The sequence below is a fragment of the Streptomyces sp. NPDC058877 genome, assembly GCF_042742855.1.
Classification (GTDB): domain Bacteria; phylum Actinomycetota; class Actinomycetes; order Streptomycetales; family Streptomycetaceae; genus Streptomyces.
Map to the genome: position 1 here is coordinate 1 of NZ_JBHYMF010000025.1, position 55,594 is coordinate 55,594.

54 protein-coding genes, 3 pseudogenes and 1 riboswitch (1 of these 58 cut by a window edge) are annotated in these 55,594 nt (G+C 71.7%); of the genes and pseudogenes, 28 read left to right on the forward strand and 29 right to left on the reverse strand.

Annotated features, from left to right (window positions below):
• Positions 1–18: 18 nt before the first annotated feature.
• Positions 19–633: an HdeD family acid-resistance protein gene (locus ACFW2Y_RS08685; protein WP_384875499.1), complete on the reverse strand. Its 615-nt coding sequence runs from the start codon at positions 631–633 to the stop codon at positions 19–21.
• Between the two features lie 435 nt (positions 634–1,068).
• On the opposite strand from ACFW2Y_RS08685, the gene ACFW2Y_RS08690 reads away from it, so the two are divergent.
• A complete protein-coding gene (locus ACFW2Y_RS08690; RefSeq protein ID WP_384875501.1) occupies positions 1,069–1,602 on the forward strand; it encodes a DoxX family membrane protein in 534 nt (177 codons plus the stop codon).
• A gap of 82 nt (positions 1,603–1,684) precedes the next feature.
• Positions 1,685–2,596, forward strand: a complete 912-nt coding sequence (gene opcA, locus ACFW2Y_RS08695; RefSeq protein ID WP_384875504.1) for a glucose-6-phosphate dehydrogenase assembly protein OpcA — start codon at positions 1,685–1,687, stop codon at positions 2,594–2,596.
• An 18-nt stretch (positions 2,597–2,614) separates the two neighbouring features.
• On the opposite strand, the gene ACFW2Y_RS08700 is transcribed toward opcA, so the two are convergent.
• Complete coding sequence (locus ACFW2Y_RS08700) at positions 2,615–3,385, reverse strand: class I SAM-dependent methyltransferase (protein ID WP_384875506.1); 771 nt, start codon at positions 3,383–3,385, stop codon at positions 2,615–2,617.
• Positions 3,386–3,426: 41 nt separating this feature from the next.
• A complete protein-coding gene (locus ACFW2Y_RS08705) occupies positions 3,427–4,581 on the reverse strand; it encodes a cytochrome P450 (protein ID WP_384875509.1) in 1,155 nt (384 codons plus the stop codon).
• Positions 4,582–4,891: 310 nt separating this feature from the next.
• On the opposite strand from ACFW2Y_RS08705, the gene ACFW2Y_RS08710 reads away from it, so the two are divergent.
• Together ACFW2Y_RS08710 and ACFW2Y_RS08715 are read left to right on the forward strand one after the other, a co-directional pair.
• Positions 4,892–6,082, forward strand: coding sequence for a cytochrome P450 (locus ACFW2Y_RS08710; RefSeq protein WP_384875511.1), 1,191 nt, complete (start codon positions 4,892–4,894; stop codon positions 6,080–6,082).
• 552 nt (positions 6,083–6,634) lie between these two features.
• Positions 6,635–6,916, forward strand: coding sequence for a hypothetical protein (locus ACFW2Y_RS08715; RefSeq protein ID WP_384875513.1), 282 nt, complete (start codon positions 6,635–6,637; stop codon positions 6,914–6,916).
• A gap of 458 nt (positions 6,917–7,374) precedes the next feature.
• Here ACFW2Y_RS08715 and ACFW2Y_RS08720 read toward each other — a convergent pair whose 3' ends face one another.
• The 5 genes from ACFW2Y_RS08720 to ACFW2Y_RS08740 all read right to left on the reverse strand — a co-directional run bounded on the left by ACFW2Y_RS08720 (position 7,375) and on the right by ACFW2Y_RS08740 (position 11,880).
• Entirely contained in the window at positions 7,375–7,956 is a 582-nt protein-coding gene (locus ACFW2Y_RS08720) for an exonuclease domain-containing protein (RefSeq protein WP_384875516.1), read from the reverse strand.
• A gap of 159 nt (positions 7,957–8,115) precedes the next feature.
• On the reverse strand, positions 8,116–9,225 hold the full coding sequence (locus ACFW2Y_RS08725; protein ID WP_384875519.1) for an SDR family oxidoreductase: 1,110 nt from the start codon (positions 9,223–9,225) through the stop codon (positions 8,116–8,118).
• 9 nt (positions 9,226–9,234) lie between these two features.
• Positions 9,235–10,476, reverse strand: a complete 1,242-nt coding sequence (locus ACFW2Y_RS08730) for a beta-ketoacyl-[acyl-carrier-protein] synthase family protein (protein ID WP_384875522.1) — start codon at positions 10,474–10,476, stop codon at positions 9,235–9,237.
• The gene (locus tag ACFW2Y_RS08735; RefSeq protein ID WP_384875525.1) at positions 10,473–10,724 is read right to left on the reverse strand and encodes an acyl carrier protein; all 252 of its coding nucleotides are present in this window, start codon (positions 10,722–10,724) and stop codon (positions 10,473–10,475) included. Before ACFW2Y_RS08735 ends, ACFW2Y_RS08730 begins: the two co-directional genes overlap by 4 nt.
• A 103-nt stretch (positions 10,725–10,827) precedes the next feature.
• Entirely contained in the window at positions 10,828–11,880 is a 1,053-nt protein-coding gene (locus ACFW2Y_RS08740) for a beta-ketoacyl-ACP synthase 3 (protein ID WP_384875528.1), read from the reverse strand.
• A 658-nt stretch (positions 11,881–12,538) separates the two neighbouring features.
• On the opposite strand from ACFW2Y_RS08740, the gene ACFW2Y_RS08745 reads away from it, so the two are divergent.
• Both ACFW2Y_RS08745 and ACFW2Y_RS08750 read left to right on the forward strand, forming a co-directional pair.
• A complete protein-coding gene (locus ACFW2Y_RS08745) occupies positions 12,539–13,027 on the forward strand; it encodes a MauE/DoxX family redox-associated membrane protein (protein ID WP_384875530.1) in 489 nt (162 codons plus the stop codon).
• A gap of 79 nt (positions 13,028–13,106) precedes the next feature.
• On the forward strand, positions 13,107–13,901 hold the full coding sequence (locus ACFW2Y_RS08750; protein WP_384875533.1) for a DsbA family protein: 795 nt from the start codon (positions 13,107–13,109) through the stop codon (positions 13,899–13,901).
• 147 nt (positions 13,902–14,048) lie between these two features.
• Here ACFW2Y_RS08750 and ACFW2Y_RS08755 read toward each other — a convergent pair whose 3' ends face one another.
• Positions 14,049–14,954: a LysR family transcriptional regulator gene (locus ACFW2Y_RS08755; protein ID WP_384875536.1), complete on the reverse strand. Its 906-nt coding sequence runs from the start codon at positions 14,952–14,954 to the stop codon at positions 14,049–14,051.
• Positions 14,955–15,049: 95 nt separating this feature from the next.
• Here ACFW2Y_RS08755 and ACFW2Y_RS08760 point away from each other — a divergent pair, with 95 nt between their 5' ends.
• Entirely contained in the window at positions 15,050–16,192 is a 1,143-nt protein-coding gene (locus ACFW2Y_RS08760; RefSeq protein WP_384875539.1) for a TDT family transporter, read from the forward strand.
• 199 nt (positions 16,193–16,391) lie between these two features.
• Here ACFW2Y_RS08760 and ACFW2Y_RS08765 read toward each other — a convergent pair.
• Positions 16,392–16,908 (reverse strand): annotated as a pseudogene (locus ACFW2Y_RS08765) (TetR/AcrR family transcriptional regulator).
• A 4-nt stretch (positions 16,909–16,912) separates the two neighbouring features.
• Here ACFW2Y_RS08765 and ACFW2Y_RS08770 point away from each other — a divergent pair.
• Positions 16,913–17,455: pseudogene (locus ACFW2Y_RS08770) on the forward strand (FAD-dependent monooxygenase); the annotation flags it as partial.
• Positions 17,456–17,836: 381 nt separating this feature from the next.
• On the opposite strand, the gene ACFW2Y_RS08775 reads toward ACFW2Y_RS08770, so the two are convergent.
• Positions 17,837–18,793: an SMP-30/gluconolactonase/LRE family protein gene (locus ACFW2Y_RS08775; RefSeq protein WP_384875542.1), complete on the reverse strand. Its 957-nt coding sequence runs from the start codon at positions 18,791–18,793 to the stop codon at positions 17,837–17,839.
• A 107-nt stretch (positions 18,794–18,900) separates the two neighbouring features.
• Between ACFW2Y_RS08775 and ACFW2Y_RS08780 the strand changes: the two genes are divergently transcribed.
• On the forward strand, positions 18,901–19,353 hold the full coding sequence (locus ACFW2Y_RS08780) for an Lrp/AsnC family transcriptional regulator (protein WP_384875545.1): 453 nt from the start codon (positions 18,901–18,903) through the stop codon (positions 19,351–19,353).
• Between the two features lie 262 nt (positions 19,354–19,615).
• Entirely contained in the window at positions 19,616–19,984 is a 369-nt protein-coding gene (locus ACFW2Y_RS08785; RefSeq protein WP_384875546.1) for a VOC family protein, read from the forward strand.
• 77 nt (positions 19,985–20,061) lie between these two features.
• Here the strand turns inward: ACFW2Y_RS08785 and ACFW2Y_RS08790 are convergent, their stop codons facing one another.
• From ACFW2Y_RS08790 to ACFW2Y_RS08810, 5 genes and pseudogenes are all read right to left on the reverse strand, one after another.
• On the reverse strand, positions 20,062–20,307 hold the full coding sequence (locus ACFW2Y_RS08790; protein WP_384875548.1) for a hypothetical protein: 246 nt from the start codon (positions 20,305–20,307) through the stop codon (positions 20,062–20,064).
• A gap of 52 nt (positions 20,308–20,359) precedes the next feature.
• Positions 20,360–20,779 (reverse strand): RidA family protein, encoded by a 420-nt coding sequence (locus ACFW2Y_RS08795; protein WP_384875551.1) that lies wholly within the window; start codon positions 20,777–20,779, stop codon positions 20,360–20,362.
• Between the two features lie 282 nt (positions 20,780–21,061).
• Positions 21,062–21,472: pseudogene (locus ACFW2Y_RS08800) on the reverse strand (acyl-CoA thioesterase); the annotation flags it as partial.
• A gap of 50 nt (positions 21,473–21,522) precedes the next feature.
• Positions 21,523–21,741: riboswitch (cobalamin riboswitch) on the reverse strand.
• Positions 21,704–22,099, reverse strand: a complete 396-nt coding sequence (locus ACFW2Y_RS08805; protein WP_384875553.1) for a hypothetical protein — start codon at positions 22,097–22,099, stop codon at positions 21,704–21,706. Its footprint overlaps the riboswitch before it by 38 nt.
• Positions 22,100–22,132: 33 nt before the next feature.
• Positions 22,133–22,929, reverse strand: a protein-coding gene (locus ACFW2Y_RS08810; RefSeq protein ID WP_384875632.1) for an IS5 family transposase whose coding sequence is annotated in 2 segments (ribosomal slippage) — positions 22,133–22,587 and positions 22,587–22,929 — 798 coding nt in all. Because the reading frame shifts where the segments join, the coding sequence is not laid out codon by codon here.
• Positions 22,930–23,209: 280 nt separating this feature from the next.
• Between ACFW2Y_RS08810 and ACFW2Y_RS08815 the strand changes: the two genes are divergently transcribed.
• Positions 23,210–23,695, forward strand: a complete 486-nt coding sequence (locus ACFW2Y_RS08815) for a VOC family protein (protein ID WP_384875556.1) — start codon at positions 23,210–23,212, stop codon at positions 23,693–23,695.
• A gap of 99 nt (positions 23,696–23,794) precedes the next feature.
• Here the strand turns inward: ACFW2Y_RS08815 and ACFW2Y_RS08820 are convergent, their stop codons facing one another.
• Positions 23,795–23,926: a hypothetical protein gene (locus tag ACFW2Y_RS08820; protein ID WP_384875558.1), complete on the reverse strand. Its 132-nt coding sequence runs from the start codon at positions 23,924–23,926 to the stop codon at positions 23,795–23,797.
• A gap of 701 nt (positions 23,927–24,627) precedes the next feature.
• Between ACFW2Y_RS08820 and ACFW2Y_RS08825 the strand changes: the two genes are divergently transcribed.
• The 3 genes from ACFW2Y_RS08825 to ACFW2Y_RS08835 all read left to right on the forward strand — a co-directional run bounded on the left by ACFW2Y_RS08825 (position 24,628) and on the right by ACFW2Y_RS08835 (position 26,229).
• Positions 24,628–24,786 carry a hypothetical protein gene (locus ACFW2Y_RS08825; protein ID WP_384875559.1) on the forward strand — a complete coding sequence of 53 codons (159 nt, stop codon included), beginning with the start codon at positions 24,628–24,630 and terminating at the stop codon, positions 24,784–24,786.
• 424 nt (positions 24,787–25,210) lie between these two features.
• Entirely contained in the window at positions 25,211–25,573 is a 363-nt protein-coding gene (locus tag ACFW2Y_RS08830) for a hypothetical protein (RefSeq protein WP_384875562.1), read from the forward strand.
• Complete coding sequence (locus ACFW2Y_RS08835; protein WP_384875565.1) at positions 25,570–26,229, forward strand: nucleotidyl transferase AbiEii/AbiGii toxin family protein; 660 nt, start codon at positions 25,570–25,572, stop codon at positions 26,227–26,229. Before ACFW2Y_RS08830 ends, ACFW2Y_RS08835 begins: the two co-directional genes overlap by 4 nt.
• A gap of 285 nt (positions 26,230–26,514) precedes the next feature.
• On the opposite strand, the gene ACFW2Y_RS08840 is transcribed toward ACFW2Y_RS08835, so the two are convergent.
• On the reverse strand, positions 26,515–27,894 hold the full coding sequence (locus tag ACFW2Y_RS08840; protein ID WP_384875568.1) for a hypothetical protein: 1,380 nt from the start codon (positions 27,892–27,894) through the stop codon (positions 26,515–26,517).
• Between the two features lie 497 nt (positions 27,895–28,391).
• On the opposite strand from ACFW2Y_RS08840, the gene panD reads away from it, so the two are divergent.
• Positions 28,392–28,817, forward strand: coding sequence for an aspartate 1-decarboxylase (panD, locus tag ACFW2Y_RS08845; protein WP_384875571.1), 426 nt, complete (start codon positions 28,392–28,394; stop codon positions 28,815–28,817).
• A gap of 404 nt (positions 28,818–29,221) precedes the next feature.
• Positions 29,222–30,589, forward strand: a complete 1,368-nt coding sequence (locus ACFW2Y_RS08850; protein ID WP_384875573.1) for a transglycosylase family protein — start codon at positions 29,222–29,224, stop codon at positions 30,587–30,589.
• Here ACFW2Y_RS08850 and ACFW2Y_RS08855 read toward each other — a convergent pair.
• Positions 30,470–31,444, reverse strand: coding sequence for a DMT family transporter (locus tag ACFW2Y_RS08855; RefSeq protein WP_384875576.1), 975 nt, complete (start codon positions 31,442–31,444; stop codon positions 30,470–30,472). The two genes, ACFW2Y_RS08850 and ACFW2Y_RS08855, sit on opposite strands and share 120 nt — an antisense overlap.
• A gap of 244 nt (positions 31,445–31,688) precedes the next feature.
• Here ACFW2Y_RS08855 and ACFW2Y_RS08860 point away from each other — a divergent pair, with 244 nt between their 5' ends.
• The 3 genes from ACFW2Y_RS08860 to ACFW2Y_RS08870 all read left to right on the forward strand — a co-directional run bounded on the left by ACFW2Y_RS08860 (position 31,689) and on the right by ACFW2Y_RS08870 (position 34,399).
• A complete protein-coding gene (locus tag ACFW2Y_RS08860) occupies positions 31,689–32,402 on the forward strand; it encodes a (2Fe-2S)-binding protein (protein WP_384875634.1) in 714 nt (237 codons plus the stop codon).
• A gap of 60 nt (positions 32,403–32,462) precedes the next feature.
• Positions 32,463–33,938 (forward strand): SDR family NAD(P)-dependent oxidoreductase, encoded by a 1,476-nt coding sequence (locus tag ACFW2Y_RS08865; protein WP_384875579.1) that lies wholly within the window; start codon positions 32,463–32,465, stop codon positions 33,936–33,938.
• A gap of 290 nt (positions 33,939–34,228) precedes the next feature.
• Positions 34,229–34,399 carry a hypothetical protein gene (locus ACFW2Y_RS08870; RefSeq protein WP_384875582.1) on the forward strand — a complete coding sequence of 57 codons (171 nt, stop codon included), beginning with the start codon at positions 34,229–34,231 and terminating at the stop codon, positions 34,397–34,399.
• A 55-nt stretch (positions 34,400–34,454) separates the two neighbouring features.
• Here the strand turns inward: ACFW2Y_RS08870 and ACFW2Y_RS08875 are convergent, their stop codons facing one another.
• The 3 genes from ACFW2Y_RS08875 to ACFW2Y_RS08885 are packed head-to-tail and all read right to left on the reverse strand — an operon-like array spanning position 34,455 to position 37,319.
• On the reverse strand, positions 34,455–35,882 hold the full coding sequence (locus ACFW2Y_RS08875) for a lipase maturation factor family protein (protein WP_384875585.1): 1,428 nt from the start codon (positions 35,880–35,882) through the stop codon (positions 34,455–34,457).
• A gap of 22 nt (positions 35,883–35,904) precedes the next feature.
• Positions 35,905–36,456, reverse strand: coding sequence for a DUF1990 family protein (locus ACFW2Y_RS08880; protein ID WP_384875588.1), 552 nt, complete (start codon positions 36,454–36,456; stop codon positions 35,905–35,907).
• Entirely contained in the window at positions 36,453–37,319 is an 867-nt protein-coding gene (locus ACFW2Y_RS08885; RefSeq protein ID WP_384875637.1) for a YndJ family protein, read from the reverse strand. The genes ACFW2Y_RS08880 and ACFW2Y_RS08885 overlap by 4 nt, the downstream gene beginning before the upstream one ends.
• Before the next feature lie 303 nt (positions 37,320–37,622).
• Between ACFW2Y_RS08885 and ACFW2Y_RS08890 the strand changes: the two genes are divergently transcribed.
• The 3 genes from ACFW2Y_RS08890 (at position 37,623) to ACFW2Y_RS08900 (ending at position 42,476) form a co-directional block, all read left to right on the forward strand.
• Positions 37,623–38,855, forward strand: coding sequence for a DUF6777 domain-containing protein (locus tag ACFW2Y_RS08890; RefSeq protein WP_384875590.1), 1,233 nt, complete (start codon positions 37,623–37,625; stop codon positions 38,853–38,855).
• Between the two features lie 49 nt (positions 38,856–38,904).
• Complete coding sequence (locus ACFW2Y_RS08895; protein ID WP_384875592.1) at positions 38,905–40,986, forward strand: SpoIIE family protein phosphatase; 2,082 nt, start codon at positions 38,905–38,907, stop codon at positions 40,984–40,986.
• Between the two features lie 98 nt (positions 40,987–41,084).
• Entirely contained in the window at positions 41,085–42,476 is a 1,392-nt protein-coding gene (locus tag ACFW2Y_RS08900) for a wax ester/triacylglycerol synthase family O-acyltransferase (RefSeq protein WP_384875595.1), read from the forward strand.
• Here ACFW2Y_RS08900 and ACFW2Y_RS08905 read toward each other — a convergent pair.
• From ACFW2Y_RS08905 to ACFW2Y_RS08915, 3 genes are all read right to left on the reverse strand, one after another.
• Positions 42,439–44,079, reverse strand: a complete 1,641-nt coding sequence (locus tag ACFW2Y_RS08905; RefSeq protein ID WP_384875598.1) for an alpha/beta hydrolase — start codon at positions 44,077–44,079, stop codon at positions 42,439–42,441. The two genes, ACFW2Y_RS08900 and ACFW2Y_RS08905, sit on opposite strands and share 38 nt — an antisense overlap.
• Positions 44,080–44,325: 246 nt before the next feature.
• Positions 44,326–45,639 (reverse strand): sensor histidine kinase, encoded by a 1,314-nt coding sequence (locus ACFW2Y_RS08910; RefSeq protein WP_384875600.1) that lies wholly within the window; start codon positions 45,637–45,639, stop codon positions 44,326–44,328.
• On the reverse strand, positions 45,636–46,310 hold the full coding sequence (locus ACFW2Y_RS08915) for a winged helix-turn-helix domain-containing protein (RefSeq protein ID WP_384875603.1): 675 nt from the start codon (positions 46,308–46,310) through the stop codon (positions 45,636–45,638). The genes ACFW2Y_RS08910 and ACFW2Y_RS08915 overlap by 4 nt, the downstream gene beginning before the upstream one ends.
• Before the next feature lie 138 nt (positions 46,311–46,448).
• On the opposite strand from ACFW2Y_RS08915, the gene ACFW2Y_RS08920 reads away from it, so the two are divergent.
• The 4 genes from ACFW2Y_RS08920 (at position 46,449) to ACFW2Y_RS08935 (ending at position 50,815) form a co-directional block, all read left to right on the forward strand.
• A complete protein-coding gene (locus tag ACFW2Y_RS08920; RefSeq protein ID WP_384875606.1) occupies positions 46,449–47,216 on the forward strand; it encodes a LytR/AlgR family response regulator transcription factor in 768 nt (255 codons plus the stop codon).
• Between the two features lie 108 nt (positions 47,217–47,324).
• On the forward strand, positions 47,325–47,735 hold the full coding sequence (locus ACFW2Y_RS08925) for a hypothetical protein (RefSeq protein ID WP_384875608.1): 411 nt from the start codon (positions 47,325–47,327) through the stop codon (positions 47,733–47,735).
• Between the two features lie 10 nt (positions 47,736–47,745).
• A complete protein-coding gene (locus ACFW2Y_RS08930) occupies positions 47,746–49,479 on the forward strand; it encodes a cation acetate symporter (protein WP_384875611.1) in 1,734 nt (577 codons plus the stop codon).
• A 64-nt stretch (positions 49,480–49,543) separates the two neighbouring features.
• Positions 49,544–50,815 carry a sensor histidine kinase gene (locus tag ACFW2Y_RS08935; protein WP_384875614.1) on the forward strand — a complete coding sequence of 424 codons (1,272 nt, stop codon included), beginning with the start codon at positions 49,544–49,546 and terminating at the stop codon, positions 50,813–50,815.
• Here the strand turns inward: ACFW2Y_RS08935 and ACFW2Y_RS08940 are convergent.
• From ACFW2Y_RS08940 to ACFW2Y_RS08950, 3 genes are all read right to left on the reverse strand, one after another.
• Entirely contained in the window at positions 50,759–51,256 is a 498-nt protein-coding gene (locus ACFW2Y_RS08940) for a hypothetical protein (protein WP_384875617.1), read from the reverse strand. The genes ACFW2Y_RS08935 and ACFW2Y_RS08940 overlap by 57 nt on opposite strands.
• Before the next feature lie 234 nt (positions 51,257–51,490).
• Positions 51,491–51,910, reverse strand: coding sequence for a PaaI family thioesterase (locus ACFW2Y_RS08945; RefSeq protein ID WP_384875619.1), 420 nt, complete (start codon positions 51,908–51,910; stop codon positions 51,491–51,493).
• A 4-nt stretch (positions 51,911–51,914) separates the two neighbouring features.
• Positions 51,915–52,472 carry a sigma-70 family RNA polymerase sigma factor gene (locus ACFW2Y_RS08950; RefSeq protein ID WP_384875622.1) on the reverse strand — a complete coding sequence of 186 codons (558 nt, stop codon included), beginning with the start codon at positions 52,470–52,472 and terminating at the stop codon, positions 51,915–51,917.
• A gap of 260 nt (positions 52,473–52,732) precedes the next feature.
• Between ACFW2Y_RS08950 and ACFW2Y_RS08955 the strand changes: the two genes are divergently transcribed.
• Together ACFW2Y_RS08955 and ACFW2Y_RS08960 are read left to right on the forward strand one after the other, a co-directional pair.
• Entirely contained in the window at positions 52,733–53,944 is a 1,212-nt protein-coding gene (locus tag ACFW2Y_RS08955) for a CapA family protein (RefSeq protein WP_384875624.1), read from the forward strand.
• 221 nt (positions 53,945–54,165) lie between these two features.
• Positions 54,166–55,005: a polysaccharide deacetylase family protein gene (locus ACFW2Y_RS08960; RefSeq protein WP_384875626.1), complete on the forward strand. Its 840-nt coding sequence runs from the start codon at positions 54,166–54,168 to the stop codon at positions 55,003–55,005.
• A 110-nt stretch (positions 55,006–55,115) separates the two neighbouring features.
• On the opposite strand, the gene ligA is transcribed toward ACFW2Y_RS08960, so the two are convergent.
• Positions 55,116–55,594, reverse strand: partial view of an NAD-dependent DNA ligase LigA gene (ligA, locus tag ACFW2Y_RS08965; RefSeq protein WP_384875639.1) — the 3' end only. It continues 1,573 nt past the right edge of the window; 479 of the gene's 2,052 nt are visible here — the last part of the coding sequence; the start codon falls outside the window, past its right edge — the gene reads right to left on this strand; it ends in the stop codon at positions 55,116–55,118.

Genomic DNA, 55,594 nt, shown 5'->3' on the forward strand with positions numbered 1-55,594 from the left:
GAGCCTTCCGCCGTGCGTTCAGACCCCCGGCGGGATGTCCCTGGCCCGGGAGCGCACCTGGAGGGCCGTCACGACCTCGACGGCGCCGACGGCGATGAGCCAGATCCCGCCGAGCACGGTGAGCACCGCGGCCGACTCCAGCGGGGACACGATGAGCACGATCCCGGCGAGCGCGCTGATGACGCCGAGGAAGATCTGCCAGCCTCGCGCCGGCATCGCCGGATCGGAGGCCGCCGCCACGGTTTGGGTGATGCCGCGGAAGAGCCAACCGATGCCGATCCAGAGCGCGAGCAGCAGGGTCGACTGCATCGCGCCCCGGAAGCAGAACAGGCCGAGCAGGATCGACAGCGCACCACTGATGAAGGCCATCACCCGCAGCGCCGTCGTGGCGTGCGTGCCGAAGGCAGCGACCAGTTGCAGCACGCCGCTCAACAGCAGGTAGAGCCCGAAGAGGACACCCGCCACCCTGAGGGAGGCGCTCGGCCAGACGAGCACGATGATGCCGAGGACCAGGGCGACGAGCCCGGCGACGAGCAGGGCCTGCCAGGCGGCGCTCGCCAGCGCGCCCAGTGGTCCGGGAGGTACGTCCGACCGCGGCCAGCGGTCGTCGGATCGGTCATGGGTTCGTGTCATGGAACGGAACCAGTCCTTTCGCGGAAGGTGGCGACACGTCAGACGTGATGGCTCGGGAGTCCGGGAAGAGCGTCTCGGCCGGTGCCGTCTGCCTTACTGCGGACGGATCCGCGCCCTGTTTCGGCGCGTGGGCGAGACGGCCCGGTTCCCCACCGCCCGACGGAGCGGACTCCGCCCCGGGAAACCGTGCGGCAAGCACGTCGCACGGCGCGACCGCGCCGGCCTGCCCCGACCGGGTGGTCCACAGCGGTGGACTCGACGGACATGCGCACCTTCTTCCCCTGGAACGAAAGCCCACTCAGTCAAGCAACAGCTCTTCCATGCCGCAAAACATGACTCAAGCGGACCATTCCCGGCTGCTCTCGACGAGCGCCCCGGAGCCGGGCCGGCCACAGTGGACGGCGTACGCGTCCGCTTCCGCACCTGGAGAACCCCATGGCTCCTCTCAACCGACGCGATCTCGGTCTGCTCGTGCTGAGGGTCGGCACCGGTGCCGTGCTCGCCGCGCACGGCACGCAGAAGCTCCTCGGCTGGTTCGGCGGCGGTGGCATCGAGGGCACCACCAAGGCGATGGAGGCCATGGGCTTCCACCCGGGCCGGGAGAGCGCGGTCGCCGCGGGGCTCGGCGAGGCGGGCGGTGGCGTCCTGCTCGCCCTCGGGCTCGCGACCCCGGCCGCCGGCGCCGCCGCGGCCGGCGCCATGGCGGGAGCCGTCGCCGTGCACGTCCCGGCCGGCTTCTTCGCCCAGGGCGGCGGCTACGAGTACCCCGCCTTCCTCGGCTTCACGGCCGCCGCCGTCGGCATCGCCGGCGCCGGTCGCTACTCCCTGGACCACGCCACCGGACACGTCCTCGACCGGCCCTGGGTGGTCGCCACCGCCTTCCTCGGCACGGCGATCGCCGCGGCGGCCGTCGTCGGCCGACGAGCCCAGGAGCGGACCCCCTCCGACTCCGATCCGGAACAGGAATAGCGGGCACCGGGGGAGGGGGACCGTACGCGTCCATCGCACGGGAGGGTTAGGCTCGCCGTAGAGGAAGGGACGGGCGCCGCGCATGAAGATCGATCTGACGGACACCAACTCCAGCAAGATCAACAAGGCGATCCTGCGGGGCCGCAGGGCCGTCGGCACCCCCGCCGTCGGTGCCGTGCTCACCCTCGTCGTCGTCACCGACGAGGAGAACGCCTACGACTCGGTCAAGGCGGCCAACGAGGCCTCCCGGGAACACCCCTCCCGCACCCTCGTGGTCATCAAGCGCCACGCCCGCACCCCCCGCGAGCGGCACGAGAACCGATTGGACGCCGAGGTCCGGCTCGGCACCGATGCCGGGTCGGGCGAGACGGTGCTGCTCCGGCTCCGCGGCGAAGTCGGTGCCCGCGCCGACTCCGTGGTCCTGCCCCTGCTCCTGCCGGACGCACCCGTGGTCGTCTGGTGGCCCGTTGACGCCCCCGACGTGCCCTCCCGGGATCCCTTGGGCTCGCTCGCGCAGCGCCGCATCACCGACATGTACGCGGTCGAGGACCCCCTCGCCGCACTGGAGGCCCGGGCCGCCTCGTACGCTCCCGGTGACACCGACCTGGCGTGGACCCGGCTCACTCCTTGGCGCTCGATGCTGGCCGCAGCGCTCGACCAGGCGCCGCTCGCGATCACTTCGGCGGCCGTCGAGAGCGAGGCGGAGAACCCCAGTGCCGAACTCCTCGCCCGCTGGTTCGAGGTTCGACTCGGCATCCCCGTCGACCGGGTCGTCACTGACGGGCCGGTCGTCACGGCCGTCCGCATGGGTACTGCCGGCGGCGAGATCCGCATCGACCGGCCCGAGGGGCCGGTCGCGCGGCTCGCCATCCCCGGCCAACCCAACCGGGTCCTCGCTCTGAAGGTCAGGACCACCGCGGAGCTCATCGCCGAGGAGTTGCGCCGGCTCGACCCGGACGAGGCGTACGCGGCAGCCCTGAGCGGACGTGCCTGACCCCGGTCCGAAGGGCCGTCAGACGGCCGGGCCGGGCTTGGCGAACACCATGACGTAGTCGGCCGTCTCCCGGACCCGTTGGACCTCGGGGTCCGGGAGCGCGAGGAGGCGCGATCGCGTTTCCTCCACGAGCCGATCGGCTCCCTCGCCTCCGATCGCCCATGCCCCCGTGAACAGGCCGCGCGACAAGGAGCGGGCCATGTCACGGGGCGAGAGCCGGAAGGTCACGGGCCGTTCGGACGCCCTGCCCCGGTAGACCAGCCCACTGGCTTCTGCGATCGGGGCCAGGACCCACGGTCCGTCCTGGCGGGTACGGTCGGGATCGAGCCGTTCCTCCAGATCGCCGACGATGCGCCCGATGTCGTCCGTGGGGCGAGTGCCCCCGGCGGGGACCACCAAATAGCGACCACCCGGTCGCAGCACCCGGGCGACCTCGTCGAAGACCTGCGCGTGGTTTGGACCGGCGTGCAGCAGCCAGGTGGACACCGCCTGTGCCACCGACCCCGTCCGCACCGGCAGGCGACAGGCGTCGGCCACCACCACCCGGGGGCCGAGTCGGTTCCGGGCCCGGGCGAGCATTCCGGGCGACAGGTCCAATCCGTGCACCCGATGTCCGCGTGCGGCCAGTTCGGCCGCGACGATTCCGGTGCCCACACCGATGTCGAGCACCGGAAAACCCGGATCGAGTAACGGGACGAGCATGTCGGCGAAGCCGGCCGCTCGCGCCGTGCCGCCGCGCGATGCGTCGTAGTCCGGCGCGATCACGTCGAACTGCGCTTTCCCGGGCATCGGTTCCACTTCTCGTCCCCTCTCCGTCGTCGGGTGCCGGGTCAGACCTCGGGGGTGAAGACCACGGGCAGCGTGGCCATGCCGCGCAGGATGCCCTCGCGGCGGCTCAGATCCGCGTCCGGGTCGGCGAGCCGCAGGTCGGGGAACCGCTGCAGCAGGGTCCCGACGGCGATCCTGGCTTCCACCCGGGCCAGTGGGGCGCCCAGGCAGAAGTGCATCCCGTGGCCGAAGGCGAGTTGTTGGGGCACTTCACGACGTGCGACGTCGAGGACGTCCGGACGGTCGTAGCGGTTCGGATCGCGGTTGGCCGCGGCCAAGCCGATGATGATCATTTCGCCGGGCGGGACGGTGACCCCACCGATCTCGTACGCGTCGACCGTGAAGCGCGCGACGCCCCGGCTCACCGGCCCCTCGTAGCGCAGCAGTTCCTCGATCGCCCCGGGCAACAGGGAGGGGTCCTTCCGAAGTGCTGCGCGCTGTTCCGGGTGGCGCAGGAGCGCGTGGACGCCGTTCGCGATGAGGCTTGCGGTCGTTTCGTGGCCGGCGAGGGTGAGCAGGACGGCCATGGCCGTCAACTCGCGGTCGCTGATCTTCTCCTCGGCCTGCGCCGCGCACAGGGCGCTCAACAGGTCGTCCTGCGGGTCGGCCTTGCGGGATGCGATCAAAGGCTGGAAGAAGTCGATGAGTTCGGCACGTGCCCGGGCTCCCTTCGCCAGTCTTTCCGGGGTGTTGGGCGGCATGATGAGGCCGACGGCGAGTCGTGCGAAGTCCGGCTGCCCCTCGGCCGGGATGCCGATGAGCTCGCTGAGCACGGCCATGGGCAGCGGGAGCGCGAACTCGGATACCAGGTCTGCGGAGCCGCGCTTCGCCATCGCGTTCAGCAGGGCGTCGGTGTGGGCCTGGACCCGGGGAGCCAGTTGTTCCACCCGGCGGAAGGTGAAGGACTTGGAAGCGAGGTTGCGCAGTCGGGCGTGGTCGTCCCCGTCGGCCACGAGCATGCTGGCCATCAGGACGTTGGTGCGCTCCTGATGAGCCATCTCCTCCTTGAGTCCCTTGACCCCGACGGGGCTGCTGCTGAGACGCGGGTCGGTCAGAGCGGCCACGGCTTCGTCGTAGCCGGTGACCATCCAGACCTCAAGAGTGGGATTCAGTCGGACGCGCTGGACGACTCCGTGCTCGCGGATGCGCTCGAACACGGGGTAAGGGTCGGGCTGTTGAGCAATGTTTACCGGGACATCGTGAACGATTGTCTGGTCTTGACCGCTCATCTTCCTTGACTCCCCGCAGATTTGTGAAAGATCTGAGTCAAGCAGTCATACCAGTAGCTCTAGTTGCGTGGTAGCGTCACCGGCGCTCGGCTCGGATGATGCATGGGGAAAGACCGGCGTTCTGCCGGTGAGGCACCAGCGAGGCGTTCCACCCACCGGTGACTTCGGCGTCTCGTACCGCTCGACTCGTCAGCAGTCACGACCTCGATCAGGTCCGATGCGCAGGGGGAGACGTTTCGTGGAGCAAGCGGCAGCCGTGGACCCGATTCTCGATCTGGCCCGTCCGTCGATCCTGCGGAACCCCTATCCCGCCTATGCCCGGCTGCAAGAGGCGTCGCCGGTCTTCTGGCACGAACTGCTCGGTTCCTGGGTGCTGACCCGGCATGCCGACTGCCTTGCCGTGCTCACCGACGGCGATCGGTTCGCCTCCGACTGGCGCCGTGCGGGCGAGGACGTTCCCGCTCCGCTGTTGAGCGTGCAGACGCTCGACCCACCGGAACACACCGCCGTTCGACACCTGTTGCTCGACGGCTTCCGATCCCAGGACCACCGGGGACGGCAGGAAGGGCTGGAACGGGAAGTCGCCGACCTGCTCGCGGTGTTGGCCGACAAGCCCTCCTTCGACCTCGTCGGCGAGCTCGCGGAACCGGTGGCCCTCCGCTCCGTCACCGCCTTCCTCGGCGTTCCCGCACCCGCGCTCGACTGGTTCGTCCCCGTGTCCCGCGCGGTCGTCGACGGGATGGACGCCGGCCTCTGGCCCGAGAAGCACGAGCCGGCGGTCTCGGCCCGCGCCCAGTTGGCGGAGTACGCCGGCGGATGGCTCGCGGATCCGCCGAAGGAGGGGCTCATCGCCCACGTGGCGGAACACGCACCGGACAGCGGCGTCGCAGAAACGGTCATGCGGAACAGCCTTCGCGCGGTGCTCCACGCCGGTTACGAATCCGCCTCACGGCTGCTCGGCAATGCCTCGGCCGCCCTCCTCACCACCCCCGGAGCGTTCGAGGCCTTCCGGGCCGGCTCCACCACGGCCGTGGACGAACTCATTCGTTACGACGCACCCGTCCAGGCGGACGCCCGGGTGTGCGTCGCCGACACCGAACTGGGTGGCATCACCATCAGGGCGGGTGATCCGGTCACGCTCCTCCTCGGAGCGGCCAATCATGACCCGCTGCGCTTCGACCACCCCGCAGAGCTGCGACTCGACCGCGCCCCGAACCCGCACCTCGGTTTCGGACGCGGGGCCCACGCCTGCCTTGGCGCATCCATGGCGATCCGGCTCGCCGGATCGGTCCTCGGTGCGCTGGTCAGGGACTATCCGGACGCGCGGGCCGTCGCGGAACCGAGCCATCGACGCAACCTGACCCTCCGCGGCCTCGACCGCTTCGAGGTCACGCTGCGTCCACGAGTGGGGGAGGAGGCACGGACATGAAGTACTGGCACTGAAACCAGCGGGCGCGGGTCCTTCCGGGAGACGGACGCCACGCCGGTGCACGGTTCGCGTGCGCCCCGCCGGAGCCCGGGTCCGCGATGCGGCTCGGGCTCCGGCCCGTCTTCCCGAGGGGCGTCGTCCCGGGCCGGCCGCTCGACCGCCCGGGGCCGTCACCGCCGTGCGGTTCCCGTCCACCGGCGGGAGCGGCCGAGTCGCCCCCGACGCGCCGACCACGGCCGTGGCGGGCCACCGCAGCGAGGGCGAGGCGCTGTGCACCGGGAACACGTCGTTTTGCGTCCGGAGTTGCTTACCCCCGGAGGAGAGCGGGGGAGAAGGCCCCACGGAGGCGTCGAAGGCCTGGTTCGACACTCGACGGACCGCCCCCGTGCCCGCGGCGTGCGCACGTCCGCCTTCCAAGAGGCCGCTCGGGCGGACACTCCGCGTGGTGAACGCCGTGCGAACGCCGTCCGACCGTCGCCCGTGACATCCTCGGGCGAGCCGCGCACATCGCTTCGAAAGCGTGGGAAACCTCGGCCCGTGTGGAGGGACATCTTGCTGATCAGCCACGTCCTACGTCATGAGGTCCTGCATGTGGCCCTCCATCGAGACCTGGACGTCACCAACCGCGCCGCAGCGGCCCTCCAGATCCAAGCCCTCGTCCAGGAGTACCGACCCGTCCGGGTGGTCATCGACGTTCCGACGGCCGACCCCAGCCCCGCCACGCTCAGCGCCCTCGCCCGCGCCCACCGCATGTGCGCAGGCCTCGGCGTCCCCCTCGTGCTCAACGGGGCCAGCGATCGTACGTGCCGCCTCCTGGAAGCCAACGGCGCCTGAGGCGGCCCCGGGTTTCCCCACCCCGTGGAGCGTCACCCCCGTTCACCGGCGCCCCGTGTCCTCCCGCACGACCTGGAGCGGCCCTCGCCGGCCGATGCCGCCGCCCCTTCCTCGCTCCTGACGGGAGAGGGACGCACGGGTCCTGGTGCAGTCGTGCCTCGCCCCGGACGTCCAGCACTGGAACCGCCCCGGTCTGCTGACCACCGCCACGCCCCGGGAGGAGACCACGCGCTGGAAGCTGCGGTGGCGGAACGAGGAGGCTGCCCTTTGGGCATCGCTCCCGTGGACGCTGACGTCCCTGTCGGATCGATCCGCCTTGCCGACCTGGATCTGCGAGGCGGCAAAGGCGAGTTCGCCCGCATCCGGGGAGCGGCCTGTCGGGCACGATCGGTACCGGGCCCTCGCCCTCGGAACCCATGCCCCGCCCTCGAAGCGCGCCTCGACGAGCAGGCGCGAGGCTAGACGACCGTGGCCGGCCATGCCCCGCGGCCCAGCAGATCGAGGACGAGCGCGGCGATGTTCCACGCGTCGTCCTCTCCGCGGTGATGGCGTCCTTCGAGCGGCAGTCCGGCCAGCTGGAGGGCGTGGTTCATGCCGGGTTTCTTGCGCAGTCCATGGGCCGCGGCGAATACGGCCTTGGCGTTGGTGTGGGTGCGCTCAGTTGGATGGCCGAACGGGTAGGCCACCCCGTCAGCCCGACTCTGCCGAGCGAATTGCCGGCGGTCGTACTCGCCCCAGCTCGCCCAGGGGCGCTCTCCAGCCTCGTACTCCTCGACGAGGATCCGGCACGCCTCGGCGAAGGAGACGCCCCGTTCCACCTCGGCTTGTGTCAGTCCGGTCAGTTCAGTGCAGAAGTCGCTCACCTTCGACCGGACGGGGCGGACCAAGACGCGATGCCGGGACAGACGGCGTCCTGCCGACACGTCCACGACGGGCAGACCGATCTCGATGATCTCGTTCACGGAGCCGGGCGGCGGCTGCCCGTCCCAGCAGGTGGCTTCCACATCAATGACGTTCAGCAGAGTGGATTCGTGACGCATGGGGCCGAGGGTAGGGATGCTCGCCCGCTTCCGACACCTCGATTTCTGCACGTCCACGCCGTCACCGCCGCACCGACTTCTTCGACGCCAACCTCACGCCTTGACCTGAACCGGCTCCCACCCTGTGCCAACCCCCGAAGGATTGACGAGCTCCACCGCTCAGCCCCCCGAGATGCCTTTTCTTCCATGACGAGTCGACGAGTCCTCGGTGAAGGGGCTGAGCATGCGACGCAAGGCGTCCTTCTCCGGCCTCCAGCCGGCGTCGTGCAGGCCGAGTGCCGCGTCGGTGCGGGCGCGGTCGAAGCGTTGGCGGTTGGTGAGGTACGGGGAGTACACGGCCAGCATCCTGTGGAGCCGCCGGTCCTCGGGGTGGCGGTGGTCGGCGTCGGCCCGGAACGTGGGGGCCGGCCTGCCGGCGTTGGCGACCATCGCTTCCAGTGCTTCGCCCGTGGGGGCCGCCGCGGGATTCGTGAGGTGGTAGTGGCCCGTCGGTGCGTCGCGCAGGTGAAGCCGGGCTGCCTGTTCCGCGACGTGGTCGATGGGAATCAGGTCGAAGGGTTCCTCGGGCAGCGCACTGATCCGGGGGCTTCGTCCGGGGGAGGCGGACAGCAGGTGCGCGGCGATCAGGCGTTGGACGGTGAACAGGCCGCTGGGCGTACCGGGGTAGCGCAGGGTCTGGCTGTGACCCACGATGATGCTGGGGCGCATCACCCTCACGGGCAGGTCGAGGGCGCGCGCGAGTCGGCGTTCGGCGGAGAGCTTGCTGGCTTCGTAGGGGTTGCGTGGGCGGGCTTGGAGGACCGGCCCCTCGGTGATCGTTCCCTCGTTCAGCCCTGCCACGTATGCGGTGCTGATGTAGTTGAAGGTGCGGGTGGGAAGCTGCTGGGCGAGTCGGACCATTCTTTCGGTGCCTGCTCGGTTGGCTGCGAAGGAGCGGCGGCGCTCCGCGGGGCGGAAGAGCATGAGCGCGGCGCTGTGCCAGACCTCCACCTCGTTTCGTCCGGCCGGCAATCCCGGACCTGGGGGGTGGGGGTCCGTGAGGTCGAAGGGCAGGGCGCGGCTGTGACGCAGCGCCTTCTGCGTCGTCTTGGCGCAGGTTCCGTATGCCGCCGCGGCCTGTCGGAGCGTGTGGTGCAGGCGATGGGTGGGGTCACCGGATCCGGGGCGAACCAGGCAGACCATCAAGTCGTCTGTTTCTGCGGCTAGTTGGAGTACGAGTGCTGCGCCGAGCAGGCCGGTGGCACCCGTGAGGAGATGTGTGGTGGGCATGTGCTGTCCCTACGCTGTGGACTGTGTGGGCCGGAAGGCCAGAGCGGTGTTGTGGCCGCCGAATCCGAAGGAATGGCTGAGGGCCAGCGAGACCGGTGTGCTGCGACTCTCGCCGCGGACGGTGTCGAGGTCGTACTCGGGGTCCGGGTCGCGGAGATTGCCGATGGGCGGGATGGTGCCGCGGGAGACGGTGAGGGCCGTCAGAGCCGCTTCGACTGCCCCGGCGGCGCCCAGGAGGTGGCCCAGCACGCCTTTGGGCGCGGTGACTGCGGGGCGGTGCGGGAACAGCCGGTTGACCATGCGCGCTTCCGCAGCGTCGTTGAGGGCCGTACCGGTGCCGTGGGCGTTGATGTGATCGACCTCGCTGGTGAGGGCACCTGCTTGTTCGAGCGCCCGGTGGACTGCGAGGGCGGCTCCTTCGCCGTCGGGATGGGGCGCGACCGGATGGTGGGCGTCACACGACGCGCCGTAACCCGACAGCAGGGCGTACCCGGGACGCCCTCGGGCGGATGCCTTCCGGGCGGGTTCCAGCACCAGGACTCCGGCTCCTTCCGCGATGACGAAGCCGTCACGGGCCCGGTCGAAGGGGCGGCTGGCTTCGGCGGGATGCTCCGTGTGCTTGGAGAGGGCTCCCATCCGGTCGAAGGCGCTGACCAGAAGCGGGTGCACCGAGGCATCGGCCGCTCCCGCCACGGCCACGTCGCAGGCCCCGGCGCGCAGCAGGTCCCAGGCCGTACCGATGGCGGTGGCACCGGATGCACAGGCTGTCGCCGTGGCCAGCACGGGTCCTCTGGCGCGCAGTTGGATGGCCACCTGTCCGGCGGCCATGTTGGGCAAGCACATCTGCAACAGCATCGGTGACAGATAGCGCGGACCTTCAAGGAGAAGTTTGGCGTGCTGCTGCAGCTGTGTGCCCAGGCCCCCGGTGCCGGTGCCGAGGACGACCGCCACGCGATCGCCGTCCCAGGCCGCCGGGTCGAGCCCGGCATCCGCGACCGCCTCCGCCGCCGCCGCCAATGCGAACTGTGCGTAGCGGTCGAACTGCCAGGGCCGTGGGTCAGGAACGTGGAGCGGCGGTTCCCACCCGGGAACGCGGCAGGAGATGTCGACGGCCAACCCCGCCAAGTCGGGGTCGGCCCGCGCGGTCGAGCGACCGCCGCAGACGCGCTCCCAGCTCACCTCACGGCCGATGCCGGCGGGTGTCACCAAGCCGACTCCGGTGACGGCCACCGCGTCAGCGAGCGTGCTCATTGCACTTCCGGGGCTACCCCGGACAGCAACTCCGAGGCCTGCGCGAGGGTCGTGCCGGGTAGGGCCTGTGCGTCGTCCACCTCCACCCCGAGCTGTTCCGACAGGACGACGAACACTTCGACGACCGCAATGGAGTCCAGCCCGAGGTCCTGGAAGGTGCTCTGCCCGGTCATCAGGTCTCGGCGAACTTGGAAGCGTTCCTGCAGCATGGTGGTGAGCAACTGGTACTGCACGGTGTTTTCCGGCATGGGGGATCTCCTCGTTGCATGGGTGTGGGGGAGCGGGCTCACGCTGATGGCGCGGCCCGATGAGGACACGGGTGGGAAGGGGCGTGGCGTGCGCTTCGGTGCGTCAGATGCGGGTGACGGTTGACGTCTGTCGGCTCGCCGGCCAGGTGAGGGTCGCGGCGCCCCACGCCAGGCCCCCGCCGAACGCTGTCAGCAGGGTGCGGCTTCCCGGGCTGACGCTCCCCTGGGACAGGGTTTCGGCGAGTACCAGGGGGATCGATGCGGACGAGGTGTTGCCGACGTCGCGGATGTTGCCCAACCGGCTGGCCGACGGGACGTTGAGCCGCTCCGCCACGGCGTCGAGGATCCGCTGGTTGGCTTGGTGGCCGATGAAGGCACCGAGGGATTCGGGAGACCACCCGGACCGCTTCAAGACCTCCTCGGAGGCGGACGACATGTGGCGGACGGCCTGACCGAACACCTCTCGCCCGCGCATCCGCACGAACCGCTCGCCGCGCGGCACGGGTGCTTCATGAGGCGAACCGTCTGGGGGATAGGGCTGCCGTGCCCCGCCTGCGGCAATGGAGATCAGATCACTGCGAGTCCCGTCGCTGGCTACGACCACGGAGTGGAGCGCACCGGGCTCCCCGGGGTGCCCGCCGCGGAGCACCACGGCGCCGGCACCGTCACCGAACAGGACTGCCGTGTCCCGGTCCTGCGGGTCGATGATGCGCGTCAGCGTGTCCGCGCCGACCACCAGGACGCGTTGGGCGGCCCCTGACCTGATCCATGCGTCGCCCACGGCGAGGGCATAGAGGAATCCGGCGCAGGCAGCGGCGACGTCGAAGGCCGCTACGCCGGACAGGCCGATGCGCGCCGCGACTTCCGGAGCGGTGGCGGGGCAGCGCCGGTCAGGCGTGGTGGTGGCCAAGAGGAGCAGCCCGATCCCCGATGTCCCGGTGGGGCAGGACGCCAGTGCGCCCTTGGCTGCGGCAGCCGCCAGATCTCCCGTACTGATCTCGGGCGCGGCCCAGTGCCGGTTGTGGATGCCGGTGCGCTCGGCGATCCACTGGTGAGAGGTGTCCAATCCGGTGAGGGCCAGCTCGTCATTGCTGACCGCTCGTCGCGGCAGGGCTCCGCCCACGCCGTCGATCACGGATGCGTTCGGATCAGCCACCAAGAGGAGCCTTTCTCCCGAAGTGACGACTCGTGCAGCAATGCGTGCGGCATGCGCCCTGGATTCGCCATCCGAGTACCGCCGGACGGGGCAGGGCTCGCTGCGATGTGCGTGACAAAGCAAGACCTCTCGACGTTTCTGTAAACGGTCCGAAACTCAAGGTAATCAGCCTCGCGCCCCTGCGCGACACGAGCGACGGGTCCCTCGTTCGCCACTCGATGCCCCGGCCGTCTGGGCGCACACGAGCCACTCCGTCTCATGATGAAAAACGGCCCCCCGGCTGGCGCATTGCGCTTGCCGTACCCGGTGACGGTCAGCCGTGCCCGACGGGGCGGCCAGGTCGACCGAGGTACCCAGCCGAACCGGCTGATGCGCGCACGGCCGGGTACGACAGGATCCGGACCGGCTCGACCGGCCTGCCTCCTCGTAGCGACTGCTACACGGTCTTCGCGGTGTCCGGGGGAAACCCCCACCTCGTTCTCCAGGCGCGTCTCGGCCACGGGGACACCACCGGCCCGGAGGAAACGGCGAGGCCCACTCATACGGGCTCGTTGGGGACTCAGCAACGGGCGCGATGAGCGCCGCCGCGCAGACGGCACACGTCGTAGCGTGCCCCGGTCGCTGCGAAGGTCCCGAGGACGGTGAGGTGGGCATGAGAATGTCAGGGGTGGGCGGGTGCGGGCGCTGGGCGTCGTTCTTCCGCTCTCCATGGACCGGTACGGGTGCGCGGATGGTGCTGGCCGGTGTGTGGTGCTGGGCCGGCTGGGCGAAGTTCCTGCATCCGGAGACTTCCGTGTACGCGGTCCGCGCCTACCGTGTCCTTCCCGAGGGGCTGGTCCATCCGGTCGGATACGGTCTTCCGGTCCTGGAGCTCGCGCTGGCCGTGCTGCTGGCCGCCGGTGTGATGACGCGGTTCGCCGCAACGCTCTCGGCCCTTCTCCTCCTGGCGTTCCTCGCGGCGATCATCCAGGCGTGGGCGCGGGGCATGAGCATCGACTGCGGGTGCTTCGGCGGCGGCGGAGCGGTTGATCCCGGCCAGACCCGGTACGCCGCGGAGATCATCCGCGACCTGGCGTTCCTGGCCGTGAGCGCGCTGCTGATCCGACGCCCGCGCACCCGCCTGTCGGCCGGTGCCGCGCTGCCTTGATCCTCGTCTTCCCCCGTTTTCCCTCCGCCGTCCGCTCGTCCGCATGTCTCTTGTCCCGAGAATCACGATTGGTTGTCCGATGGCCAAGCCCTACCGTTCCCCCGCCTCCGGCAGCGCCCGCGCGCGACTCGCCGCCGCACGACGGCAGGAAGCCGAACGCGCCCGCCGCAGGAAGACGCTCATCCGGACCGCTGTGACCGGTGTCGCGCTGGCCGCGGTGGTGACCGTGACGATCGCCGTCCAGTCGTACAAGGACGGGGACGACCGGCCCGTCGTGATCCCCCGGGGCGCTGCCGGGCCGGAGGGGCTGGTCATCCCCACGGGCGACGATGACGCTCCCGTGACGCTTGCCGTCTACGAGGACTTCCGGTGCCCGGGCTGCGGGCAGGTGGAAGACAGGCTCGGGCCGACGATCAACAAACTGCAGGACGAGGGCAAGCTCCGGGTCGAGTACCACGTGCTGTCCCTGGTCGACAGCATCGTCCCGGGCAAGGGCTCGCTGTACGCGGCCGGCGCGGCGGCCGCGGCGCAGGACGCGGGCAAGTTCCGCGAGTACCACGACGCGCTCTTCGAGAACCAGCCGGAGGAAACGGATGACGCCTTCGGGGACAAGGATTTCCTGCTCACCCTGGCCGAGGGGATCGACGGTCTGAACACTCCCGAATTCACCGAAAGCGTCAGGGCGGGAACGCACGACACCTGGGTGAAGAAGGTGCAGCGGACGTTCGACCGGCAGACCGCGATCCCGGGAACCCCCGCCATGTTCCTCGACGGTGGGGAAGCCGACCTCCTGAAGGACCCGCAGCACCCCCTCACCGCGGAACGCCTCACCGAGTTGGTCAACGCCGCGGCGCAGGCGGAGACCGGGCAGTGAGCGGGAATCGGTACGCCGCTCACCGACCGGGGACTCGACGTACCCGCGCCGCAGGACCCGGGGCGGAGCTCCCCGGACGTCCACGGGCCGGACGTTCCGCGCCGTCCGAGACCCGGGGGCCTTCCCGGCCCCGGGCCACGCCGGCGGTCACGACGGCCGCCGGGCGATGGCCAGGAGGTCGCCGGCCGGCCCCTGGAGACGCTGCCCGGTCGGCCATACGGCGCGCAACGACCGGGTCAGGTCAACGGCATCGACCGTGATCATGGCCAGGCGGCGGGCGCGGACGTCGTCCTGGACCGAGAGGCTGCTCATGACGGCCGGCCCCGCTCCCGAAACCGTCGCCGCCTTCACCGCGGCCGTGGAGGCCAGCTCCAGCGACGGCGTCTCGGGTCCGCCGTGGGCGGCCAGGGCACGGGCCAGGACCTGGCGGGTGCCGGAGCCCTGCTCACGCATGATCAGGGGAGTGCGGGCCAGCTCCTGAGCCGTGACGGGTGCGCGGCGGCGGGCCCACGGGTGATGCGGGGCCGCGACGACCACGAGTCGGTCCGTGGCGATGACCGTCGCGTCGAGGCCCGGTGGGACGGTGGCGCCCTCGATGAAGCCGATGTGTGCTTCGCCCGTCAGGACCTTCTCGGCGGCAGAACGGGAGTTGTCGACACTCAGCGCGATCGCCGTGCCGGGCCGCTCCTGTCGTAGGACGACGAGCCAGGGCGGCAGTAGGTACTCGGCGATCGTGAGGCTCGCCGTCACGCGCAGTCGGTTGTCGCGCCGCGCCCGCAGTGAGTCGATTCCCGCGTCGAGCGAAGCCGCGTGTTCCAGGAACGGGCCGGCCCACCCGGCGACCAGGGCACCGGCCGGAGTCAGTCGGGAGCCATTGAAGGAGCGCTCCACGAGGCCCACCCCGATCTGCTGTTCCATGGCGCGCACCCGGGCCGATGCGGCCGACTGGGTGATGCCGAGCTGCGTCGCGGCCTTGCCGAGACTGCCCCGCTCGGCCACGGCCAGCAGCAGTTCGAGAGAGGTGAGGTCGGGAATGCGGCGTAGCGAGCTCATGGACGGATGGTAGCTTCCACGTCTTTATGACTTTTTGTGCACTTGGGCGAGGCGTCCCGGTGGCACCCGGTGAACGGGTACGTCACCGTGACGTCATGCCCCTCTCGGATCCACCGGGTGTCGCTCCCCGGGAGACTGCCGCGCGGCGTCTGCTCGGTGACCTGTCGCACCCGCACGAGGCCTTCCGCCATCTGGGCCCGAACTGGTACGCGTCGGTGATGGGCACGGCCATCGTGGCGAACGCCGGCGCGACCCTGCCGGTCCGCATCCCCGGGCTGCGGACCTTCGCCACGGCCGTGTGGGGGCTGTCGCTGGTCATGCTCGTGGCGCTGCTGGCGGCCCGCGCGGTCCACTTCGTACGCCATCCGGACCAGGCGCGTGCCCACCTCTTCGACCCGACGGTCGCTCCGTTCTACGGATGCCCCCCGATGGCCCTGCTCGCCGTGGGGGCCGGGACCCTCCTGGTCGGCAAGGACGTCATCGGCGCCGACGCCGCACTGGTGCTGTCCTGGACCTTGTGGGTCCTCGGCACCGCGCTCGGCCTGACGGTGGCCGTGACCGTGCCCTTCCTCATGATCACCACGTACGAGCTGAAGCTGCGCAGCGCCTCGACCGCTTGGCTGCTGCCGATCGTGGCTCCCATGGTCTCGGCGGCCACCGGCCCCCTGCTGATCCCCCACCTGCCCGCCGGTCAGTGGCGGGAAGCGATGCTGCTGGGCTGCTACGCGATGTTCGGGCTCAGCCTGATGGCGACGCTGCTCATCCTGCCCACCGTGTGGGCGAAGCTGGTCCAGCACAAGGTGGGACCGCTCCACATGACACCCACCCTGTGGCTCGTGCTCGGACCGCTCGGCCAGTCCACCACCGCCGTCAACTCGCTCGGCGACGTGTGCTGCGGAGCCGTGGACGCACAGCTCGCCTCCGCGCTGCGGATGTTCGCGATCGTCTACGGCGTGCCCGTCATGGGATTCGCCGTGATGTGGATGGTCCTGTCCGCCGCCGTCACCGTGAGCGCCGTCGCGAACGGGATGCCCTTCGCGCTGACCTGGTGGGGCTTCACCTTCCCCGTGGGCACGTGCGTCACAGGGGCATCGGGCCTGGCCCTGCACACCGGCCTCTCCCTCTATTCCTGGATGGCCGTGACCCTCTACGCCCTGCTGCTGGGGGCCTGGGCCGTCACCGCGACCCGCACCGCGATCGGTGCCGGACGGGGCGCTCTCTTCCTTCCGCCCCGTTAGCGTCCCTGCTCCCGGGGCACGGACGCGTCGCCGCGCGGGACGGCGGGCTCCACAGCGGATTCCGACTGAGTCGACCGGCGCGGTCGTCGCTGTAAGTACGGGTGATTCCGGTGTGAGGGGTGCGGTTCCGGCTGAGCCCGTTCGGCATCGGAAAGGTCTTGATGCCCCGCATCAAGCGGAACGATGCCCGGCCGGTCACTCACCCATCAGACGCGTCCTGACGCAGCGCGGCGGCGACCAAGCCTCCGAGGGCCTCGCGCCGAACTTCGCCGCCGCTCACCAGCCGGTCGAAAACCAATCCGTCGATGCAGGTCAGCAGGGTGTGGGTGCGGTTCTCGACGTCCGTGACGCCGTGTGCGGCGAGGAACAGTCGGACGGCTTCGCGACCGGCGTTCTCGCGGGGCGCGAGGATCTCGCGCAACTCCGGGTCGCGCACGCTCTCGACGGCACAGGCGTAGCGGGCGAGCGAGCGAGCGGTGACGGCCCTCGCCGGTGAGTCGCTGTCGGACGAGCATTCCCATGGCGTTCACCAGCTGCTCGACGGTGTGCAGGGGCGGAAGCCCTTCGTCGGTCGTGTGCAGTTCCGCCTGGTCGAGTTGGACCAGGCGCGTGACGAGCGCGGTGAGCAGTGCGGTCCGGGTGCGGAAGTAGGCCGAGGTGGTGCCCGGCGGCATGGCGGCCTTGCGGTCGACCGCGCGGTGGGTCAGGCCGCGCATCCCTCACATCGCCCTCTTGGACGGGAGGGCCGAGTGGCACGCCGTCCTCAGCCTCCCCGCCGGGACGCGATTCAGCGACCCGCTGACCGAGCTGCGCCGACGGTTCCACGTCTGGCACGACCCGATTCCCGCCCTGCTCGACGCGACCCGGCCCGCCGCCGTGCTCCACCACGACGTCAACGAACTCCGCACGCCACTCCCCTCGTACACGGCCGGCCGGATCGCCCTGCTCGGTGACGCGGTACACGCGATGCCCCCCCACCTCGGGCAGGGCGCCTGTCAGGCGCTGGAGGACGCGGTCAGCCTGGCTGCCGCCCTCGGCGCCGAGCCCACCGTCGAGGCCGCGCCCGCCCGCTATGACGCCGAGCGCCGGCCGCGCAGCCAGGCCGTTGCGCGGGCCGCCCGGCAGGCCGGGAGAATGGGCCAACAACTCTCCCACCCCCTGGCCGTCGCCCTGCGGAACACGGCGATGCGCCTGACGCCATCCGACGCCGCAACGCGCATGATCCTGCGACACCACTCCTGGGTCCCGCCGCGACTGAACTGATCCGATGCGCGCGGCGCCAACTCGTGGCCAGGCGTTTTCCGGAGCGCGTGCGGCCCGTCCGGTGAAAGGCGCGGAGGCGCGGCGACGGGCTGCCGTCGCATCCGTCGCGGTGGGGAAGCAAGGCGGCGGCCTGCTGAACGCTTCGGGTTCCGTACGACTCGCGTCGTGTGCCGGCGTGCAGGGCCGCTCCGCTCGCCGGCGCAGCCGGTCCGGTCGGCAGCCGGTGACCCCCGATGCCCACTGCCGTCCGGGAACGCCGTCCCGCTGTGGCCGTCCAGGAACCCCGTGGGCTTGCCCTCGCCCCGGAACGCCCGACACCAGGGCGGGTCGGGCGGTCGAGCACGGGCTTCTGCGACGCCTCTCAGGGGCCGCCGCGGGTCATCAGGGCGCCGACTGCAGCCAGGGGCGGCGTCCCGGTCCGGTCGGGTGGGTGCCGGTGGTGCCCATGACCACCGAGTAGAGGCTGGTCTCCGCGGCGATGAAGAGACGGTTGCGCTTGGCACCGCCCCAGGAGATGTTGGCGACCGCCTCGGGGACGTTCAGTCGTCCGATCAGGGTGCCGTCGGGGTCGTAGCAGTGCACGCCGTCGTCCATCGCGGCGACCCAGAGCCGTCCGCCGTCGTCGAAGCGGAGGTTGTCGAAGCGGGCCTTCTCGCGGGCCCCCGCTTCGGCGAAGACCTTGCCGTCGGACAGGGTGCCGTCGTCGCGCACGTCGAAGACCCGGATGCAGCCCGCCCGGGTGTCGGAGACGAACAACTGCCGCTCGTCCGCGGAGAAGACCAGGCCGTTCGGTGCGCCGAAGCAGTCCGCGACCAGTTGCACGTCACCCGTGGCCGGATCGATCCGGTAGACGTTGTTGGAGCCGATCTCGCTCTCGGCGCGGTATCCCTCGTAATCGCTGGTGATGCCGAAGTCCGGGTCGGAGAACCAGATCGAACCGTCGGACTTCACGGCCGCGTCGTTCGGGCTGTTCAGGCGCTTGCCCTCCCAGCGCTCGGCCAACACGGTGATGGTGCCGTCGTGTTCGGTCCGGGTCACCCGACGATTGCCCTGTTCGCAGGTGATCAGCCGGCCCTCGCGGTCGAGCGTGTTGCCGTTGGTGTGCCCGGCGGAGCGGCGGAAGACGGCGACCGCGCCGGTCTCCTCGTCCCACCGCAGCATCCGGTCGTTGGGGATGTCGCTCCAGACCACCTGACGCCAGGCGGGCAGGTAGATCGGCCCCTCGGCCCAACGACAACCGGTGAACAGGACCTCCAGCGCCTCGTCTCCGTTCATGCACCGCCCGGTACGGAACCGGTCGTCAAGCATCTCGTACAGCCCCGGACGATCACCGCTCATGGAGTCCACTCCTCACACAACTCATCATATGCCGAATATAGATCGGCTCGAAGCGCATGTTGCAAGATGAGATACTGTCATCGCCGGCAAGTTCCGAATGGAGAGTTGTGGATCACGTCGATCGTGCGTTGCTGGCGGAGCTCCAGCAGGACGCCACCCAGCCCTACGCCGCGCTCGGCCGGGCCGTCGGCCTGTCCGCCGGTGCCGCCCATGAGCGCGTACGGAAGCTGCGGGAGCGCGGGGTCATCCGGCGCACCACCGTCGAGGTGGACCCGGCCGCCGTGGGAAGCGCCGTCCTGGCCTACGTGATGGTCGACTCGACGTCCTGGATGGGTGATTCGGCACCGGACTTCGCCGCGCTCCCCGAGGTCCTGGAGGCGCACGTCATCGCCGGCAGCGCCTCGGTTCTGGTGAAGGTCAGGACGGCCACCACCGAGCAACTGCAGGACGTGCTGCGCCGCATCTACGCGATCGACGGGGTCAGCGGAACACAGGCGACGGTGGTCCTGGAGACCTTCTTCGAGCGCCCGTTGTCACCGCTCGCCCCCGATCGGTCCTGACCCCCCTCGCGCCCGCCACCACTCCGTGGGAACGACGAAGTCGGCGGAGCGCGTCACCTTCGACTGTGACGGGGGTCCGGTTCGATGAAGCTCCGCCCTCGCGAAGCGGCCGGTCACCGGGGTACGCCCCCGCTTCGGGGTGCTCGTGCCGGCCGTGGGCGGCAGTCTGCGACACGGACCGTCCGGCGGGGCGGCTTTGTCGATGAGTTCCCCGTCCTCGAACGGTCCATCCAGCGACACGGCCGTTCTCGACAGGAGTGCCATGTCCACCATCCAGCCAGTGATCCTGACTGCCGACCAGGACGTCCTGGTCGGCTTCTACACGGAACTGTTCGGCGCCGAGGAGGTCTTCCGGGTGCCGGCGGACGGTCCGGCGTTCTACCTCGGCCTGCGCATCGGCGACACCGACCTCGGGCTGGTGGCCAAGGAAGCCCCGGAGGCCGGGGCGGCGCCGCGGATCCTGCTCGGCATCGGGGTCGACGACGTCGACGAAACGCTCGCCCGAGTGGAGGCGTTGGGCGGTTCGGTCCGCAGCGGCCCCCATGACATGCCGTGGGGACAGCGCGTCGCCCACATCCAGGACCCTGACGGCAATCCGCTGAACCTCACCCAGCCGATCCCCGATCGGTAATGCCGTTCCGCGGTGCTCGTGTTGATCGTGGGCCGTCTGCGGCAGGGACCAATGGTCTTTGTGGGCCGCGGTGTTCATCAGGACGAGCAGCGTGTGCAGGAGCTCGGCGGCGCGGGCGGGGCAGTGCGGGCCTCGGTGAGGACCCGCCGGTCCTTCGAGTGGACGAAGCCGCTTTCGGCGGGGACGCGTTCGGCGGCCAGGACCCGACCGGCCCCCTTCCCGGCAGGTGAGAGCCTGCGGGCGAAGGGGGCCTTGAAGCCGGTGACGACCACGGGACCGCCCCCGTTGTCGTCACCGGCTCGGCCCCGCTGCCCGAGGTCCACCCGCGTCCGGCTTCTCGAAGGCACCGGCACCCGCCGAGGAGCGGGATCGTGACTACTGTTGCTGCCCCTTCCGCGGTGTCGTGACGTCCTCGGCGCAGGCGAGCGCCTCGACCTCGACGCGCAGCGCGGGCGTGGCCAGCGCCGCCACGGTCATCACGGTCATGCAGGGGCGCAGGTCGCCCAGCCACGCGGCCATCCGTTCGCGCCGCCGCTGCAGGTCTATCTCGCCCGCGAAGTAGAACGTCAACTTGACCAGGTCCTCGTGGCGCATGCCCGCCGCCCGGAGGTTGGCCGTGACGTTCTCCAGCGCGAGTCCGAGCTGCTCGACCGGGTCCTCGGGAAGCTCACCGGCCGGGGTCATGCCGATCTGGCCGGATACCACGAGCCACCGGACCTGACCGGTGATCTCGGCCTGGTGCGAGTAGGCGGCGAGCGGCGCCGCTATCTCCGGGGGGTTTCGGAAGGTGTTCACGGAAGTTCTGCTCCAGTTCGGACGGACGGGCTGCGGTGCGTGCCGAGCGCCTCGGTGCTCGACTCGCCCCGGTCGGTAGTCTCGCGCACGGAGCCGTCCGGCTTCTCGGAGATCCGCACCGGTGCATCCCCGTACCGGCGCGCCAGGACCGCCACCGTGCCCTGCTGCGGTGAGACGCCTCGCACCCCGCGCCCCGTTCCCTGCGGGACGAGGCGCGGGGCGAACGCGTCCGCGACACGAGCACCCCGGTCAGGACAGGCCGGGCAGCGACACTTCGAGAACCGGGACGGGCCGCGGGCTGCCGTCGGCGTCGACGGCGACGAAAGTGAGGAAGGCGGTGGCGACCTCGGTGGCGGGGCCGGAGCTGTTCCACCGTTCGGCGGTGACGCGGACGCCGACGGTCATGGAGGTCCGTCCGGCGCGTTCGAGGCCGGCCTCGACGCTGAGCAGGTCCCCGGCCCGGACCGGGGCGAGGAAGGCCATCCGGTCGACGGACGCGGTGACGGCGGGGCCGTCGGCGTGGCGTCCGGCGGCGGCAGCGGCGGCGTCGTCGATGAGCTTCATCATCACGCCGCCGTGGATGGTGCCGTAGAGGTTGGTGTCGTGCTCGCTCATGATGTGGGCGAGGACGACCCGTGAGTCGTCCGGGGTCTTCGGCGTGCGGGCAGGGCTGGTGACGGTGGGATCGGCCACGTCAACTCTCCTTCGCGAGTCGCGGCAGGGCTGTTCCGCACGCCGCGGGTGCCGACGCACGGGCAGCGGGCAGGTCTTCGGACTCGCGGGCACGCCTCGTCGTACGAGACCCCTACTGGCCGTCGCTTCCCAGGACCGTCGTCCGGTCCCAGTGCGTATGACGGCGGTCGTTCCCGCTCACCGCTGCGGGGCAGTCCCGGATTCCCACCGGGTTCCCTCTTAGGCGTCGTCTCAATTGGTGAGGTGCCGCCGGATGAACGGTGTCGTTCCAAGGACGAGTGCGGCGAAGACGGCCAGTCGTTGAAGGCCGGGCTGCTCGGCGAGGTTGCTGTGCTGGATGCCGTGGACGGCATACCAGTTGGCGGCGAGGTCGGTCGCCATGATGGCGCAGGCAAGGTCAATTCCCCGGCGCTTGCCCCTGATGAGGAGCACGGCGGCGAGCGTGTCGAACAGTGCCAGGGACGACCAGTAGAGGTTGAGCCAGCCCGGTGCCCAGTCGTAGGGGTGCAGGCCGTGGCTGAGGAGGTCGGTGACGTGCGCGAAAGCACCGACGAAGAGCAGGACGGCCGCGATGCCGCAGGCCGATATGACTGCCCAGCGCGGGGTGTGGTGCATCCATCCGATCACGTTGCGGATCGTCCCACCTGCGGGTGTCGCTCGTCAGGCTGTCAGTCTGCGGTAGCAGATGAGGGTGCAGGCGATGGCGGTGAAGGCCAGGAAGTGCTCGGCCTTGCGCTCGTAACGGCGGTGCAGGCGGCGGCAGCCACCCAGCCAGGACATCGTGCGCTCGATCGTCCAGCGATGCCGGCCCAGTCGTGTGGAGGATTCGACGCCTCTGCGGGCGACGCGGTGTCGGATGCCGCGCGAGCGGAGCCATCGGCGCAGGTGGTCGTAGTCGTATCCCTTGTCCGCGTGGAGCTTGGCGGGCCGTCGCCGGCGTGGGCCGCGGCGGGACCGGATCGGAGGAATGCCGCGTACCAGCGGCTCAAGCGCCTGGCTGTCGTGGAGGTTCGCGCCGGAGATCCCGACAGAGATAGGCAGACCGGTCCGCTCAGTGATCGAATGGATCTTCGAGCCTTCCTTGCCCCGGTCCACAGGATTCGGACCTGTCAGCTCCCCCCTTTCAGGGCCCGCATGTTCACCGAGTCGATCGCGCAGCGCGACCAGTCCAGTGCGCCACGAGAGCCCAGTTCGTCGAGGATGATGCGGTGCAGCTTGGCCCAGACCCGGGCGGTACTCCACTCGGTGAAGCGCCGATGTGCGGTCGGCCCCGACGGCCCGAAGGCCGGCGGCAACTGCCGCCAGGTGCAGCCTGTCGTGGCCACGAAGATGATCACGGCCAACACCTCGCGGTCTCCGTACCGCCGCCGGCCGCCGCCCTGCGGTCGTGCCGGAGCGGGCGGGACCACCCGCTGGAAAAGTTCCCACAACTCGTCCGGCACCAAGCGCTCGACCATCACCACACAGCGCAGACTACTCAACCCACCAAATGAGACGACGCCTAACCTGACGCCGGCTACGAGCCTGGCCTGCCCGTGGCTGAGGCGAAGCGCGATAGTCGTCACAGGAGCGGGTTTGTTGTCACCGAGACCGCGGGCGTACGCGTCCCTGCGTGCTGCCCGGCGGGCAGGTTTGCTGCAGGACCGCATCGACGCTTGACCTCAAGCAAACTTGAGCTTCTAGGTTCCTTCCAGGGCCGCGGGAACCGACCGGCGGCGCCTTTCGAGGAGGTTCGCCATGACCGAGCGCACAGTCCACATCGAGATCCCCGACCGCTACCGCTACACCGTGATCCCGCACATCATGGTCGATGACGCCGCTGCTGCGATCGATTTCTACGAGCGGGCGTTCGGCGCCCGTGAGGACTTCAGGATTGACGCTCCGGGCGGCGGGATCCTGCACGCCGAGATCACCATCGGACGGTCGGCACTGATGCTGGGCGACGTCAGCGTGGACGAAGCGGAGACCGCCTCCTTTGCCGCGCCGACCTCGCTCGGCGGAGGCACGTCCGTCACGCTGCACGTCTTCGTGCCGGACGTCGACAGCCTGGTGGAGCGCGCCCGGGCGGCCGGCGCCGAGGTCCTCCAGCCGCCGAAGGACATGTTCCACGGCGACCGCACCGCCATCCTCAAGGACCCTTCGGGGCACATGTGGGTATTTCTGACCCATGTGGAAGACGTATCGGACGAGGAGCTGCGGCGCCGCCTGGCCGCCGCCGGGTAACCCCTCGCCGTGGGCGCAGTGACCGGACCGGTAACGGACTCCACGCAGTTGGGGGCGCCGAGCCGGAGCGGGTCATGTCCCTTGTCGTGGTGTAGCCGATCATTCGGCGGTCGTGTTGGGTAGCGCGGGGGCGCTTTCGGGGAGCTTGGCGGGGTAGAGCTGGCCCATGCTTCCTTCAGGCAGGTAGCGGCGGGGGAAGACGATCCATTCGTCGTGCAGTTCGAAGAGCACGGCGGTGACCTGCGACTATTCAGGATGAGAGAGGTTCGCTCTCAAGAGCCACCGGGCGGGCCAAGGTCATGGTCATGAGGAGCGCCGGTTTCGCTGGGCCGGGATTTGCTGCTAGGTTGCCGCGCCGTTTTTCGAGGGTTCCTGCGGTGACGAGTCCTCGGGCGTGCGTGGATCGGGCGTCGCCGCTCTGCGAGGGTGACGGTGATCACGAGGGCTCTTGAGCGCGTGCTGCGTAGGCTTGTGGGGTCGTCGCGGTGGAGCCAGGGAGAGCGGGTGAAGTTCCCCGGCGTTGCCTGGCGATGTGTCAGGGAAGTCGGCGAGTGGTCAGCGTGAGTCCTGAAAACCTGGCGACAGCTGCCTGGACTTGCGACTCGTTGCAGGGTGTGGAAACAGCCCTTGACCTGCAAAAACGCAGGCAGGGAGCCTATGCTCAGGAGTGCCTCGATGATACGGACCATGTTCAAGTCCAAGATCTAGCATTTGGGTGTTTTTGCAGGTCAGAGGCTTGATAGTCCCCGCTCGGGTCAGCAAGCGGTCAGCATCGGACGCGGGAGCGTCCGATGCTTGCTGACCAGGTGGCCGCCATGACGGGGACCTGGACACAGGTACCTGGCTCCCGCTTGGGACGCTCGCTGCGTTACTCGACAGCTCGTCCGCGGCATGGGCTCTGAGCGAGTGGGCCGCCCTCGAGGCTGAGCGGCGTGCCCCGCGGATGTCTCCGCCGCTACCGCGACCTCGCCCGCCCCGGTGTCCTTCTCGTCCAATGCGCCGGCGCCATGGGCCTCGGCAACGTCGCCATCTCCGAGACCGAAGCCGGAGCCCACTCCACCGCGGCGGCCCTCCGCGTGACCTGTTGCTGACGATCACCCGCGCCCGTGAAGCGGGACTGGTCCTGGGGCGGCAGGATGGTGTCCCGCCGAGTGGTGTAGCCGATCAAGCTGGCGGAATCCGCAGGTCGTGGCCCGATTCGCCCTCGCCGGCGGTCCTGTTGGGGCTCGCCGAGCCGGGACCAGCGGTGATCGCACGACGGACCGCAGTGGCACGTCCCGGACGGCTCCGAAGCGGAGGCGACGGACCGTGATCGGCTACACCACGACGGGGGACACGACCGTCGGCAGGGCAGCCGGTTGCCGCACCACCCGGGGGCTGCACGTGTAGGCCATGATGGGCGAAGCGCCCACGGGGTGAGATGTCCGAGTGAAGGGCAGGCGGCCGCCCGACCCGTACGTACGACAGGGCCCCGTATCCGCCATGCCGCCGCCTCCCAGCAGCGATACTGGATGCATGGACACGACGATCACCGCACCCCGCGCCGAGGTGCTGCGGGACCGCTACCGCAGCCGACTGCCCGAGCGCTTGCAGGCGCTGGTCGGCCCCGTCGAGGGCAACGTGGACCTGCCGCTCCACATCGTCTGGTCCGGGCGGACGAGCTACAGCCTGGACCGTCCGAAGTCCTGCATGACGCTCTACCGGACCGTCCTCGCCGAAGGACTGAGCGAGGACCTGGTGGCCCTCCTGCACCACCGGCTGCTCACCGAGCAGTGGCCCGTGCTGCGGCGCTTGGTCAGTCCCCACATCCGCGAGGTCTGGGAGGACGCCTTCCCCGAGCTGCTCCGCACCGCTACGACCAGCGCGACCGCCGGGTGAAGCTCACTCCGCTCCACGAGCGTCTCCTCGCCGACATCCTCGACATCGGCTCCCCCTACCCTCTGGTCCTCACCGGCGGATACGCCGTGCAGGCCCACGGCCTGGTCGAACGCTTCAGCCGCGACCTCGACGTCGCCACTGAGAACCCTGCTCCGATGCAGGAGATCGTCGCCTCACTCACAGCCGGCCTCAGCGCGCGCGGATGGCGGACCACGCACGTCCAGACCGATCCGCTCAGCGGTCGGTTCCTCGTCACCGATCCGGACACCGGCGAGGAGTGCGAGGTCGACGTTCTCAAGGAGGCGTTCTGGGCCCCACCAGCCCAGACCCCCTACGGCCCCGTTCTTTCCCTCGATGACGTGATCGGCACCAAGGTCCGTGCCCTAGCCGACCGCGGCACCGTCCGCGACCTCATTGATGTCCAGGCTGCCTCCCGCCACCGCTCCACCGCCGATCTCGAGTCCCTGGGTCGCCGTCGCGCCCACGACGAGTTCAGCCTCGAAGACCTCCGGGACCGGCTGATCGGCGCGGACTGGTACGAGGATGAGGACTACACCGCGTACGGGTTCACCTCCCGGCAGATCGAAGAGCTCAAGGCGTGGGCGCTGGAGTGGGCGGAGGATCTGGGCGCGCGGATCCATGACGAGAACGCCTGAGAGGCGGTCGTCGCAGCCCTCCTCCTCTCTAGCGCGGCTGCAACGAGAGGATGCGGTGTAGCCAGCAGGTTCCGACTCGGAGCCGTCCACGGTGGGCTGCCCTGCACGGCGGATGTGTGGGGCTGTCGAGCGATACCCCGCAGTGGACTCACGGCGAAACCGGGCTGCGGTAACGGTCAAACAGCACTTCCTCGGGACCGGTGCTGCCCTGGCCCCGAAGGACGGCAGAGTCACCTACTGGGCAGATAGGCGAGGCCATGCGCTGCATCGCCCGCGCCCACACCGTCACCGCGGGTCGAGGCCTACGCTCTGCCCCGGCAGCAGTCGCAGGGCGAGGACCGATCCGTCGGCGTGGACGGAGACGGGGCCGCCCCAATCCTTGCCGAAGGCGAGGCGGGGGCGGACGTGGCGGCTCGCGTGGACGAGGGCGCGATATTCCTCGACGTCGCCTCTGGCGAGAAGTCGGAAGACCTCCTCGTCCACGCCGGAGAACGCCTCGACGCGAGGCCCGTTCAGGCGGAAGACGTGGTCCGTGCCGACGTACTCGTTGCCGAAGAGAGTGTGGGCGGCGTCCTGGATGCTCATGCTGGCCGCGTGCTCGAGGCCGGTGAACCGTTTGCGGCCCTGCCGATCGGTCAGGTGCCGGGCGGTCGCGTGGCCGGATCCCGTGAAGGCCATGAGCCCGGCGGCCGTGGTGTGGGCCAGTGACTCCTGGAACCAGGCGTAGTCCTTCGGCCGCACGTGGCAGCCCCGTACGGGCTCCGGTGTCACCAGGCCCTCGGTCGGCGGGTGGATGTCCGGCATCACGTTCGCCTGGAATGGCGGGGCGTTCAGGTTCGCCTCCCGGCCTTCCGCCGGGGACAGCCGACCTCCGCTGCCGAGTGCCTGGAGGGCGTGGACGGTCATCGTGCCGCCGTCCGTCGGGAGCTGCGTGCTGAACAGCAGGCCAGGGGTCTCGTTCCACGCGCCGATGTGGACCGCTTCGGCGTGGGCCGAGGCGGATGCCAGTTGCTCGGCGGAGGTAGCGGAGTCGCTGTGGTTGCCCTTGCACGCGAGGGGGATGGCAAGGGACGGCTCGCCCGGCCGCCAGACCTCGGCAAAGTACTGGGGGCGGTAGCGGTATTTCACCTTCTCGCCCTTGTCCCTGCTGGTGAGGGCCCAGCCCGCGCGTAACGCCGTGTCGGCGGGGACGATCGTCACCGAGTGGTCGGGGAAGCGGCTGCCCAGCATGTGCTCGGCGAGCGTGAGCGCGAAGCCTACGCCGAGCTCGCCGGACTGCAGCGACTTGTAGTGGTCCGCGATGCGGTGGCCTTCGTCGGTGAGGGCGAAGAAGGAGTCGCGACCGCCGGTCAGGGCCTGGGTGTACTTGAGTGCGCCCCAGTGTTCCGCCAGTCCCCGGCCTGCCCCGCGCCACGACAGGGCGGTGGCCCGGGCGAGGGTGTGGAGCACGTCCCAGAGGGTCACTTCGAACTGCCGGGGCAGCTCCGTCGGCAGGATCGGGACGAGGGCGGGCTTCCGGCGGAGTGGCTCGTCCTCATTCTCCTTGCGCTTCTCGTCGTCCGCCGCGATGGCGGCCTTCACCTTCCCGACGAGCGCGTCGTCCGAGTGGACGGAGACGTTCGAGGGCTGGGTCAGGTCCTGTAGCACTTCCTCGGTCGGCTTCAAAAGCTCTCCTTCACGATGTGCGAGTGCGGTTCGCCATCGGCTGGACCGTATGGAAGGGAGGAGCGGCGCACGCAAGTGCGCAGGGGGGCGTGACCTGGACTTCGGCTCGGGCGGGAGGCAGACCAGCGAGCCGGCTTGCGGGGCGGTCGAGCGCCGACAGGCGGATGGCCGAAGGGACCGTGTGCCATGAACCAGAGCGATGTCGGTGCCCGACAGGTCGGTGGCGCGTGGGCGCACGTCGTCCGTGTGCGCAGAGGGATCTCCTGCATGCCTGATGGCTCGTTAGGAAAGTCGGCATCCGGTCAGCATGGGTCGTCGGACGTTCCCGAAGGATTGCCCGTACAGGCGTCAGTGTGGTGCGAAAGCCCAGGTAGGAAGCCGTCCAGCCCGACCGGAGCGATGTTCCTCACAAACTTCGGACGGGGGTGTCGGTGTAAGGTCGGGACCGCCCTTGACCTGCACAAAGCAGGCAGGGAGCCGTCTTCGAGGAGTCCCAAGTGCTGCGTACTCTGTTCAAGTCCAAGATCCATCGCGCCACCGTCACCCAGGCGGATCTGCACTACGTCGGTTCGGTCACCGTCGACGCGGATTTGATGGAGGCCGCCGACCTGCTTCCCGGAGAGCTGGTCCACATCGTCGACATCGACAACGGCGCCCGCTTGGAGACCTACGTCATCGAGGGGGAGCGCGGTTCCGGAGTCATCGGGATCAACGGTGCCGCCGCGCACCTGGTGCACCCCGGCGACCTCGTGATCCTCATCAGCTATGCACAGATCGAGGACGCGGAGGCGCGGACGTTCGTGCCGCGCGTCGTGCACGTCGACGGCGACAACCGCGTCGTGGAGCTCGGCAGCGACGCATCGGCGCCCGTCCCCGGCAGCGCCACGGTGCGTCCCCCGCACGCCGTGCCCGCCCAGGTCTGAGGGGTCGGGGCTCCCGGCCGCGGAGTGCCCCGGGGCCCGGCGGGCGCCGTCGGGGCGGTGGGGTCACCCTGGAGGGGGAGACCCCGCCGACCGAGAGGTCCGTGATGACCCACCCGTACCCCGATCCCCTGCCCCCTTCGCCCATCCCGCCCCCCGTGCCCTCGCCGCCGCCGGTGCCCCCGCCGAACCCGGTGCCGGTCCCTCCTGACCCCGGTCCGAGTCCGGCGCCCCAGCCGGGCGGTCCCGTGCCGGAACCCGAACCCCAGCCCGAGCCCGGGCCCGCCGGCGGGTGACCGGGAGTCGACGGAAAGGTGACGGAAGGGGCGTGAGTTCCGCGGAACCCTTGTCACGGAGCGTGCGCCGCCCCTAACTTGGACGGCTGCTGCCGTGTTCAAGGGGGGCCCATGGCCGGACGTCACCGCCGCCACCAGCCGAGCCGGATCAACCGTGCCTCGCTCACCGTCACGGCGGGGGGCGCCGGCATGGCGCTGCCGCTGGTGGGCGCGGGCACCGCACACGCCGCCTCGTTCGACGTGTGGGAGAAGGTCGCTTCCTGCGAGTCCTCTTCCAACTGGCACATCAACACCGGAAACGGCTACTTCGGCGGCCTCCAGTTCAGCCAGTCAACCTGGGAGCAGTACGGCGGGACGCACTACGCGCCCCGTGCCGACCTGGCCTCCAAGGACCAGCAGATCGCGATCGCCGAGCGCGTGCTCAAGGGGCAGGGCCCCGGGGCGTGGCCGTCCTGCGGCTCCCGTGCGGGCCTTGCACGGGACGGAGGAGCACCGGACGCCACCCAGCGGCGGGCCGCGGCGACCGGGTCGACCGGTGGCGGGAACGCGGTCCGGGCGGCTTCCCTGCCGGGGCAGCGGGCCTTACCCGAACAGCCCGCCCGCAGCGCCACTCCGACCACGGTGCCCACCGTGCGCGAGATGTACACGGTGACCCCCGGCGACTCCCTGTCCGCGATCGCCCGCGACGAGCACGTCCGGGGCGGTTGGCAGGGGCTCTACGCGGCGAACCGCACCGTCGTCGGGGACGACCCCGACCTCATCCACCCGGGCCAGCGGCTGACCCTGCGGATCACGGCGCCGCGGCCGGCCGCGAAGGACACGCCGCCCGCCCCGGCGTCCCGGACGGCCGGGGCGACCGCGCCCAAGACCGCCCCTCCGGCCGCCGACCCGGTGAAGCGGACCGACGCGAAGACCCCTGCCGCACCCGCCGCGAAGCCGGCCCCGAAGCCCTCGGCCAGGCCGAGCGCCCGGCAGACCGCCGCGCCGAGCGCCAAGTCAGGCAAACAGAGCCCGAAGCCCAGCACCAAGCCGTCCGCGAAGTCCACGCCCCGTCCCGAGGCCAAACCTGCCGGGACCCGTTACTCCGCGCCCGTCTCCGCTTCGATCGGTACCCGGTACGGAACCCGCGGGGCCTCCTGGTCCAGCGGCTACCACACCGGAGTCGACTTCCCCGTGCCCACCGGCACCTCGGTCAAGGCCGTGGCCGGCGGCCGGATCGTCTCCGCCGGCTGGGGCGGGGCGTACGGCTACCAGATCGTCCTGCGCCACGACGACGGCCGCTACAGCCAGTACGGCCACCTCTCCGCCCTCACCGTCCGCGAGGGGCAGCGGGTGGAGGCCGGCCAGCGCATCGCGCGTTCAGGGTCGACCGGCAACAGCACGGGACCGCACCTCCACTTCGAGGTTCGGACGGGTCCCGGGTACGGCTCCGACATCGACCCCCTGGCCTATCTCAGGGCGCGCGGGGTCTCCCTCTGACGACGATGACGCCGACGGGGCGTCCGATGCGACCGTCATGCGGTCGAGGGTGAGCTGGACGAGGCCGCCGGCGGCGACCGCACCGCAGATCAGGGCGGCCACGCCGCCGGCGGTGCCGTAGCGGAAGCCCTCGCCGAACGTCGTCACGCCCACCGCGGCGGCGGCCATCGGGTTGACCACCGTGACGGTGGCCAGCGGGGCGGCCAGTCCCGCGCCCCGGTACGAGGCCTGGGAGAGCAGCAGCCCGGTCACGGCGAACGCGGACAGCACGAGGAGGCCGGTCCACTCGGCCAGCGGCGCCGCGGGCTTCCACGCATCGGCCACGGCCTTGGTGAAGACCGAGGCGAAGCCGAAGGCGACGCCCGCGCCCGCCGCGAGCACGACGCTGCGCAGCACCGGGCGGGCCACCAGGTGCGCCGCCGCGAAGAGGACGGCCACCGTGCCGAAGGCGACCCCCGTGAGCAGCCACCGGTCGCCGTCCGTCAGCTGTCGCGCCCCGTGCCCGGTGGTGAGGCTGAGCAGCCCGGCGAGACCCACCGTGGCCATGAGGGCCCCGCGCCAGGCCCGCCCACCGGCCCGGCGGCCGACGAACAGCGCGGCCATGGGCAGCGCGAAGACGATGGTCAGGGCGCCCAGCGGTTGGATGAGGCTGAGCGGCCCGTACGCCAGGGCGGCGACGTGCAGGGTCGCGCCGACGCCGTTGAGGAGGACGGACCCCCACCAGGCCGGGACGCGCAGCGGTGCGTAGCGCGGGCCCGCGGCGGAGGCCGCGACCCGCTCCTGGACGATCGCCGCGGCCGCGTAGGCGACCGCGGAGGCCAGGGCCAGGACGACGGACAGCATGAGAGGACTCATACCTTCCACGATCTCTCTTTCCGGCCGATCGCGTCGTCGTACCGGGGGACGTCTTCTCGGGTACCACTTATGCGGTACGTGGTCCCCGGCTACGCCCCGGGGTGTACGACCACGCAGGTCGGAACGGGTGCAAAGCGGTCCTTCCGCCCGCTCGGGGGCGCCTCTGGGGGCGCTGGGGGCCACTTCGGAGAAGTTACGGTGGCACCGGACGGGCAGGACCGCGGAGCCGGGTGGGGGCATGGGCATGGAACTGGGTGGCGACGGGGCCCCGGGCGGTTTCTTCGCCCTGCGGGCCACCGCTCCGGAGACCGGCGGTGCGCACCGGCCGCTCGCCCGCCTGTACGCGGGGGAGGACGGCCCCCTCACCGCGCGGGTGGACCGGGTCGCCGCCCGGCTCGGTGCCGCCGAGCGGCGCGTCGGCGCCTCCGTCGCCCACCTCGGGCTCGCGGCCCGGCTCTGGTCCGTCACCCTCGGGCCGGCCGCGCTGTACGGCCGCTTTCCCGCCCTCGATCCCGCCGAGCTGTTCTGGGACGGGGCCCTGGCCGCGCCCGACGACCTCTGGTGGGCCGGTTCTGCGACCCGCCCCGCCACCGTGGACGAGCTCCGCGCCGCCGTCCAGCAGGCCCATCTCGTCCCGCTCCACGCGGCACTGCACCGCGAGGGCCGGATCGCGCCCCGTCTCCTCTGGGGCAATGCCGGCTCCGCCCTCGTCGGGGCGCTGCGCGAACTGACCCGCTGGGCGCGCTCCCGGGGCAGGCCGGAGGTCGCCGAGCGGGCCGCCGCCCTGGCCTCGGGACTGCTGGACCATTCCGACCTCGCCGGCACGGTCCGCGGACCCGGGCTGCGCCGGACCAGCTGCTGCCTCTACTACCGCGCCCCGGGCGGCGGGCTGTGCGGTGACTGTGTCTTCGACCACGCCCCCCGAACGGGTTTGGAGGCGCGGCCCTCCGCTCCGTAAAGTTGCCCTTTCGAAAGCCCGCGAACGGCGACGCACGAGCGAACGAGGAACCCGAAGGCCATGACGGTGACCGAAGAAATCCAGGAATACGGGCCGGGCATCGACCCCGAGCGCCTGGCCGTCTGCCTGAGCGTCCTCGACGAGCTCGACGAGCTGGAGGTCGACCACCCGGACGCGATCCGCGTCCGGCGCGCCACCGCCGGGATCTACCGGACGGTCAAGCAGCGCCGCCGCCAGGAGCGCCGGGCTGCCAAGACCGCGAACGACAAGGCGGTCACCGAGGCCACGGCCACCGGTTCCGCCCAGCGCATCGACGACGAGACCGAGGGCCTGCTGCCGACCTCGGTCACCGAGGAGGGCCGGATCGCCGGCATACTCCAGCGCCCGCGCTCCTGCTACGTCTGCAAGACGCGGTACGTCGAGGTCGACTACTTCTACCACCAGCTCTGCCAGAAGTGCGCGGCGGAGAACCGGGCCAAGCGGGAGGCGCGTGCCGACCTCACCGGCAAGCGCGCGCTGCTCACCGGCGGCCGGGCGAAGATCGGCATGTACATCGCACTGCGGCTGCTGCGCGACGGCGCCCACACCACCATCACCACCCGCTTCCCCAAGGACGCCATCCGCCGCTTCAAGGCGATGGAGGATTCCGCGGACTGGATGCACCGCCTCGAGGTCGTCGGCATCGACCTGCGCGATCCGGCCCAGACCGTGGCGCTGGCCGACCAGATGGCGGAGGCCGGTCCGCTCGACATCCTCATCAACAACGCCACGCAGACCGTGCGCCGGTTGCCCTCGGCGTACGCCGCCCTGGTCGAGGGCGAGACCGCTCCCCTGCCGGCCGGCGAACTCCCCGCGCACCACGTGATCGGCGCGTTCAACTCGGGCGCGGTCGACGGCCTGGCCGCGCTGCCCGTCGGCGTGAGCGGCCTGGAGGCGCAGAAGGTGGCGGACCTCGCGCTGGTCGCGGGCAACGCGAGCATCGCCCGACACCTCGACGGCACCGCCATCGACGCGGGCGGACTGGTGCCGGACGTCGTCGAGACCAACACCTGGGTCCAGAGCATCGAGCAGATCTCCCCGGTGGAGCTGCTCGAAACCCAGCTGTGCAACTACACGGCGCCGTTCATCCTGATCAGCAAGTTGCGGCCGGTGATGGCGGAGGCGGCGAAGAAGGCCGCCAGCGGGCGTGCCTACGTCGTGAACGTGTCGGCGATGGAGGGCGTCTTCAGCCGCGGCTACAAGGGCGCCGGTCACCCGAACACCAATGCCGCGAAGGCCGCGATGAACATGGTGACGCGGACCAGCGGCCAGGAGATGTTCGAGACCGACGGCATCCTCATGACCTCGGTCGACACCGGTTGGATCACCGACGAGCGTCCGCACTTCGACAAGCTGCGCCTGGCGGAGGAAGGTTTCCACGCCCCCCTGGACCTGATCGACGGCGCGGCCCGGGTGTACGACCCCGTCGTGCGCGGGGAGGCGGGCGAGGACCTCTACGGCTGCTTCCTCAAGGACTACTCCCCGGCGAACTGGTAGGACCGCCTTACCGCGGTTCCCGTGGTTCCGACAAGAGCGCCTCACCGGCCTGGTGGGGCGCTCTTTCGGCTCGATTCACCCGATCGCATCACACTTTCGAGCCCGGTAGAGCGCAGAGGTGCTCATTTGGTTACTCTGATGTTCACGGTCGGCCACCGGGGAGACACACATTCCCCACGGCCTTCCATGGGACAGGCCTGCCACCAAGGCCGCGGTCCCGCCCGACGAACGGCGCCACCGCGACCGACCGGCACTTGTCCCACAGGTAGCGCGACACGAAGGAGTGCGCGGTGACACCCGAACTGACGAAGCAGGAACCGCGACCGGCCGAACCCCACGACCGGCAGCGACGGAACGGCGAGCTGGGCAGCCTCGAAGTCTGGGCCCACGCGGCCCCGATCCGGCTCGCGGGCTACGAGGACGACCTCGCAGAGCCCCACATCCTGCCCGGCATCGACTGATCCCCTCTGCATCCCGGTGTCCCGGCCCTTCTCGGCCCGGGGCACCTCGGTGCGTTCAGCGGGAACTCCCGGGGGCCCCGCGGAGGCGGGTCGGCGGGAGGTACTCGCGCAGCAGCGTCCGGTGCCACCAGGCACCGGACGTCCGGAGTTCGTGCCACGTCGTGTACCGGTAGCGGTAGAGCCGGGCCCGGACATGCGTCGGCGGGGCGTCCGGGAAGGGGTTGTGGGCGAGCAGCCGCAGCGTGTCCCGGTCGCCGTCGAGCAGCCGCTCGACGAACGGGCCGAACCACTCGCGCGCATAGCCGGGGGAGAGCGCGGCGAACCACATCAGCCAGTCGAGCCGCAGGTGGTAGGGGGCGAACTGGCGGGGCAGCCGGCGCGGATCGCCCGGCTTGCCGCGGAAGCCGTACTCCCGCCACACCGTGTCCGGGCGCGGTGTCGGCTCGTCGGTGCCCTCGATGACGATCTCGTCCCTGATCCGGCCGACGGTGCCGAAGGCCCCGTAGCTGTTGACCAGGTGGTACGGGTCGTAGGAGCGGTTCATGGCCTGGTGGCGGGAGAGCAGGTTGCGGGCCGGGCGGTAGCTCCTCGCCAGGACGAAAGCGGTCGCCGTGACCACCAGGACCACGTACCAGAGCGGCGGGCCGGGCCGGGGGTGCTCGCCGGCGAGCGCGGAGGCGTCCACGACCGAGAGCGCCAGCACGATGGTCAGCCAGTTCAGCCAGGCGAAGTTGCCGGAGAGCACCAGCCACAGCTGGGTCGCCACCATCAGACCGGCCGCCACCGTCGCCACCGGCTGCGGGGTGAACAGCAGGAAGGGCACGAGCAGCTGCACGACGTGGTTGGCGGCGGCCTCCACCCGGTGCAACGGCCGCGGCAGGTGGTGGAAGAACCAGCTCAACGGGCCGGGCATCGGCTGCGTCTCGTGGTGGTGGTACAGGCAGGTCAGGTTCCGCCAGCAGCGGTCGCCGCGGATCTTGATGAGTCCGGCGCCGAACTCGACCCGGAAGAGCAGCCAGCGCAGCAGGAACAGGACGAGGACGGGCGGGCCGGTGTCCTGGTTCCCGAGGAACACGGCGAGGAACCCGGTCTCCAGGAGCAGCGATTCCCAGCCGAAGGCGTACCAGGTCTGGCCCACGTTCACGATCGACAGGTAGAGCGCCCAGAGCACCAGCCACAGGAGCATCGACACCGGCAGCGGCACGAGGTCTCCGGCGCCCGCGACCAGTGCCAGTGCGAGGGCGACGCCGGACCAGGAGACGGCCGCGAAGAGGCGGTCGGAGTAGCGCCAGTGGAAGAGCGAGGGGGTGTGGCGGGGGCGGGTCCTGCGCACGTACTCCGGGACCGGGAGCATGCCGCGTTCTCCGATCAGCGCCCGGAACTGCAGCGCTGCCGACAGGAACGCCACGCAGTAGAGCCCGGCGAGGCCCCGCTGGAAGACGATCCGGCCCAACCAGGCGTCGGGTGCGGTGAACCACTCCATCGCTTCCAGTATCGGCCCCGCGTCACGCCTTGACGAGGCGCCGCAGGGTGCGGCCGAGGTGCCGTGCGTACGCGTGCTGGAGCCGTGGCACCAGGGGGCCGGCGAGTCGGGTGTACCAGGTGGCGGGCCTGCTGAAGGCGGTCACCGTGAAGCGGACCGTGTCGTCGGCCCCGAGGGTGACCATGAAGGACTCCTCGCCGCATTCCGGGTGTCCGCCCAGGGTGCCGTAGGCGAAGCCGATGCGGTCCTCCTCGTACGCCGTCCAGATCACCGAGCAGGGCACGCCCAACCGCAATCCGCCGGCGCCCAGCGCCACCGTCAGGCGGACCCCCGGTTCGGCGAGGTCCGCGTCGGCGTCGACGAGGGCCCCGGAGGCCCGGTGCATCCGCCAGGTGGTGACGGCGGCCCCGGCCGTCTCGAAGGCTGCCCTGCCGTGCCCGACGACCGTGCTGTGCCGCAGGTGCTGGTAGCCCTCGGGAAGTGCGTCGGGGGTGCGGGTGGCGCCGACCTCCCGGTAGGTGAGGACCGGTCGGCGGGGGGCGTGGTGAGCGAGGTCGGTGAGCAGGCGGGTCATGCTGGGAGCTCCGTTCGGGTGCGGGGCGGAAGGGACGGGGACGTGCGGTCCGTGAGGCGGCGGCGGGCGAGGAGCCCGCAGACGGCGAAGCCGAGGGCGTTTCCCAGGCCGTGGGTGGCGGCGGTCCAGGTCAGGCTGAGGTGCGGAAGGCCGGTGGCCTCGCCGAGCGCCCAGCTGAGCGCCAGCAGCATGGTGACCACGAGGACCAGTGCGGAGACGGAGAGGAGTCCCCGGGTGAGCGGATCGGCGGCGAACTCGTGCCGCTCCCGCAGGGTCAGTACGGAGACCGCTGCCATGCCGGCCGTCAGGACGACCGCGCCCGCGAGCTCGGCCCAGTCGTCGACGAAGTAGCCCAGCAGGACGAGCAGGGTGCCGGTGGGCACGCTGAGCGCGGCGAAGCGGGAGGTGCGGTTGTCGGCGGCGCGGCAGAGGAGCCCGGCGACCAGGGCGGCGGCGAAGCCCGCGAAGTGGAAGTGCGGAACGGTCAGGGCGAGGAGGTCCAGGTCGAAGCCGAAGAGCGGATGTGAGGCCCGCTCCGCGACGAGCGCCAGGCCGGCGACGGAAGGGGCCGTCAGTGCGGTGAGGACGGCGATCTCGGAGGCTCGGAGGGAACGGGTCAGCATCAGCCGGGCCGGTGCCTGGAGGGCGAGGGCCAGGGTGGCGAGGGCGTAGACGGCGGCGAGCGCGGTCGCGAACCCGGAGCGGGGCAGCCAGAGCGAGAGCGCACCGGGGGCGGCGAGCAGCGGCCAGGCGCGCTGGAGCAGCTGCCATCCCGGGGGTGCGGGGCCGTCGATCAGGGCGAGCCCGGTTGGAACGACCCAGAACATGCCGATCATCACGACCGGATTCACCAGGAACGACAGTGCGGCCATGCGGATCCACCCCCATCTTGAACGTGTTCAAGCAGCAAGATGAGCGTAGGTGCTTTCTTGAACGTGTTCAAGTCGTTGGTCCGGGCTGCCGGTCCACGCCCCGCCGGGTCAAGTCACCGCCCGGTCGGCCGCCCTCCGCTTGCGACCCCGCGTGCGCTGCGACAGACATGAGGCACTGGTCGAAACCGGGCGCGGGCCCGGGGGAGAGAAAGTCGGGAGAACCAGGTGCGCCCACCCCTCCGCCGAACACGGCGAACCGCCTTCGCCCCGACCCGGCGAACCCCCTTCGTCCCCGTGCGACGGCGCATGGGCGACTGCGAGCCGCAGGTCCCCACCGATCGGCCCCGACGGCCCTCCGAAGCTGTCCGCGCGTCCCTGCTCGCCACCGTGCGCCCCGGGCTCGCGGCCCTCTTCGCGGCCCTGCTGCTCGTGGGGTGTTCCGCCGAGGAGCGGGAGACCGGAGGCGAACCCGGCGCCGCCCCCGCCCAGGACGTCGTCCTCCAGTCGCTCGGCGCCCACGGCCCGGACCCCTTCACCGCCTCCACCGTCCGGAACACCGCTCCGCCGACCGCCCCCGAGCGACGGGCCGGGGGCGAGGCGCCGCGGCTCCGCGAGGTCACCGGCTCCACCCCCGGCCTCTACGGCGGCACGCGCGCGATCGGCAGCTGTGACGTCAAGCGGCAGATCGAACTCCTCACGGCCGACCCGGCCAAGGCGCGCGCCTTCGCCGAGGCCGCCGGCGTCCCCGAGGCCGATGTCGCCGGCTGGCTGCGCGGCCTCACCCCGGTCGCCCTGCGCAACGACGTCCGCGTCACCAACCACGGTTACCGCGAGGGTCGGGCCAGCGCCTTCCAGGCCGTGCTCCAGACCGGTACGGCGGTCCTCGTCGACCAGTACGGCTCCCCGCGCGTCCGCTGTGCCTGCGGGAACCCGCTCCGCAGTCCGTCCGCCGACCGGAGCGGGATCCACCAGGGCGATCCGTGGGACGACTTCGATCCCGACCGCGTGATCGTCGTCAGGCCGACCGTCGCAGTCGTCACCAGCCTGGTCATCGTCAACACCACGGACCGCACCTGGATCGAGCGACGGACGGGCAGCGACGGCGACGTGGACCGCAAGCCCGCCGTGGAGCCGTCCTGTGCCCCCGATGCGTGCGCCCTCACCGGTTCCGGCACGCCCGACCCGGCCGTCCCGACCCCGGCCGTCCCGACCCCAGCCGTCCCGACCCCGGCCGTCCCGACCCCCGTGCCGCCGGCTCCGACCTCGCCGGATCCCGTGCGGCCCGCCCCCGCGACCCCGCTCCCCGATGCCCCCGACCCGTCCGGGACCAGTGGCACCGGCGTCGTGCCGACGGCGCCGATCCCCGATCCGTACGCAGATCCGTACGCAGATCCGTACGCAGATCCGTACGCAGATCCCTTCCTCGACCCGTTCGCGGACCCGCCCCCCGTTCCCGACGGCGAGCTGCCGCCCGAGTTCTTCCCGGCCGGTCCGATGCCCGACCAGCCGGAGACCTTCCAGGGGTGAAGCGGATCTCCCTGGTGCGCACGGGCGGCGCTCCGCCTAGCGTGGGCCCATGAACGCGGGCAACGGGGGCGGGGAGCCGATAGGGCGGCTGCATCGTGCACCGGACGGCTCGGCGGCCGGCATCCTGGCCGCCTACGGTTCCGCCTTCCGCATGGGCGGCTTCGACTGGGACCTGCTCACCGGCACGATGGCCATGGACGACGCCGCGCTCGACGTCTTCGACATGGACCGCGAGGACTACGACGGCCTGCCCGAGAGCCTGAGCGTGCGGGTGCTGCCCGACGAGGCCCGTCGGCTCGACACCCTGGTGGCCCAGGCCCTCAAGGAGGGCAACGAGCAGTACGGCGCCTACTTCCGGATCCGACGCCGCGACGGGCGCCACCAGTGGACCCACACCCAGGGCATCGTCCACCGCGACGACACCGGCCGCCCCGTCCGCATCATCGGCATCCTGCGCGACGCGACCCACGAGCTCAGCGAGTCCGCCGCCCGGCTCGGCCTCGACGAGGGGCGCCGCCAGCGTGCCGGCGTCGTCGAGGGCACCACGGCCGCCCTGGCCTACGCCCGCACCGTGCAGGACGTCATCGACCTGCTCAACGACTCGCACGCGCTGGAACACTTCGGCGCCGCGAGCCTCGTCATGGGGCTCCTCGACGCCGGTCGGATCCATCTGGTCGCGGAGGGCCCCGAGGGCGCCTTCGTGCCGGGCACCCGGTTCACCCGGGTGGACGAGCCGTACCCGATGAGCGAGGTCATCCGCACCCTGCGTCCCCGGTTCATCGAGTCGGCCCGGGACTTCGCCGACTCCTTCCCCGTGCTCTGGCCCCACATCAGCGGGCTCGGCGTCACGGCCGCCGCCTATCTGCCGCTGATCGCCCAGGCCCGGCCCATCGGTGCGCTCGGCCTGCTCTACAGCGACAGGACCGGTTTCAGCGAAGACGAACGGACCCTCCTCGTGGCCCTCGGCAGCAGCATCGCCCAGAGCCTCCAGCGGGCCATGCTCTACGAGCAGGAGCACGACCTCGCGGAAGGGCTCCAGCAGGCGATGCTCCCGCGCAAGATCCCCGAGGTGCCCGGTGCCCAGACGGCCGTCCGCTACCGCTCGGCCCGCCTCGGTCGGGACGTCGGCGGCGACTGGTACGACGTCATCGCGCTGCCCGGCGGCCGGGTCGGCGCCGTCATCGGCGACGTCCAGGGCCACGACACCCACGCGGCCGCCGTCATGGGGCAGCTGCGGATCGTGCTCCGCGCCTACGCAGCCGAGGGGCACCCCCCGGCCACGGTGATGGCCAGGGCATCGGTCTTCCTCCACGAACTCGACACCGAGCGCTTCGCCACCTGCACCTACGCGGAGGTCGACCTCGCCACCGGCGTCGTCCAAGTGGTCCGTGCCGGTCATGTCGACCCGCTGGTCAGGGACGTCGCCGGAGGTTGCCGCAGGGCCCCGGTGGAGGGCGGGCTGCCGCTCGGCCTCTCCGCCGAGTTCGGTCGCCTCGACTACCCGGTGACCACCCTGGAGCTCGACCCGGGGCAGACCTTGATGCTCTACACCGACGGTCTCGTGGAGAAGCCCGGTGCCGACCTCGACGAGGGGCTCCAGTGGCTCTCCGCGCTCGTGCGACGCGGTCCCGCCGACCTCCAACAGCTCGCCGACCACCTCTGTGACGTGGTCGTCGACCGCGGCGGCGAGGACGACGTCGCGATCCTGCTGCTGCGTCGTCACGGCTCCTACCGCACCCAGGGCGCGGGACGCTTCCAGCAGCACGTGGCCCAGAACGACCCGGAGGCGCTCAGCTCGGCCCGCCACATGATTCGGGCAGCCGTCCGGGCCTGGGGTGCGGGAGATCGCGCGGACGAGATGGAGCTGGTCGCCGACGAGCTCATGACCAATGCCCTGATGCACACCGACGGCGGGGCGATCGTGACGCTGCGGATCCTCACCGGGCCGCCCCGGCGGCTGCGTGTGGAGGTGGAGGACCGGTCCAGCGCACTGCCCCGGCGCCGGGAGGCGGGAGAGGCGGGCGTGTCCGGTCGGGGACTGTTCCTCGTCGACCAGCTCTCCGATGCATGGGGCGTGGAATCGAGGGGCGGCGGCAAGTGCGTCTGGTGCGAGTTCACCGTAGAACAGTGAGCATGTTAACCGTGCGTGAACTGATCGTACTTGACCGTAACTGACGGTACGCGATTGACTTCCCGTATCCGCCTCTCAGCGCAGGACATGAGGACACCGTGAGCAGCGAGCTACTGGCACCCCTGGACCTGGCCTTCTGGCACCTGGAATCACCCGACCACCCCCTGCACCTCGGGGCCCTCGCCCGCTTCGGCCCCCCACCCGCGTCCCCGGGGCACGATCCGGTCGACGTCCTGGCACTGCTCGCCCGCCGCGCCGCCGCCGTCCCCCGGCTCCGGATGCGGGTCCGTGACGTCCTGATCCCCGTGGGCGGCGCCGCATGGAGCGCCGACCCCGACTTCGACGTCTGCCGCCACGTCCGCGAGATCACTCTTCCCGGCGTCGACTTCCCCGCCGAGACCGTGCGGCTTGCCGCCGAGCTCATGGAACGCCCCGTCGCCCGCGGTTTGCCGCCCTGGGAGATGTACCTGCTCAGCGGCGCCCCCGACGGCTCCTTCGCCGTCCTGGTCAAGCTCCACCACGCCCTCGCCGACGGCATGCGGGCCGTTGCCATCGGCGCCGGGATCTTCGACGAGATCGCTGCCGGTCGACGCCCCGCAGGCCGTTCCCGCCCGGTGCCCCCGCGCTCCTGGCTACCGGGGCCCGGCCGTCTCCTCGACCTCGCCCGTGACCGCATCGGCGACCTCGGCCGGGCCGTCGAGGTCGGCGCCTCGGTCGTCGGCTCCTCCGTCGTCCGGGCGGGTCGTCTCGAAGGGGGCCCCGCCACCGTGTTCGCCGCCGACTCCAGCGGCACCCGCCGGATCGCCACGGCCACCCTGCCCCTCGACGGCGTCCACCGGATCCGCCGCACCACCGGCGGCACCGCCAACGACGTCCTGCTCGCACTCGTCGCCGGCGCCCTGCGGCGCTGGTTCGACGGGCGGGGCCTCTCCCTGCCGGACACCGACCCCCGCGCCCTGGTCCCGGTCTCCCGCCGCCGGCCGGGCGCCCCGCCCGGCCCCGGCAACAGCCTCTCCGGCTACCTCCTCGACCTGCCCGTCACCGAACCCTCCCCGGACGTCCGGCTCGCCGCGGTCCGGGACGCCATGGACCGCAACAAGGCCGCCGGGCCCTGCAGGGGAGCGGGAGCCGTGGCGCTCCTCGCCGACCAGTTGCCCCCGCTCGCCCACCGCTTCGGTGCCCCGCTCGCCTCGGGGGCGGCCCGGCTGCTCTTCGACCTCCTGGTCACCCAGGTGCCGCTGCCCCGTTCCGCACTCTCCCTAGGCGGAGCCCCGCTGCGCGCGCTCTTCCCGATGGCGCCGCTCGCCCGCGGCCAGTCCCTCGCCGTCGCCATGTCCCCGTACGGCGGAGAGGTCCACGTCGGCCTCGTCGCCGACGGCGCTGCCGTTCCGGACGTCGACGCGCTGGCCGCGGCCCTCACCGTCGAACTCGACCTGCTGGATCCGGGCGCCGCTACGGCGCGCACGTCGTGCCCGGCTCGACCTTCTTGAGCGACACCAGGTACTCCTCCACCTTCGTGCCCACACAGGCGTTGCGGCCGTACCCGGTGTGCCCGGGGGCTTCGAAGGACAGCAGCATGCCGCCGGGGAACTGGCGCGCGAGGCTCACCGCCTCGTCGTACGGCGTCGCGGGATCGCCCTCCGTGCCCACGACGAGCACCGGGGGAACGCCCGCCGCGTCCACCCGGTGCGGCTTCTGCGGTCCGGTCGGCCAGTCCTTGCAGACCAGCTCGGCCGTCACCCCGGACGTACCGTAGACCCCCGCGGCCTTCCGGGCGGGGGAGAGGGCGTCCCAGTACGCCTGCGCGTCGCGGGGATGAGGCACGTCGAGGCAGTTGATCGCCATCAGGGCCGCCTCGGCGTTGTCCTCGGGCACGTCGCCCGCGGGTTCCCCGGACGGCTCCGGGCTCGCATCCGCGCCGCCCCCTTCGGCCGGAGCCCCCTCGTCCCCCGTTCCTTCGGCCGGAGCCTCCTCCTCGCCCACCGCCAGCGCCGCCAATTTCGTACCGTCCCCGTCGGCCGCCGCGCGCAGCGCCTCGGACAGGCCCGCCCACTGCTCCTCCGGGGTGTACATGGACAGGGAGAGCGCGGACACCACGCCCGCGGCATCGAGCCCTGCCTCGGACCCGTCGACCGACAGTGGCTCGCGCTCCGTCCGTTCGACCAGGCCGTTGATGAGTGCACGGATCTCCTCGGGCGTCTTTCCGGGGCAGCCCTCGCCGACCGCGTCGGCGCAGGACGCGGCGTACTCGGCGACCGCGTTCTGGAACCCGACCGACTGGCCGATCACGCGCTCCCGCCAGTTCAGGGAGGGGTCGACCGCTCCGTCCAGGACCATCGCCCGTACCCGACGCGGGAACTGCTCGGCGTAGGAGGTGCCCAGGCTCGTGCCGTACGACCAGCCCACATAGGTCAACTTCCGCTCGCCGAGCGCCGCCCTCAGCACGTCCATGTCCCGGGCCGCGTCGACCGTGCCCACGTGGGGGAGCAGCGGACCACTGGCCTTTCGGCAGGCCTCGGCCGTCGCCCGTGCCCCGGCCAGTGCCGCGGCGCGCTCGGCGTCCGTGCGGGGGTGCAGCGGCGCTCCTTCCCCAGCGGTGGAGTCCTCGTCCGCACGACCTCCGTCCAGGCAGGTCAACGCGGGCTTGCTCCCGCCGACGCCGCGCGGATCGAAGGACACCACGTCGAACCGTTCGCGCACGCCCCGGCCGAGTTCCTCGGCGATGCCGTCCTTGAGGACCCCCACACCGGATTCGCCCGGACCTCCGGGGTTCAGGACGAGCGAGCCGAGTCGCTTGCCGGCGACCGCGGTAGCCGCCTTCACCACCGGCAGGACGAAGGTCCTGCCGTCGTCGGGCCGCGAGTAGTCCCTCGGAACCGTGAGCGTCGCGCAACGGAAGTCGCCGCAGGGCTGCCAGTCGAGCTGCTGACCGTAGAACCGCCTCAGGTCGGCGCGGGCGGCCGGGTCGGAGGGGGCGGCCGAGGCCCGGAGCCGGTCCCCGGGCTGTTCGGACACCTGCGTACAGGCGGCCGAGGAGGCGGCGGCGAGGACGGCGAGGGCGAGGGCCCGGCGGCGGGCGGTGGTGCGGAACACGTGGAACTCCCCTGGATGGTCGGTCCACGGAAGGATCGGGCATCGATGCTGAGGTTTTCCTGAAGACCCCGTCAGCGGCCCCCGCCCCGGGTGGGCGGGGGAGGCACCGCCCCCCGGGGCCCGCCGGCCCGTTCGTGCATGCCGGGCCCCGCCGCGGGCGCGGGCCGCTTTGCCGGCCCCGGGCCGTCCGCCCGGCTCCGCTGAACGCCCGGGCCCTGCACGCCGGCGTGCCCGCACCGCCCGGGTTCAGTCCTCCGTCGGTAGACGCAGGACGAACCGGGCTCCGCCGCGCCCACCGCGTTCCGCCGTGAGCGTTCCGCCGTGGGCGTGCGCCACCCAGGAGGCGATGGACAGCCCGAGACCGGTGGACCCGGATCCGCTGCGGAACCGCTCGAACAGGGCGCCGGCGACCTCGGGGGGCAGACCGGGACCCGCGTCCTCGACGGTCACCGTGCCGTCCCGACCCACCACGACCAGCACGTCCGCCGGGACGCCGGGGGCGTGGCCGTGGGCGAACGCGTTGTCCAACAGATTGCCGACGGCCCGGCGCACGAGGTCGGGGTCGGCGACCACCACGGTCGCTTCGGCCTCGACCCGCACGTGGGGTTCCGGGGCGGAAGCCGCGGTGGCTTCCTGGACGACCGCCTCCACCAACTGGTCCAGGCGCAGCGGCTGTCGTGCCACCGCGGCGGTGCCGGACATGAGCCGGGCCCGGGTCAGCAGACCGTCGACGAGCCGGCCCATGCCCTCCGCGAGCCGCAACGTGCGCCGGTGCACGTCGGCGCTGTCCGTCTCGCCGCGCAAGGCCGTTTCGGCGAGCGTCCGCAGCGAGGCGGCGGGAGTCCGCAGATCGTGTGCGGCATCGGCGAGGAACGCCTCCTGCCGGTCGAGGGCGGTGAGCGCGGGGCGCACCGCCCGCCCCGACAGCGCGTGACCGACCGCTGCCGACAACAGCACGAGCACCGCACAACCACCCGTCACCAGCCACACGAGCCGACGGTGGTCCGCGCGCTGGGCACTCGCGTCGGACACGGTCACGAGCACGCCCTGCGGCCCCTCGTCGTCCGTGGCCTCAGGAGCGTAGAAGGGCTGGGCGAACACCCGCACCGGAGCGCCACCCGTCGTGTGCCCGTCGAAGGCCCGTGCGCCATCGGCCCGCACCGCCTCGCGCCCCGCCTCCAGGACCACCTCCCGGCCCACCGCCAGGCACGGACGCACCGGTGCGTGTCGGACCGTCAGGGCACCGGGGGAGTCCCCGTCCGCGAGGAGCACCGCCAGCGGCGGGCACGCGGTGTCCACCGCGTCCGCCAGGACGTCCGTGACCAGCCGGCCGTCCTCGTCGGTCTCCAGGAGTCCGAGGGCCCAACTGGTGTCCGCGTCCATGGTGTGGTCCAACTGCTCCCGCCAGCGGCTGCTGTCGCTGCGCACCGCCAAGGTCGCCATCGCGATCAGTCCCACGGCGCTGGTCAGCGCGAACAGCAGACTGATCCGCCTGCGCAGCCGCAGGACCCGGGCGGTGGGCGTGGGCGGCCCGGACCGGCGCGGTCGGGCGACCCTCACCGTGCGTCGTCCGGCCGCGCGAGCCGGTAGCCGACCCCGCGCACGGTACGGATCAGCGGCGGATCACCGAGCTTGCGGCGGAGCTGGGAGACGACCACCTCCAGGACGTTCGACTGCGGCTCGGCCATCTCGTCCCAACAGCTCTCGATCAGCTCGGAGCGGGAGACCGCCTGGTCCGAGCGCGCCGCGAGGACTTCGAGGACCGCGAACTCCCGGTGCGTGAGGGTGAGCAGCACCCCGGCCCGGCGGACGTGGCGGCGGGCCGTGTCGACCTCCAGGTCACCGACGCGGTGCACCGGCGGACGGACGACGGCGGACCGCCGGCACAGGCTGTGCACCCGTGCGACCAGTTCGGGCACGGCGAAGGGTTTGACGAGGTAGTCGTCACCACCGCTCGCGAAGCCCTCCACCCGGTCCGCCACCGCGTCGCGGGCGGTCAGGAACAGCACGGGCACGTTCCGTCCGCTGCGCCGCATCCCCTCCACGTAGACGGCCGCGTCCCCGGAGGGGAGCATCCGGTCGAAGACCGCGCAGTCGTACGCCGTGACGAAGAGCGCCTCGTCGGCGCGGGGCAGATCGCCTGCCTCGTCAACGGCCAACCCGGCGGCCCGCAACGCGGCGGCCACCCCGAACCGGAGGTCTTCGTCGTCCTCGACGAGCAGTACACGCACGTCGCACACCCTAAGGGCTGTCCCGCACCCACCCGGCGGGCGCATGGACGACGGCCACCGCACCCCGCCGTACGGTCGGGCCCGGAGGAGGGGCCTCGCCGGCCGCCGGTCGCCGCCCCCTCCCCTAGACTGCGCCGCATGCTGCGCGTCCTGGCCGTCGACGACGAGGAACCCGCCCTCGAAGAGCTGCTGTACCTGCTGCGCGCCGACCCCCGGGTGCGCGCGGCCGAGGGAGCGACGGACGCCACCGAGGCGCTGCGGCGCATCACCCGGGCCGTGGAGGCGGGCCCGGAGAGCGACGAGGCCATCGACGTACTCTTCCTCGACATCCACATGCCCGGCCTGACCGGCCTCGACGTGGCCCGCCTGCTCGCCGGGTTCGCCCGCCCCCCGTTCGTCGTCTTCGTCACCGCCCACGAGGGCTTCGCCCTCCAGGCGTTCGACCTGAAGGCCGTCGACTACGTCCTCAAGCCGGTCCGCCGCGAGCGCCTCGCCGAGGCCGTCCGCCGCCTGCACGAACTGGTCCACGCCACCACCGTTCCCACACCGGCCGTGACCCCGGCGGCGGAGCAGATCCCCGTCGAGCTCGGCGGCGTCACCCGCTTCGTCCCGGTCGAGGACGTCGTGTACGTCGAGGCCCATGGCGACTACGCCCGCCTCCACACCGACCACGGCAGCCACCTCGTCCGCATTCCGATCTCCGCTCTCGAAGAACGGTGGGCCGCCCGCGGCTTCGTCCGCATCCACCGCAGCCACCTCGTGGCCCTCGCCCGCATCGACGAGCTCCGGCTCGAAGGCGGTGCCACCTCCGTCCGGCTCGGCGACACCGACCTCGCCGTCAGCCGTCGCCACGCCCGCCACCTGCGTGACCTCCTGATGCGCAGGCCCGGGGGCCGATCCACCTGACGTCTACCGTCCCCCGGGCCCGCTGCGTAGACTCCACGCGTCGCGGGGCCGGTGCCGCCGCCCGCGCGCGTCACCGGAAGTCGTCGAGAGAGGCGGGAGCGGACGTCGATGTCCGAGGACCACCCCCCGCGCAGACCCCGGCGCGAGACCGTGACCCACGCCTCCGCCCACGCTCCCGGAACCGTGCCCCGACCCACCGGCCGGCGCCCCGCGCATCCGCCGGCCCGTTCCGAGATCGACGAGCAGACCACCCTCGGCCACACCTACGTCCGCTCCCTGATGCGCAGCCAGTTGCGCGCCGCCCTGACCGCCCTCGGAACCCTCGCCCTGCTCGTCGGCACCCTGCCGCTGCTGCTCGCGCTGTCCATGCCCGAAGCGTTCGTCTGGGCCGTCCTCGGCTTCGGCGTCTACCCGGTCGTCTGGACGGTCGGCCACTGGTACGTCCGTCGGGCCGAGCGCAACGAGCGCGACTTCACCGGCCTCGTGGAGACGGGCTCCGCCGGCACCGTCGAACGGTGAACGGCCCCGCATGAACCAGAGCTACGCGGTCGCCGCCGTCACCGCCGTCGTCCTCGCCACCGTCCTCATCGGGGCCCTCGGGCTGCGGATCTCCCGGACCACCTCCGACTTCTACGTCGCCTCGCGGACCGTCCGCCCGGGCCTCAACGCCGCCGCCATCAGCGGCGAGTACCTCTCCGCGGCCTCCTTCCTCGGGATCGCCGGACTCGTCCTGGTCCAGGGCCCCGTCATGCTCTGGTACCCCGTCGGCTACACCGCCGGCTACCTCGTCCTGCTCGTCCTCGTCGCCGCCCCGCTGCGCCGCTCGGGGGCCTACACCCTCTCCGACTTCGCCGAGGCCCGCCTCGAATCGCCACGGGCGCGTCGGCTCGCCGGCCTCTTCGTCGTCGGCATCGGCTGGCTGTACCTGCTGCCCCAGCTCCAGGGCGCCGGACTCACCCTGCGGATCCTCACCGGAGCCCCCGACTGGGCCGGTGGGCTGCTCGTCGCCGCCGTCGTCACCAGCACCGTCGCCGCGGGCGGCATGCGCAGCATCACCTTCGTACAGGCATTCCAGTACTGGCTGAAGCTCACCGCCCTCCTCGTCCCCGCCCTCTTCCTCCTCGCCGCCTGGTACGGGGACGGGGCGCCCAGGGCCCGCTTCGACGCCCCCGCCGTCCTGCGCGAACACACCGTCGTCCGGGTCGCCGACACGGTGCGGATCGACCTCGACGCCCCCCTCACCGTCACCGTCACCGGCACCGTCGACTCCGTCCGCTCCGCCGGACGGACCGTCACGCTCGCCCCCGGCACCCATCGCGTGCTCGCCGGCACCTCGCTCGCCTTCCCGCCGGGCACGCCGCTCCCCGAGCGGGCCGCGAGCGGCACCGACCCCCTCGGCTGGTCCCAACCGCTGGCCGGCGGACGCGAAGGGCACCAGCTGTACGCCACGTACGGACTGATCCTCGCGACCTTCCTCGGTACCATGGGGCTGCCGCACGTCGCCGTCCGCTTCTACACCAGCCCGCACGGCCGCGCGGCCCGGCGCACCACCCTGGTCGTCCTCGGCCTCGTCGGGGCCTTCTACCTCCTTCCGCCCCTCTACGGCTTCCTCGGCCGGATCTACGCCCCCGAGCTCGTCCTCACCGGCTCCGCGGACGCGGCCGTGCTGGTGCTGCCCGATCGGGTCCTCGGCGGCTTCCCCGGCGAACTCCTCGGGGCGCTCCTCGCGGCCGGCGCCTTCGCCGCCTTCCTCTCCACCGCCTCCGGGCTCACCATGTCCGTCGCCGGGGTCCTCACCCAGTCCGTGCTGTCCTCCGGGGGCGTCCGACACTTCCGCCTCGCGAGCCTGATCGCCACCGCCGTTCCGTTGGGGGTGGGGGCCGCTGCCTCCGAGGTGCCGGTCGCCGACGCCGTCGGCCTCGCCTTCGCCGTCTCCGCCTCCTCCTTCTGCCCGTTGCTGGTCCTCGGCATCTGGTGGCGGCGGCTCACCCCGCCCGGCGCCATGGCAGGCCTCCTGCTCGGCGGCGGCTCCGCCCTCGCGGCCGTGATGGCCACCCGGGCCGGACTGGCTTCCGAGGGGTGGCCGCACACCCTGATGGCCTGGCCGGCCGTCTGGTCGGTTCCCCTCGGCTTCCTGACGATGGTGTGCGTCTCGCTCGCCACTCCGCGTCGGATCCCGCCCGGCACCCCCGCCCTCCTGGCCCGACTCCACCTTCCGGAGGAGCTCGCCGGCACCCTCCCCGTCCGGGGAGCGCGTCGATGAGCGATGACCGCCGCCCTTGGGGTGCGCCGACGCGCGCCCCCGGTCCTGCCCGTGAGGCGTGCGGATGACCGGCACCGTCCTCGTCGCCGCGACCGTCGCCGGTGTCCTGCTGCTCGCCGTGGGTTTCGCCCTGGGGAGGTTCGCAGCCCGTCGCGGCGGTTCCCCGGCCGACCCCGACCTCGGCACCCCCGTCGAGCGGGCCACCTTCCACACCCTGCACACCGCCTCGCTCGCCGCACCTCCGCTGCGCGCCGGGCTCACCGAGGGGACCGCCCGCAAGGCGGCCCGCACGCTGCGCTCGCTGCTCGGCACGGAGGCGCTCTGCCTCACCGACCGGGGCACGGTCCTCGCCTGGGACGGGCCGGGCGAGGACCATCACCGTGCGCACGTTCCGGAGCGCGTCGCCGAGACCTTGGAGACCGGTCGCAGCCGTTCCGTGCACAGCGGCTGCGACGATCCGGCGTGCCCGTTGCGCTGGGCGGTGATCGCCCCGCTCACCGGTGAGGAGGGGGTGCTCGGCGCGCTCGTGGCCTACGGGTCGCGGGAGTCGGCCGTTCTGGTGCGGGCCGCGACCGAGGTCGCCCGGTGGGTCTCGGTCCAGTTGGAGCTGGCTGAACTGGACCGCTCGCGCACCCGGATCGTGGAGGCCGAGATCCGTGCCCTGCGCGCCCAGATCTCCCCCCACTTCATCTTCAACTCGCTCGCCGCCATCGCTTCGTTCGTCCGCACCGATCCCGAACGCGCCAGGGATCTCCTGCTGGAGTTCGCCGATTTCACCCGCTACTCCTTCCGCAGGCAGGGGGAGTTCGCCCGGCTTGCCGACGAACTGCGCTCCATCGAGCAGTACTTGGCCCTGGCCGGTGCGCGCTTCGGGAACCGATTGGAGGTGACGCTGCAGATCGCTCCCGAGGTGCTGCCGGTGGCCCTGCCCTTCCTCTGCCTACAGCCGCTGGTGGAGAACGCCGTCAAGCACGGCCTCCAGGACCGTGAGCGGGGTTGCCGGGTCACCATCGCGGCCCGGGACGCGGGTGCCGAAGCGGTCGTGACGGTCGAGGACGACGGCATCGGCATGGACCCGGAGTTGCTGCGCGCCGTTCTGCGCGGTGAACACCCGTCTGGCTCCGGCATCGGCCTGTCCAACGTGGACGAACGACTGCGCCAGGTGTACGGGGCGGAGCACGGCCTGGTCATCGAGACCGGGATCGGCGCGGGTATGAAGGTGACGGTGCGCATTCCCAAGTACCGTTCGGGGGTGCACCCCTCGGCGCTCTGGGACCCGTCAGTGCAGATACAGGGAGAGGTGCGCGAGCGGGAGACCGAGCTTCCAGGCGGGTAGCCAGATCTGCTCGGTTTCGTCGACGGGGGAGGCGGGATCGGTCCGGTCGTCGAGGTCCACGGCGCGGACCCAGGTGTCCCGCAGGCGGCTCCAGGCGGTCCGTGCGAGTGCCAGGTCCGGTCCGTCGCCCCCGGTCGTCGACCGTTCGGCGAGTCGCCCTTCCACCCAGGGCGGCCAGGGCCGGTCGTACGCGGTGCGGCGCAGCCATTCGTCGGGCCGGCGGCCGGCCCGTGTGCCGGTCGGCCCGTCCGGCTCCTCGGCGAGGTGGACGGTCAGCGTCAGGGCTTGGAGGCCGGCGCGGTACTCCAGCGAGCCGGGGGGCACGAGCGACGCCCTCCGCAGCACTTCGTCGGCCAGGTACTCGGCACACAGCCATGCCATCGGCACGGCGAGGCCGCCGCCACCGGTCCCGCCGGTGTCGTTCGTGCTTTCGGGCAGCAATGCTCCCACCTTCTCCCGGGCGTGGAGGACCCCGGACGTCAGGGGTCCGGAGGAGAGCCTCCTCCCTGGAGGACCTCCGCGGGTCCTGCTTTGCTCAACTCGCCCGTGTGGTTTCGGATACGTTTTCCGGCCGGATCGGTGCTGGTGAGGCTGGGAGTGCCGGAAGGGCGAAGAGTGACGGGAGGGGTGGGAGGGAGGAGACTGCGGCAGGCCCGGACGACGGGAGCGGGAGCGTCACCCCAGGAGCGCGTAGACGGCGGTCGCATGGGCCGCCGCCCCGTCCGTCCCTTCGGCCGTCATCGTGATGTCGGCGAAGGCCATCCGCTTCCCCGCCTTGGTCAGGCGGGCGTGCACGAGCACGTCGGCTCCGATCACCGCGCGCTGGAAGCTGATGGACTGTTGGACGGTGGTCATCGGTACGAAGCCGCCCCGGGCCACCGAGACCGCGATCACCGTCGCCGTGTCGGCAGCAGCCATCAGGGCCTGGCCCGAGAGGCCGCCGCCCTCCCGGGCCAATCGGTCCGACCAGGGGAGTCTGAGCACGGCTTCGTGGCCGTCGACGGCCACGGATTCGACGGTGAGCCCCAGATCGAGCACCCAGGGTGCGAAGTTGTCGGCGAGGACCTTTTCGGCGGCAGCGGTTGTCAGCGTCACGGCGTCATTGTGCGGCCCCGCGCCGTGGCCGGGCAATGACGCCGTGACGCGGGCGGTAGCCGGGCAGGGAACGGCCGAGTTGCCGCAGCGCGTAGTACGAGCGGGACTTGACGGTCCCGGTGGGTATGCCGAGCTCATCGGCGGCCTCGCTCACGGTGAGGCCGCGGAAGTAGAGCCGGACGAGCACCGCCCGGTGTTCGGGGCTGAGCTCCCGCACGGCCGCCCGTACGTCGAGCGCGGCCTCGGCCGAGGCGGTGGCGTCGGCCGGATCGGGAGTCACGGCGAGGACGCCGTCGCCGATTTCGGCGGGGCGGGCGAGCCGTGAGCGGCGGGCGTCGATGGCGAGGCGGCGCGCCACGGTGAAGAGCCAGGGGCGCATCGAGGCGTAGGGCCCGGTGAAGGCTTCGGGGTGGAGCCAGGCCCGCACCAGGGTCTCCTGGGCGAGGTCCTCGGCCCGCTGTCGGTCCCCGTAGGTCAAGCCGAGCAAGAACGAGAGCAGTGCGGGGCCGTGGTCCCGCTGCAGTTCCTCCAGGGTCCGCTCGTCGGTCGTCGCTGTCGTCATGCTTCCCGCCTCTCCTACGGCTCGTCGTCCGGGCCGTATCGGAACGCATCCGCACCGCGAGGGACAGGGAACGGACACCGGTCTGCGACGAACGGTCGCACCGAGCGACGAGTGGTACGGCGAGCGGTCGGGCGGAGTCGATGCGTCCGTTTCGGCGGGGTTCATGTCCCGGTGCGGCCTTGACCCTTGACTGCGGCTTTCCTGGACGATCAATTAATCAGAACAGATGTTCATCGCATGAATAGGGTGGAGTGCCGTACATGACCTCACGCACCAGATCGCCGGGAACGGTGGCCCTCGCCGCGCTCCTGCTCGCGGCCGCGACCGCTTGCACCGGTGGGAGCGGCCCGGTCGCCGATGCCACCGCGGCGGGGGCCGGGGACGGGCGGACCGGGAGCCCCGCCGTCCCGTCCGCCGCGCCCGGTGGGGCATCGGCCCCCACCGGATTCACCCTCGTTGCCTCCGGGGACGTCCTCCCGCACGACTCGATCATCCGGCGCGCCGCCGAGGACGCGCACGGCACCGGATACGACTTCGGCCCGATGCTGTCCGGTGCGAGGCCCGTCGTCTCCCGCGCGGACCTCGCCCTCTGTCACATGGAGACCGCGTACGGGAAGGAGGGCGGCCCCTACACCGGCTACCCCGCCTTCGCCTCGCCCCCCGAAATCGCCGCCGCACTCAAGGCCACCGGTTACGACTCCTGCTCCACCGCCTCCAACCACACCCTCGACAGCGGGGCGGCGGGTCTGCGGCGCACGCTCGACGCGCTGGACCGGGTCGGGGTCCGGCACGCGGGCTCTGCCCGGACCGCGGAGGAGGCGGCCCGCACCACCCTGCTCACGGCGGGTGGTGCCACCGTCGCCCAACTCGCCTACACCTACGGCACCAACGGCCGCCCACTGCCCGAGGGGCAGCCCTGGGCGGTCGCACTGCTCGACGAGGGCACGGTGATCGCCGATGCGCGCGCCGCCCGTGAGGCCGGTGCCGACGTGGTCGTGGTCAGCGTCCACTGGGGCACCGAATGGCAGACCGAACCCGACCGACGGCAGCTCTCCCTCGCCCGGGCGCTGACCGCCTCGCGGAGCGGCGGACGCCCGGACGTCGACCTGATCATCGGCACCCACGCCCACGTTCCGCAGGCGTACGAGAAGGTCAACGGGACCTGGGTGATCTACGGGATGGGAGACCAGATCGCCGGTGACATGATCAACCACGAGGGCGCCCACGACCCGCGCGGCAACCAGAGCAGCATCGGCCGCTTCACCTTCGCTCCGCCCAGGACCCCCGGGGGGCGTTGGGAAGTCACCAAGGCGGAGTTCCTGCCCCAGTGGTTCGACACGGTGCGCGGTCGCGTGGTGAACCTCGGTGCTGCGGACGGTGCGGACGCGCACCAGATCGAGATCCGCGACGCGATCCGACGGGCCGTCCTCAGCCGGGGCGCGGACAAGGACGGCCTGCTGATGGGGAAGTAGGACGGGGCGGCGGACGCCCGCTCCGTCCGGGCGGGGAAGGCGGCCCGTCGGCATCCTTCCGGTGGGCGGGCGGCGGACCGGGCGCCGGGTGTGCGCCGCCGACCGGCTCGCTCCGACCTGCACGGCTGTCGGCCCATCGGGTGTTTTCGGACGGGTGACCGGTGTCGATGAGGGGTACGGGTCCTCATCCGTACGAACCATTGGTCATGAAAAAGGATCAGATGGACAGTGGGCGCCGGGCGGTACTGCGGCTCGCCGCCGCCCTCGGGGCCACCGCCACCGTGGGAGTCCTCTCCACGGACCGGCTCGCGCCCGCACCCGAACCCCGGAGCGCGCCCGGAGGCGGCAGCGCGCGTCCGGCCGCGGGACCACAGGCGCGAGCCGCCCGGCTCCGCCCGTCCGCCTACCGCCTGCAACCGATGACCTCCCATACGCCCGCGTCCCTGCGGCGCGCGGTACCGCCGGTGCGCCAGCGCCCCTTCCTCAGCATGTCCGGAGTCGGCCGCTCGATGGTGCTGACCTTCGACGACGGCCCCGACCCCCGCTACACCCCCGGCATCCTGGAGACCCTGCGCCGGTACGACTGCCGGGCGATGTTCTTCGTCTGCGGCGAGATGGCCGTGGAGAACCAAGACCTGTTGCGGGAGATGGCCGCGGACGGCCATGTCGTCGGCAACCACTCCTGGTCCCATCCCCTGATCCCCAAGCTGCGGCCCTCTCTGATCCGTGACGAGCTCGGCTCCACCAGCGAGGTCATCGAACGGGCCCTGGGCGCCGCCCCGCTCTGGTACCGCGCGCCCTACGGGGCCTGGAACCGGCACTCCTTCGAGATCGGCGCCGAACTCGGCATGGAGCCGCTCGCCTGGACCGTCGACACCCTGGACTGGAAGGAGCCCGGTACCGGCACCATCGTCCGTCGGGTCCTCGACGGCGCCGCGCCCGGTGTCGTCGTCCTCTCCCACGACGCCGGCGGCAACCGGTCCCAGAGCGTGGCCGCGCTCCGCCGCTATCTGCCCCGACTCCTCGACGACGGCTACCAGATCACCGTTCCGCGGCGCTGAACGCCCGGATGCGGCGAGGGCCCCGACCCCGTCGACCGCCGGGGGCCGGCCGCGCCCGTACGCGGAGTGCGCCCCCAGCCCCGATGGGCAGGGGCGGTGCGCCCGGCCGGCTAACCGAGGGGGAGGAGGTCGGCGAGGAGGTCGGCGAACTCCTCGGGGTCGAGGACGCGGATGTCGAGTTCTTCGGCCTTGGTCCGCTTGGATCCGGCCTTTTCGCCCGCGACCAGCAGAGTGGTGCGCTTGGACACGGACGACGAGGCCTTTCCACCGGCTCGCTCGATGAGCTCGTTCATCTCGTTCCGGCTCAACGCCGCCAGGCGACCGGTCATGGAGCCGGTGACCACGACGGCTTGCCCGGCCAGGGGGCCGTCGACCGCCGAGGCCCCGCCGGCTTCTTCGTCGCTCGGGGGCCCCTGCGGCTCGGTGACCTGGATGCCGACCTGTTGGGCCTGGAGTTTGTCGAGGAGCGGGGCGAGTTCGATGAGTTCCGCCGCGATGACACGGGCCTTCTCGGTGCCGATGCCGTCGACCCCGGCCAGCGCGTCGGCATCGGCAGCCCGGATCGCGGCCATCGACCCGAAGTGAGCGG

Coding starts and splice junctions, on each gene's coding strand:
- ACFW2Y_RS08950 (WP_384875622.1), bottom strand. CDS start 52,472: ATGACGACAGCGACGACCGACGAGCGGACCCTGGAGGAACTGCAGCGG.
- ACFW2Y_RS08920 (WP_384875606.1), top strand. CDS start 46,449: ATGCTGCGCGTCCTGGCCGTCGACGACGAGGAACCCGCCCTCGAAGAG.
- ACFW2Y_RS08860 (WP_384875634.1), top strand. CDS start 31,689: ATGGAACTGGGTGGCGACGGGGCCCCGGGCGGTTTCTTCGCCCTGCGG.
- ACFW2Y_RS08960 (WP_384875626.1), top strand. CDS start 54,166: ATGGACAGTGGGCGCCGGGCGGTACTGCGGCTCGCCGCCGCCCTCGGG.
- ACFW2Y_RS08955 (WP_384875624.1), top strand. CDS start 52,733: ATGACCTCACGCACCAGATCGCCGGGAACGGTGGCCCTCGCCGCGCTC.
- ACFW2Y_RS08875 (WP_384875585.1), bottom strand. CDS start 35,882: ATGGAGTGGTTCACCGCACCCGACGCCTGGTTGGGCCGGATCGTCTTC.
- ACFW2Y_RS08775 (WP_384875542.1), bottom strand. CDS start 18,793: ATGAGCGGTGATCGTCCGGGGCTGTACGAGATGCTTGACGACCGGTTC.
- ACFW2Y_RS08815 (WP_384875556.1), top strand. CDS start 23,210: ATGACCGAGCGCACAGTCCACATCGAGATCCCCGACCGCTACCGCTAC.
- ACFW2Y_RS08750 (WP_384875533.1), top strand. CDS start 13,107: ATGGCCAAGCCCTACCGTTCCCCCGCCTCCGGCAGCGCCCGCGCGCGA.
- ACFW2Y_RS08700 (WP_384875506.1), bottom strand. CDS start 3,385: ATGCCCGGGAAAGCGCAGTTCGACGTGATCGCGCCGGACTACGACGCA.
- ACFW2Y_RS08690 (WP_384875501.1), top strand. CDS start 1,069: ATGGCTCCTCTCAACCGACGCGATCTCGGTCTGCTCGTGCTGAGGGTC.
- opcA (WP_384875504.1), top strand. CDS start 1,685: ATGAAGATCGATCTGACGGACACCAACTCCAGCAAGATCAACAAGGCG.
- ACFW2Y_RS08925 (WP_384875608.1), top strand. CDS start 47,325: ATGTCCGAGGACCACCCCCCGCGCAGACCCCGGCGCGAGACCGTGACC.
- ACFW2Y_RS08720 (WP_384875516.1), bottom strand. CDS start 7,956: ATGCGTCACGAATCCACTCTGCTGAACGTCATTGATGTGGAAGCCACC.
- ACFW2Y_RS08760 (WP_384875539.1), top strand. CDS start 15,050: ATGCCCCTCTCGGATCCACCGGGTGTCGCTCCCCGGGAGACTGCCGCG.
- ACFW2Y_RS08730 (WP_384875522.1), bottom strand. CDS start 10,476: ATGAGCACGCTCGCTGACGCGGTGGCCGTCACCGGAGTCGGCTTGGTG.
- ACFW2Y_RS08725 (WP_384875519.1), bottom strand. CDS start 9,225: ATGCCCACCACACATCTCCTCACGGGTGCCACCGGCCTGCTCGGCGCA.
- ACFW2Y_RS08930 (WP_384875611.1), top strand. CDS start 47,746: ATGAACCAGAGCTACGCGGTCGCCGCCGTCACCGCCGTCGTCCTCGCC.
- ACFW2Y_RS08830 (WP_384875562.1), top strand. CDS start 25,211: ATGGACACGACGATCACCGCACCCCGCGCCGAGGTGCTGCGGGACCGC.
- ACFW2Y_RS08865 (WP_384875579.1), top strand. CDS start 32,463: ATGACGGTGACCGAAGAAATCCAGGAATACGGGCCGGGCATCGACCCC.
- ACFW2Y_RS08880 (WP_384875588.1), bottom strand. CDS start 36,456: ATGACCCGCCTGCTCACCGACCTCGCTCACCACGCCCCCCGCCGACCG.
- ACFW2Y_RS08850 (WP_384875573.1), top strand. CDS start 29,222: ATGGCCGGACGTCACCGCCGCCACCAGCCGAGCCGGATCAACCGTGCC.
- ACFW2Y_RS08735 (WP_384875525.1), bottom strand. CDS start 10,724: ATGCCGGAAAACACCGTGCAGTACCAGTTGCTCACCACCATGCTGCAG.
- ACFW2Y_RS08745 (WP_384875530.1), top strand. CDS start 12,539: ATGTCAGGGGTGGGCGGGTGCGGGCGCTGGGCGTCGTTCTTCCGCTCT.
- ACFW2Y_RS08685 (WP_384875499.1), bottom strand. CDS start 633: ATGACACGAACCCATGACCGATCCGACGACCGCTGGCCGCGGTCGGAC.
- ACFW2Y_RS08855 (WP_384875576.1), bottom strand. CDS start 31,444: ATGAGTCCTCTCATGCTGTCCGTCGTCCTGGCCCTGGCCTCCGCGGTC.
- ACFW2Y_RS08895 (WP_384875592.1), top strand. CDS start 38,905: ATGAACGCGGGCAACGGGGGCGGGGAGCCGATAGGGCGGCTGCATCGT.
- ACFW2Y_RS08785 (WP_384875546.1), top strand. CDS start 19,616: ATGTCCACCATCCAGCCAGTGATCCTGACTGCCGACCAGGACGTCCTG.
- ACFW2Y_RS08935 (WP_384875614.1), top strand. CDS start 49,544: ATGACCGGCACCGTCCTCGTCGCCGCGACCGTCGCCGGTGTCCTGCTG.
- ACFW2Y_RS08755 (WP_384875536.1), bottom strand. CDS start 14,954: ATGAGCTCGCTACGCCGCATTCCCGACCTCACCTCTCTCGAACTGCTG.